26 protein-coding genes (1 of these 26 cut by a window edge) are annotated in these 49578 nt (G+C 71.9%); 14 read left to right on the top strand and 12 right to left on the bottom strand.

Annotation, left to right across the window (positions count from 1 at the left end):
- A partial coding sequence (locus tag IE239_RS33420; RefSeq protein ID WP_190153215.1) for a type I polyketide synthase occupies positions 1–1845 on the bottom strand: 1845 nt, incomplete at its 3' end.
- A 34-nt stretch (positions 1846–1879) separates the two neighbouring features.
- Positions 1880–11386 (bottom strand): type I polyketide synthase, encoded by a 9507-nt coding sequence (locus IE239_RS33415; protein ID WP_190153214.1) that lies wholly within the window; start codon positions 11384–11386, stop codon positions 1880–1882.
- A 346-nt stretch (positions 11387–11732) separates the two neighbouring features.
- Between IE239_RS33415 and IE239_RS33410 the strand changes: the two genes are divergently transcribed.
- Positions 11733–12770: a 3-dehydroquinate synthase family protein gene (locus IE239_RS33410; RefSeq protein WP_190153213.1), complete on the top strand. Its 1038-nt coding sequence runs from the start codon at positions 11733–11735 to the stop codon at positions 12768–12770.
- A 133-nt stretch (positions 12771–12903) separates the two neighbouring features.
- Here IE239_RS33410 and IE239_RS33405 read toward each other — a convergent pair whose 3' ends face one another.
- The 4 genes from IE239_RS33405 to IE239_RS33390 all read right to left on the bottom strand — a co-directional run bounded on the left by IE239_RS33405 (position 12904) and on the right by IE239_RS33390 (position 17874).
- Positions 12904–13791 carry an ROK family protein gene (locus tag IE239_RS33405; RefSeq protein WP_229878514.1) on the bottom strand — a complete coding sequence of 296 codons (888 nt, stop codon included), beginning with the start codon at positions 13789–13791 and terminating at the stop codon, positions 12904–12906.
- Between the two features lie 42 nt (positions 13792–13833).
- Positions 13834–16368, bottom strand: a complete 2535-nt coding sequence (locus IE239_RS33400; protein ID WP_190153212.1) for an amino acid adenylation domain-containing protein — start codon at positions 16366–16368, stop codon at positions 13834–13836.
- Between the two features lie 44 nt (positions 16369–16412).
- Positions 16413–17339: a GNAT family N-acetyltransferase gene (locus IE239_RS33395; RefSeq protein ID WP_190153211.1), complete on the bottom strand. Its 927-nt coding sequence runs from the start codon at positions 17337–17339 to the stop codon at positions 16413–16415.
- A gap of 97 nt (positions 17340–17436) precedes the next feature.
- On the bottom strand, positions 17437–17874 hold the full coding sequence (locus tag IE239_RS33390; RefSeq protein WP_190153210.1) for a type II 3-dehydroquinate dehydratase: 438 nt from the start codon (positions 17872–17874) through the stop codon (positions 17437–17439).
- Between the two features lie 355 nt (positions 17875–18229).
- Here IE239_RS33390 and IE239_RS33385 point away from each other — a divergent pair, with 355 nt between their 5' ends.
- The 8 genes from IE239_RS33385 (at position 18230) to IE239_RS33350 (ending at position 30396) form a co-directional block, all read left to right on the top strand.
- Positions 18230–19393: a DegT/DnrJ/EryC1/StrS family aminotransferase gene (locus tag IE239_RS33385; RefSeq protein WP_190153209.1), complete on the top strand. Its 1164-nt coding sequence runs from the start codon at positions 18230–18232 to the stop codon at positions 19391–19393.
- The gene (locus tag IE239_RS33380) at positions 19390–20520 is read left to right on the top strand and encodes a Gfo/Idh/MocA family protein (protein WP_190153208.1); all 1131 of its coding nucleotides are present in this window, start codon (positions 19390–19392) and stop codon (positions 20518–20520) included. Before IE239_RS33385 ends, IE239_RS33380 begins: the two co-directional genes overlap by 4 nt.
- A 95-nt stretch (positions 20521–20615) precedes the next feature.
- Positions 20616–21323: an HAD-IA family hydrolase gene (locus IE239_RS33375; RefSeq protein ID WP_190153207.1), complete on the top strand. Its 708-nt coding sequence runs from the start codon at positions 20616–20618 to the stop codon at positions 21321–21323.
- A 352-nt stretch (positions 21324–21675) separates the two neighbouring features.
- Positions 21676–23001 carry a 3-deoxy-7-phosphoheptulonate synthase gene (locus tag IE239_RS33370; protein WP_308435443.1) on the top strand — a complete coding sequence of 442 codons (1326 nt, stop codon included), beginning with the start codon at positions 21676–21678 and terminating at the stop codon, positions 22999–23001.
- 193 nt (positions 23002–23194) lie between these two features.
- On the top strand, positions 23195–26209 hold the full coding sequence (aroA, locus tag IE239_RS33365; protein WP_190153206.1) for a 3-phosphoshikimate 1-carboxyvinyltransferase: 3015 nt from the start codon (positions 23195–23197) through the stop codon (positions 26207–26209).
- A 50-nt stretch (positions 26210–26259) separates the two neighbouring features.
- Positions 26260–27429 carry an acyl-CoA dehydrogenase family protein gene (locus IE239_RS33360; RefSeq protein ID WP_190153205.1) on the top strand — a complete coding sequence of 390 codons (1170 nt, stop codon included), beginning with the start codon at positions 26260–26262 and terminating at the stop codon, positions 27427–27429.
- A complete protein-coding gene (gene chcA / locus IE239_RS33355) occupies positions 27426–28268 on the top strand; it encodes a 1-cyclohexenylcarbonyl-CoA reductase (protein WP_190153204.1) in 843 nt (280 codons plus the stop codon). The genes IE239_RS33360 and chcA overlap by 4 nt, the downstream gene beginning before the upstream one ends.
- A 28-nt stretch (positions 28269–28296) precedes the next feature.
- Positions 28297–30396 carry an oxidoreductase gene (locus IE239_RS33350; RefSeq protein WP_190153203.1) on the top strand — a complete coding sequence of 700 codons (2100 nt, stop codon included), beginning with the start codon at positions 28297–28299 and terminating at the stop codon, positions 30394–30396.
- A 65-nt stretch (positions 30397–30461) separates the two neighbouring features.
- Here the strand turns inward: IE239_RS33350 and IE239_RS33345 are convergent, their stop codons facing one another.
- From IE239_RS33345 to IE239_RS33335, 3 genes are all read right to left on the bottom strand, one after another.
- Positions 30462–33251 carry a helix-turn-helix transcriptional regulator gene (locus IE239_RS33345; RefSeq protein WP_190153202.1) on the bottom strand — a complete coding sequence of 930 codons (2790 nt, stop codon included), beginning with the start codon at positions 33249–33251 and terminating at the stop codon, positions 30462–30464.
- Positions 33252–34612: 1361 nt separating this feature from the next.
- On the bottom strand, positions 34613–36040 hold the full coding sequence (locus IE239_RS33340; RefSeq protein ID WP_190153201.1) for an endo-1,4-beta-xylanase: 1428 nt from the start codon (positions 36038–36040) through the stop codon (positions 34613–34615).
- 1115 nt (positions 36041–37155) lie between these two features.
- Positions 37156–38184, bottom strand: coding sequence for a LacI family DNA-binding transcriptional regulator (locus IE239_RS33335; protein ID WP_190153200.1), 1029 nt, complete (start codon positions 38182–38184; stop codon positions 37156–37158).
- A gap of 649 nt (positions 38185–38833) precedes the next feature.
- Between IE239_RS33335 and IE239_RS33330 the strand changes: the two genes are divergently transcribed.
- From IE239_RS33330 to IE239_RS33315, 4 genes are all read left to right on the top strand, one after another.
- A complete protein-coding gene (locus tag IE239_RS33330; RefSeq protein ID WP_190153199.1) occupies positions 38834–40144 on the top strand; it encodes an extracellular solute-binding protein in 1311 nt (436 codons plus the stop codon).
- Complete coding sequence (locus IE239_RS33325; RefSeq protein ID WP_190153198.1) at positions 40141–41043, top strand: carbohydrate ABC transporter permease; 903 nt, start codon at positions 40141–40143, stop codon at positions 41041–41043. Before IE239_RS33330 ends, IE239_RS33325 begins: the two co-directional genes overlap by 4 nt.
- Before the next feature lies 1 nt (position 41044).
- Complete coding sequence (locus IE239_RS33320) at positions 41045–41941, top strand: carbohydrate ABC transporter permease (RefSeq protein WP_190153197.1); 897 nt, start codon at positions 41045–41047, stop codon at positions 41939–41941.
- 133 nt (positions 41942–42074) lie between these two features.
- Complete coding sequence (locus IE239_RS33315) at positions 42075–44456, top strand: beta-xylosidase/alpha-l-arabinosidase (protein WP_190153196.1); 2382 nt, start codon at positions 42075–42077, stop codon at positions 44454–44456.
- Positions 44457–44630: 174 nt separating this feature from the next.
- On the opposite strand, the gene IE239_RS33310 is transcribed toward IE239_RS33315, so the two are convergent.
- Positions 44631–45818 (bottom strand): fumarylacetoacetate hydrolase family protein, encoded by a 1188-nt coding sequence (locus IE239_RS33310; RefSeq protein WP_190153195.1) that lies wholly within the window; start codon positions 45816–45818, stop codon positions 44631–44633.
- 56 nt (positions 45819–45874) lie between these two features.
- Positions 45875–47611 carry an IlvD/Edd family dehydratase gene (locus tag IE239_RS33305; protein ID WP_190153194.1) on the bottom strand — a complete coding sequence of 579 codons (1737 nt, stop codon included), beginning with the start codon at positions 47609–47611 and terminating at the stop codon, positions 45875–45877.
- Between the two features lie 120 nt (positions 47612–47731).
- Between IE239_RS33305 and IE239_RS33300 the strand changes: the two genes are divergently transcribed.
- On the top strand, positions 47732–48487 hold the full coding sequence (locus IE239_RS33300; RefSeq protein WP_190153193.1) for a FadR/GntR family transcriptional regulator: 756 nt from the start codon (positions 47732–47734) through the stop codon (positions 48485–48487).
- A gap of 140 nt (positions 48488–48627) precedes the next feature.
- Here the strand turns inward: IE239_RS33300 and IE239_RS33295 are convergent, their stop codons facing one another.
- On the bottom strand, positions 48628–49578 hold the 3' portion of the coding sequence (locus IE239_RS33295) for an acyl-CoA dehydrogenase family protein (RefSeq protein WP_229878512.1). 228 nt of this gene lie beyond the right edge of the window; the window shows 951 of its 1179 coding nt (coding positions 229–1179); its start codon lies beyond the right edge, outside the window; it ends in the stop codon at positions 48628–48630.

The following is a 49578-nucleotide window of genomic DNA, read 5'->3' as shown; positions in this document are numbered from 1 at the left end:
CGCCTCCTCATCACCCAACACATCCACCAACGACCACCCCACAAACGGCTCCAACGCCTCCCCACACCGCCCCATCCACTCCGCGAACACCACCGACTCCGACAACAACCCCAACGCCATCCCCACCCACTGCGCCCCCTGACCCGGAAACACGAACACCACACCCGAACCACCAGGAACCACGGACCCTGCGTCGGGGGCGACGGCCAGGGCCGCCAGACGCTCCACCGCCTCCTCGTGCGTGCCGGCGACGACGACACCGCGGTGGGGGAAGCGAGTTCGTGTGGTCAGCAGTGACAGGGCCGTGTCGTGCAGCGGGACGCCGGGGTGGGCGCGGAGGTGGCCGGCGAGGGAGGCGGCCTGGGCGCGCAGGGCTTCGGGGGTCGTGCCGGACAGGGCCAGCGGGACGACGCCGACGGGGACCGCGGGCGCCGGAGCGGGGGTGTCGGCGGGTTCTTCGGGCCGGGCCTGTTCCAGGACGACGTGGGCGTTGGTGCCGCTGATGCCGAAGGACGACACGGCGGCCCGCCGAGGCTCGCCCCGCTCCGGCCACTCCCGCGCCTCCGTCAGCAACCGGACCGCACCCGCCGACCAGTCCACCTCAGGCGTCGGAGCGTCCACGTGCAAGGTCTTCGGCAGCACACCGTGCCGCATCGCCTCCACCATCTTGATCACACCCGCCACACCCGCGGCGGCCTGTGTGTGACCGATGTTGGACTTCAGGGAGCCCAGCCACAGGGGCGAGTCCTCGGGGCGGGAGCGGCCGTAGGTGGTGAGCAGGGCCTGGGCCTCGATCGGGTCGCCGAGGGACGTACCGGTGCCGTGCGCCTCCACCACGTCGACATCCGCCGCGGACAGGCGGGCGTTCTCCAGCGCCTGCCGGATGACCCGCTGCTGGGAAGGGCCGTTGGGCGCGGTCAGGCCGTTGGACGCGCCGTCCTGGTTGACGGCGCTGCCGCGGACGAGCGCGAGGACGTCGTGGCCGTTGCGGCGGGCGTCCGACAGGCGTTCCAGCAGCAGGACGCCCACCCCCTCGGCCCACGCGGTGCCGTCCGCGGCGGCGGCGAACGCCTTGCAGCGGCCGTCCGGGGCCAGTCCGCGCTGGCGCGAGAACTCCACGAAGGCGCCCGGCGTCGACATCACGGCCACGCCGCCCGCGAGCGCGAGGGAGCACTCGCCGGAACGCAGCGCCTGAGCCGCGAGGTGGATCGCCACCAGGGACGACGAGCACGCGGTGTCGACTGTCACCGCGGGGCCCTCGAAGCCGAGGGTGTACGCCACGCGTCCGGAGACGACGCTGCCCGCGCCGCCGGTGAGGACGTAACCCTCGATCTCCTCGGAGCCGGTCCCCATGCGGGGGGCGTATTCCTGTCCGGCGACGCCGGTGAAGACGCCGACGCTCTCGCCCTTGAGAGTGGAGGGATCGATCCCGGCACGCTCCAGCGTCTCCCAGGAGGTCTCCAGGAGCAGCCGCTGCTGCGGGTCCATCGCCAGTGCCTCGCGCGGGGAGATCCCGAAGAAGGGCGCGTCGAAACCGGCCACGTCGTCGAGGAAGCCGCCCTCACGGACGTAGGACGTGCCGGGCACGTCGGGGTCGGGGTCGTAGAGGGCGTCGAGGTCCCAGCCGCGGTCGGCCGGGAAGGCGCCGACGGCGTCGGCGCCCTCGGACACCAGCCGCCACAGCCCCTCGGGGGAGGTCACCCCTCCCGGCAGCCTGCAGCCCATGGCCACGACGGCGATGGGTTCGGTGCGCCGGTTCTGTTCCTCGCGGAGCTTCTCGCGTGTCTGCTGCAGCTCGGCCGAGACCCGCTTGAGGTAGGTGAGAGCCTTCTCGTCGGTGGTCATGGAACCTGATCTCCTCTTCCGCGTGCCTGGCGGGTCAGCCGAGCCCGAGCTCGTTGTCGATGAAGGCGTAGACGTCGTCGGCCGTGGCGGCTTCGAGGTGCCGGGCCCGGTCTTCCCTCTCGTCGGGGCCGCCCTTCAGGGCGGCTTCTTCGAGCCTCGATCCGAGGAAGCGCAGGCGGGAGTGGATGCCGGAGTGCTCCAGCTCCTCCGCCAGCAGGGCGTCGAGCGCCGCTTCCAGGGCTTGGAGTCTGGCCGCGACCGGGTCGGATTCCTGGTCGAGGGCCTTGAGCAGGTAGTCGGCGAGCGCGGTGGGCGCCGGGTAGTCGAACACGGCCGTGGTGGGCAGCCTGAGGCCTGCCGCCCTGCCGAGCCGGTTGCGCAGTTCGACCGCTGTCAGCGAGTCGAACCCGGCCTCCTTGAAGGCGCGGTCGGGCACGACCAGGGAGGCGTCCAGGTGGCCGAGGACGGTCGCGGCTTCCTTGAGAACCACGTCCAGGACGAGGGCGGCCTTCTCCTGCGCGGGCAGTCCCGCGAGCCGTTCGGCCAGCGAGCGTCCGTGGGCCGGGCCGGCGGCGGCGCGGCGCGGCGCGCGCACGAGGGCGCGCAGCATCGGGGGAAGCGGGCCGGAGGCGGCCCGGTCGCGCAGCACGCCCAGGTCGAGCCGGATCGGCGCGAGGGCCGGTTCTCCGAGGTTCAGGGCGGCGTCGAGGAGGGCGAGGCCCTCCCCGGCGGTCAGCCCGAGCACGCCGTCGCGTGCGGTGCGCCGGAGGTCGGCCTCGGCGAGGGCGCCGGTCATGCCGCTCGCGTGCGACCACAGGCCCCAGGCGAGCGACACCGCGGGCAGTCCTTCGGCGCGGCGGGCGCGGGCGAGTCCGTCGAGGAAGGAGTTGGCCGCCGCGTAGTTGGCCTGTCCGGGGTTGCCGAGGACGCCGGCGGCCGAGGAGAACAGCACCCAGGCGGCGAGGTCGAGGTCCCGGGTCAGTTCGTGCAGGTTGAGGGCGGCGTCGGCCTTGGGCCGCAGGACGGTGGCCATCCGCTGCGGAGTGAGGGCGGCGAGCACGCCGTCGTCGACGATGCCCGCGGTGTGCACGACGGCCGTCAGGGGCGCGGTCTCCGGGACGGATTCCAGCAGCAGGGCCAGGGCGTCGCGGTCGGCGGCGTCGCAGGCCTCGACGCGTACGGTCGCCCCGAGGGCCGTGAGTTCGGCGGTGAGTTCCCGCGCGCCGGGCGCGCCGGGGCCGCGCCTGCTGGTGAGCAGCAGGTTGCGGGCGCCGTGTTCGGTGACGAGGTGGCGGGCGACGAGTGCGCCGAGGGAGCCGGTGCCGCCGGTGACCAGGACGGTGCCGTCGGGGTCGGGCCGGCGTGGCAGGGTCAGGACGGCCTTGCCGGTGTGGCGGGCCCGGCTGAGGTGCCGGAAGGCGTCCGGGGCGTGCCGTACGTCCCATGCCGTCAGCGGCAGCGGGGTGAGGGCTCCGCGGTCGAAGAGCCCGACGAGTTCGTCCAGCAGCTCCCGGACCCGGTCGTCGTCGGCCTCCGCGAGGTCGTAGGCGCGGTACTGGACCCCGGGGTGGCGTTCGGCGACCTCGGCGGCGTCGCGGATGTCGGTCTTGCCCATCTCCAGGAAGCGCCCGCCCCGTGGCAGCAGGCGCAGGGACGCGTCGACGAACTCGCCGGCCAGCGCGTCGAGGACGACGTCGACGCCGCGGCCGTCGGTGGCGTCGAGGAAGCGCTGCTCGAAATCGGTGGTGCGGGAGTTGGCGAGGTGCGCGTCGTCGAACCCTTGGGCGCGGAGGGTGTCCCACTTGCCGGGGCTGGCGGTGCCGTAGACCTCGGCGCCCAGGTGACGGGCGACCTGGACGGCGGCCATGCCGACGCCGCCGGCCGCGGCGTGGACCAGAACCGTCTCACCGGGCCGGACGCCGGCCAGGTCGCGCAGGCCGTAGAGGGCGGTGAGGAACGCGATGGGCGCGGCGGCGGCCTGTGCGAAGGTCCATCCCGCGGGGACGCGGACGAGCCTGCGGTGGTCGGTGACGGCCTCCGGACCGAACGCTCCGCCGGGGAACAGGCCCATGACCCGGTCACCGGGCGACAGGCCGGTCACACCGGGGCCGGTCTGCAGGACGACGCCCGCTCCCTCGCCGCCGATCGCGGCCCGCCCGGGGTACATGTCGAGAGCGATCATGACGTCGCGGAAGTTCATGCCTGCGGCGCGGACGGCCACACGGACCTGGCCTGGGGCCGGCGGGCCCGGCGCGGGGTCCGGCACGAGGGCCAGGTTCTCCAGGGTGCCGGGGCCGGTGGTGTCCAGGTGCCAGGCGTCGGCGCCGTCGGGGACCGTCAGGCCGGCCGCGGCGGCAGGGACGAGGCGGGGCACGGACACCTCGCCGTCGCGTATCGCGAACTGCGACTCCTCCAGGGCGGCGGCCATCGCCGGGAGTCGGTCGAGAGCCTGGCGGGAGGCGTCGTGTCCGTCGAGGTCGGCCAGGAGGAAGCGGTCGGGGTGCTCGGTCTGGGCGGAGCGCACCAGGCCCCAGACCGCGGCTGCCGCCGGGTCGGTGACGCTCTCGCCGTCGTGAACGGCGACGGCGCCCCTGGTGACCACCAGCAGCCGTGACGTGCCGTCGCCGGGCGCGGCCAGGAATGTCTGGAGGTCTCCGAGCACGCGGTCGGCGAGTGCGTGGACGTCCTCGGCCGTGGCGCCCTCGCCGGTGGCGTCGAGGGCGCGGAAGCCGTGGGAGCCGTCCGCGCGCGCCGTGACCGGCAGCGGCGTCCACGTCGTACGGAACAGGGATCGGTGTCCGGCTTCGTTGGCCGGGCGCAGGTGTTCGGCCGCCATGGGGCGCAGCACGAGCGAGTCGACGTCGGCGACCGGGGCTCCGGTGCCGTCGGTGATGCGCAGGGACACCCCGTTGTCCCCGGCGGGGGACAGCCGGACCCGCAGGGCCTTGGCGCCCGAGGCGTGCAGTCGTACGCCGTTCCACGCGAAGGGCAGCAGCCGCCTTCCGTCGCCGGGCTCGGCGAGGCCGCAGAAGGCGCTGGGGTGCAGGGCGGCGTCGAAGAGGGCCGGGTGCAGGCCGAACAGGCCGGCGTCGTCGTGGTGCTCGTCGTCGAGGGCGATGTCGGCGAAGACCTCCTCTTCGCCGGTCCACACCGCGCGCAGTCCCCGGAAGGCTGGGCCGTACTCGTAGCCGGCCTCGGCGCGTTGCCGGTAGAAGTCCGTGACGGGCACGGCCGTGGCGTTCGGCGGAGGCCATGGGGAGGTGTCGACGCCGGGAGCGTCGTCGGGGTCCGGCGGGGTCAGAACGCCGCTCGCGTGGCGGGTCCACGCACCCTCGTGACCGTCGGGGCGGGAGTGGACGGCGACGGGGCGGTCGCCGTTCTCGTCGGGTGCGCCGACGTGCACGCGGATGCGCACCGCGCCGTCGGCGGGCAGCAGCAGGGGCGCGGCCAGGACGAGTTCGCGGACGGCGGCGTGCCCGACCTCGCCGCCGGCCCGGACGGCCATCTCGACCAGCGCCGTGCCGGGCAGCAGGACCGTGCCGTCGACGGCGTGGTCGGCGAGCCAGGGCCGGTCGGCCGAGGACAGACGTCCGGTGAAGGTGACGGCGTCGGCCTCGGGCTGTTCCACCGCCGCGGTCAGCAGCGGGTGGCCGGCCGTGGTGATACCCGCGGCTTTGAGGTCACCGGCGCCGGGGGCGGCGTCGAGCCAGTAGCGCCGGTGCTGAAAGGCGTACGTCGGTACGACGGCGCGGCGGGCGCCGCTGCCGGCGAACAGGGAGGGCCAGTCGACTCGGGCGCCCCTGGTGTGTGCCCGGGCGACGGCCTCGACCAGCGTCGCGGGTTCGGGCCGTCCGTCGCGCAGTGCGGCCACGCAGTCGACTTCCTCGGGAAGGCAGTCCCGCGCCATGGCGGTGAGCACTGCGCCGGGCCCGAGTTCGAGCACGGTGGTGACGCCCTGTTCGCGCAGGGTGCGCAGGCCGTCGGCGAAGCGGACCGTGCCGCGGACGTGGCGTACCCAGTAGTCGGGGGCGCACAGCTGTGCGGGGTCGGCGAGGGAGCCGGTCAGGTTGGAGACGACGGGCAGGGCGGGGGTGTGGAAGGTCAGTCCGGCGGCGACCTCGTGGAAGGCTTCGAGCATCGGCTCCATGCGCGGCGAGTGGAAGGCGTGCGAGACGCGCAGGCGTTTCGTCCTGCGGCCACGGGCGGCGAACACGGCGGCCACGGCTTCGACGGCGGGCGCGTCGCCGGAGAGGACGACGGCTTCGGGGCCGTTGAGGGCCGCGACGGCGACGCCCTCGGTGAGTTCGGCGACGGCCTCGTCCTCGGTGGCCTGCACGGCGATCATGGCACCGCCCTCGGGCAGTTGCTGCATCATCGCGCCGCGGGCCGCGACCAGGGCCGCGGCGTCCTCCAGGGACCACACACCGGCCACGTGGGCGGCGACGAGTTCCCCGACGGAGTGCCCGGCGACCACGTCGGGGCGCACGCCCCAGGACTCGACCAGCCGGTAGAGGGCCACTCCCACGGCGAACAGGGCTGCCTGGGTGTAGGCGGTCCGCTCGAGCAGGTCCGCGTCGGGAGTGCCGGGTTCGGCGAGGACGACGTCGCGCAGCGGGCGGTCGAGCCGGCGGTCCAGGGTGGTGCAGACCTCGTCGAAGGCACGGGCGTACACCGGGAACGACGCGTACAGTTCGCGGCCCGTCCCGGGGCGTTGCGCGCCCTGGCCGGAGAAGACGACGGCGAGTCCGCCGTCGGTGGCGGTGCCGGTCGTGCCGTCGTCGGCGGCGAGGGCCGCCAGGGCTTCGCGGGCCTCCTGCGCGGAGCCGGCGACCACGACCGCGCGGTGTTCGAAGGCGGAGCGGCCGCTGAGCGTGAGGGCGACGTCGGTCAGGGCGGGCGCCGGTTCCGCGTCGAGCAGGGCGGCGACGCGTCCGGCCTGCGCGCGCAGGGCCTGGGGGGACTTGGCGGAGAGGACGAGCGGGACGAGCCCGTCGGGCAGCGCGCGCTCCGCCGTTTCCGCACCGTCCGTCGCGTCCGGTCCGTCGGCGGGAGTGGTGGCGGGCTCCTCGGCGGGCTGCTCGAGGACGACGTGGGCGTTGGTGCCGCTGATGCCGAAGGAGGAGACGCCCGCGCGGCGCGGCCGACCGGTCTCGGGCCAGGGCCTGGGCTCGGTGAGCAGCTCGACCGCGCCGCGGCTCCAGTCCACTTCGGGCGTCGGGGCGTCGACGTGGAGCGTCCGGGGCAGCACGCCGTGCCGCATCGCCTGCACCATCTTGATCACGCCTGCCGCGCCGGCGGCGGCCTGCGCGTGGCCGATGTTGGACTTGAGGGAGCCGAGCCACAGCGGGTGGCCGTCGCCGGAGCGTTCCTGACCGTAGGTGGCGAGAAGGGCCTGCGCCTCGATCGGGTCGCCGAGGGAGGTGCCGGTGCCGTGCGCCTCGACGGCGTCGACGTCGGCGGGGGTGAGGTCCGCGTTGGCGAGGGCCTGGCGGATGACACGCTGCTGGGAGGGGCCGTTGGGGGCGGTGAGGCCGTTGGAGGCGCCGTCCTGGTTGACGGCGGAGCCGCGGACGACGGCGAGGACCTCGTGGCCGTTGCGGCGGGCGTCCGACAGGCGCTCCAGCAGCAGCAGAGCCACGCCCTCGGACCAGCCGGTGCCGTCCGCCGCGGCGGCGAAGGCCTTGCAGCGTCCGTCGGGAGCGAGTCCGCGCTGCCGCGAGAACTCGACGAAGCTGCCCGGGGTCGCCATCACCGCGACACCGCCCGCCAGCGCCAGGGAGCACTCCCCCGCGCGCAGTGCCTGGGCGGCCAGATGCAGGGCGACCAGCGAGGACGAGCACGCCGTGTCCACCGTCACGGCGGGGCCTTCGAAGCCGAAGGTGTACGACACCCGGCCGGAGACGACGCTGCCCGCGCCGCCGACGCCGAGGTAGCCCTCGATCTCCCTCGCGGGCCGTACCGCCCGGGTGGTGTAGTCGTGGTACATGACCCCTGCGAAGACGCCGACGTCCGCGCCGCGCAGGGCCCTCACGTCGAGGCCCGCGCGTTCGAAGACCTCCCAGGAGGTCTCCAGGAGGAGCCGCTGCTGGGGGTCCATCGCCACCGCCTCTCGCGGGGAGATCCCGAAGAACCCGGCGTCGAATCCGGCCACGTCGTCGAGGAAGCCGCCCTCCGTGACGTACGACTTTCCGGCGGCGTCGGGGTCGGGGTCGTACAGCTCCTCCAGGTTCCAGCCCCGGTCGGACGGGAACGGGGAGCGGCCTTCGGCGCCGTCGGCGACCAGACGCCACAGGTCCTCGGGGGACGTGACGCCGCCCGGCAGCCGGCAGCCCATGGAGACGATGGCGATCGGCTCGTCGCGGACCGCGGCGGGGGCGGGCCGGGCCGGGTCGTCGGCGGACCGGCCGTGGACCTCGTGCAGGAGCTGGTGCGCCAGGGCTTCGGGGGTGGGGTGGTCGAAGGCGCTGGTGGCGGGGAGCCGCAGTCCGGTGGCGGTGCTGAGCCGGTCGCGCAGGGCGACGACCATCACGGAGGTGAACCCGAGCTCCTTGAAGGCCCGGTCGGCCGGGACGTCGTCGGCGCCGGTGCGTCCGAGGACCGCGGCGGCCTCGGTGCGCACCAGTCGCAGCACGATGTCCTCCTGCTCCTCGGCGGGCAGGGTCTCCAGTCGGCCGCGCAGCTCCGGGGTCTCGGCGCGCGCCTCCTGTGCCGTGGTGTCGATCAGTCCGCGCAGCGGTGCGGGGACCGGGCCGGTGAGCAGGGCGGCGTTGTCGAGGCGCATCGCGATGAACGCGGCCTCGCCGGCGGCGTGCGCGGCGTCGAACATCACCAGGGCTTGCTGTTCGGTGAGTTCGCCCGCCGCGAAGGGCACGGCGGCCTCGACCGCGCCGTCCTTCCAGGGTCCCCAGGCCAGGGACAGCGCGGGCAGGCCGTGGGCGCGCCGGTGCTGGGCCAGCGCCTCCAGCGCGGCGCTCTCGGCGGCGATGTCACCGGCGCCGGGGGCGCCCAGGACTCCCAGGGGAGAGGAGCACAGGACGAAGGCGGCCAGGTCGTGGTCGGCGGTCAGGTCGTGCAGGGCGTGTGCCGCGGCGGACACGGCGCCGGTTCCGGTGATCTCCTCCGCGTGCACCACGGCCGTCAGCGGCGGCCGGCCGGCGTCCGCGAGCAGCTCGGCGAGCGCGATGCGGTCGCCCGCGTCGCACGCGACGGCGGTGGCGCGGGCGCCGGCCCCGGCGAGTTCGGCGCACAGCGCCTGTACGCTCTCGTCGCCGTGTCCGGGGGTGAAGCCCAGCAGCAGGTGGCGGGCGTCGTGCGCGGTCACGAGGTGGCGGGCGAGCGCGGCTCCCTGGGCGGTGGCGGCGCCGGTGACCAGGACCGTCCCGTCGGGGTCGAGCAGCGGAAGCGGCGGCTCCTCGCGGTCCATGGAGACGCGGGCGAAGCGCGGCAGCAGGACGACACCGGAGCGGATGGCGAACTGCGGTTCACCGGCGTTCACGGCGGCGGCCAGGGATCGCGCGCCGTCCTCGCCGAGACCGTCGCTGTCGAGGTCGGCGAGCACGAACCTGCCCGGGTGTTCGGTCTGCAGCGCACGGACCAGGCCCCACAGGGGGGTGTGCGCGGGGTCCCGTACGTCCTCGCCGTCGCCGACGGCCACGGCGCGCCGGGTGAGGACCACGAGCGTGACGTTCTCGTTGCGGTCGTCGGCCGTCCAGTCCTGCAGGGACGCGACGAACTCCTCGATGCCCGCCCCGGCGTCGTAGGCGGTCCGGTCCGCGAGGAGGACGCCGGCGCCGCCCCGGGCAGCCGTGCGGGCGGCGGCCGGGTCGGTGTGGACCTCGCACCGTACGCCGGCGTCCTGGAGGGCGGCGGCCAGGCCGAGGGAGTCGGGGCCCACCAGCGCCCAGTCGCCCGGCTCGCCCGGGGCTCCGCCCAGGGAGAGCGGGGAGCTGGGGATCCAGTCGACGCGGAACAGCGAGTCGTACAGGCCGCTGCTGGTGGCGCGCAGCCGGGCGGGCGTCTCCAGCAGCCGATGACGCACGATCTTGCCCGAGGCGGTGCGCGGGATCGCCTCGATCTCGTACAGCTCCTCGGGCACCTTGAAGTAGGAGAGGCGGTCGCGGCACTCGGCGAACAGCCGTTCCGTGTCCGGTCCTCGAGAGCCGGGGACGATGAAGGCGACGGGCACCTCGCCCAGCACGTCGTGCGGCTTGCCGACCACCGCGACGTCGGCGACGCCGGGGACGGTGCGCAGGACCTCCTCCACCTCTCCCGGGTGGATGTTCTCCCCGGCGCGGATGATCAGTTCCTTCCTGCGGCCGGTGATCGTGAAGTAGCCGGCCTCGTCACGGCGGGCCAGGTCGCCGGTGCGGTACCAGCCGTCGTGGAAGGCGGCCGCGGTGGCTTCGGGCTGGTTGTGGTAGCCGGCCATGACGCTCGGCCCGCGCACCCACACCTCGCCCTCCTGGCCGTCGGCGACGTCCTCCCCGGTGCGCGTGTCCACCAGGCGCACTCCCAGACCCACCACCGGCAGGCCGCAGGAGCCCTCGGCGCGGGCGCCCGAGGGCCAGTTGACGGTGATGGAGCCACAGGTCTCGGTGGAGCCGTAGGCGTCGATGAGGGGGACGCCGAAGACGTGCTCGAACGACCGGCGCAGCGACGCCGTGGTGACCGCGCCGCCCACCAGGGCCACCCGCAGCCGTGGGGCGGTGAAACCGCGGTCGCGAGCCGCGTCGAGCAGGTAGTGCAGCAGGGTGGGCACGCCGGCCAGGAAGGTGGCGCGCTCCTCGTCCAGTGCGGTCAGCACGTCCTCCGCCGACAGGCCGTCGACGATGCGGGCGCTGGCTCCCACGGCCAGTACGGAGAGCACACAGGCGATGTGCGAGAGGCTGTGGAAGAGAGGCAGCGGCCAGACGACGCGGTCCTCGGGGCCGAGTCCGGGCACCGGCACGTAGCAGGCGGCCACCGACCACAGGCAGTTGCGCTGGGTGGAGAGCACGCCCTTGGGCCTGCCGGTGGTGCCCGAGGTGTAGAGCATCCACGCGAGGTCGTCGAGACCGAGATCGTCACGGGCCGGTGTGGCGGGCTCCCGGGTGGCGAACGGCTCGTAGGGCAGGAAGCCCGACGGCGCCGGCCCGTCGCCGACCAGGACGACCGTCAGGTGCGGACGGTCCGGAAGGAGGCGCCGCAGCTGTTCCACGTGCGGTCGGTCGGTGATGACGATCCGGGCGCCGCTGTCGTCGAGGACGTGCGCGAGTTCCGCGTCGCTGCTCTGCGGGTTGACGGGGACGCCGATGGCGCTGGCCCGGGTGATGGCGTGGTAGCTCTCGACGGTCTCGACGCGGTTGCCCAGGCAGATGGCCGCACGGTCGCCTGGTTGCAGCCGCAACTCCGCCAGATGTCCGGCCAGTCGCCGGGTCCGCGACTCCAGGTCGGTGTAGCTGACGCTCCGTCGGGCGTCCCGGTAGGCGGTCTTGGCGCCGAAACGCCGGGCCTGGTCGACCAGCAGCTCGGGAAGCGGCCGGATCAGCTCCGTGCGCAACATGTGTCGTCATCCCTCCGGGGCGAGAGCAGACGGGCGGTCCGCAAGGGCAGAGGCCCTACCCGGCACAGTCTTGTCATCGAAGGCTCCGGCACACCCCCTCATCACCCCCCTAGGCATCCCTAACCTGAAGGGTGACCAGAAATAATGAACAGGGGTTTCGACGGCGGACCGACGGCATTAGGCTCCGTCGCCGTGTGCCGACGGTCGTCGCACTGTCGACTCTCGGCCTGAAATGCAGACGTGTTGAGCGGCCATCGCATATCCGCCGGTTTCCTGGGAATGGGATTTCCTTTTCCCGGCAGCCTTCCCGCGACGGCGGGACGCAGGGAAAGGGACACACACGGACATGACGAATTCGGAACCCCATCGCACCCGTATCCGGGTGGAACTCGGCGACCGCGCCTATCCCGTCGACATCGGACCCGGGGTGCGGCACTCGCTGCCCGCGATCGTCGAGCGGCTGGGCGCGCGGCGCGCGGCGGTGGTGTCGGCCCGGCCGGACGCCTGGGTTCCCGACCCCGGCGTGCCCTCGCTGGTCCTGCGGGCCCGCGACGGCGAGAGGGACAAGACGCTCGCCACGGTCGAATCGCTGTGCCGGGAGTTCGTGCGTTTCGGCCTGACCCGTGACGATGTCGTCGTCTCCGTCGGCGGCGGCACCACGACGGACGTCGTGGGTCTCGCCGCCGCCCTCTTCCACCGCGGGGTGCCCGTGGTGCACCTGCCGACCACGCTGCTCGCGCAGGTGGACGCCAGCGTCGGCGGCAAGACCGCGGTGAACACACCCGAGGGCAAGAACCTCATCGGCGCCTACTGGCAGCCCAGCGCGGTGCTGTGCGACACGGACTACCTGGAGACCCTGCCCGAGCGGGAGATGCTCAACGGCTACGGGGAGATCGCGCGCTGCCACTTCATCGGCGCCGGCGACCTGCGGGGGCTGGCCCTGCCGGAGCAGATCGCGGCGAGTGTGGCGCGCAAGGCACAGATCGTGTCCGCCGATGAGCGCGACACGGGCCTGCGCCATCTGCTCAACTACGGCCACACTCTGGGCCACGCGCTGGAGCTGGCCACGGACTTCGGGCTGCGGCACGGCGAGGCGGTGGCGATCGGCACCGTGTTCGCGGGGCGGCTCGCCCGGGCCCTGGACCGGATCGACGAGCAGCGGACGGCGGAGCACCTGGAAGTGGTGCGTCACTACGGACTGCCCCACGAGCTGCCCGCGCAGGTCGCTCCGGCCCGGCTGATCGAGCTCGTACGGCTCGACAAGAAGGCGACGTCGGGGCTGACGTTCGTGCTGGACGGCAAGGACGGCGCCGAGCTGGTGGCCGACCTGCCGGAGGACGTCGTCGCGAAGGTGCTGGCGGAGATGCCGCGCGCGGCGGCCTGAGGGGGGCCCTCGTGCGACGGACGGCTCGCGCCGGTCCGGACGGGGAGTCCGTCCGGACCGGCGCGGGCCGCGTCGTCACGGCGGCGGGCGGGCCGCCGCCGGTGGGGCAGTCGGTCTCGTGGTCCGCCCGGCCTCAGTTCCGCGGCGAACGGCCCTTGGCCAGCAGGACCGCCCCGTGCAGTGAGGAGAGTCCACCGAGGCGGGCGGGCTCCACGGGGGGCGTCGGGAATCCGGGTCGGGCCAGTCGCGCCGTCTCCGCCGCGACGGTTCCGGTGAAGCCGGGGAGGGCGGCGGCGAATCCGCCACCGACCACGACGGCTGCGGGGCGGAGCAGTTCGCCCACCCCGACAGCGGCCGCGGCCAGCGCCGCACAGCCCTCGCGTACGGCGTCGGCCGCCCAGGACGTGCCGTCGGCGAGAGCCTGCGCCAGCTCGGGGAAGGTCACCTCGGCGCCGCGAGCGCGGCCGGCCCGGCGCAGCACGGCGGGGCCCGAGGCCACGGACTGCACACAGCCGCGGCGTCCGCAGTCGCACAGGTCCCCGGACCGGTCCACGATCAGGTGGCCGATCTCGCAGGAGCCCCGCGAGGGGCCGGGCAGCAGTCTGCCGCCGAGGACGATCCCGCCTCCGACGCCGGTGCCGACTCCGAGGTACAGCAGGTCGGGACGGTCCGCCGCGTGTGCCTCGGCGAGCGCGGCGAGGTCGCCGTCGTCGGCGCAGACCACCTCCGCGTCGCCGAAGGCCTCGCGCAGCGCGCCGCCGAGGTCGAGGCCGGTCCAGCCCGGGCGGTTGGGCCAGGCGGTGACGACGCCCGCCGCGTCCAGGGTGGCGGGCATCGCCACGCCGACGCCCGCCAACTCGTCCGGGGCGACGGCGCACAGCTCCCGGACCTGCCGGGTGAGCAGGTCCAGGTCCGCCGCCGCGTGGACGGGCCCCCCGCAGGCCGGGGGCCACCGGAAGCCGGCCTCGCGCACGGCGCCGTCCGTGTGCTCGGCACGCAGGGCGACCTTCGTGCCGCCCACGTCGATGCCCAGGTGGTAGGGGATGGCTGCCTCCCGGCCGGGTCAGTGCCCGAGGTGGGCGGTGACGATCTCCGCGACCTGGCGGAGCACGCGGGGGCTGCTGAGCATCTCCTCGTGGCCGCAGCCCAGTTCGTGTCGCACGATCTCGCCCGCGACGTACGGCGCCCAGGCCTCGCTGGAGGCCGCTTCGGCCACCGGACTGGGATCGGCCGCGAACAGGTGCATGGCGCCGCTGTACTTCTCGGGCGTGTGGGCCTTCCAGGCGCCGAGGTCGGTCAGCATGGTCTCGACGAAGGTCTCGGCCGCGCTCTTCCGGCCGCGCCAGGCGTAGTTCGTCGCCATGTCGGCGAACTCGGCGATGTCGGCGTAGCCGAGCGGGCGCTCGTACTCGGCTAGGTCCTTGCCGTTGATCAGCAGGATCAGTTCGATCAGGCCCTGCTCGTCACGGTCTTCCTTGTCCGTGATGTGCGGGTTGGTGTTGAACACGCCGAGGAACTCGGTCTCCTCACCGCGCTTCTGGAACTCGGCGGCGACGGCATGGGCGAGGACGCCCCCGAAGGACCAGCCGAGAATGCGGTACGGGCCCGTGGGCTGCACGCCGCTGATGCGGTCGGCGTAGTCCGCCGCCATGGCCGCGATGCTGTCGACGGGGGTGTCGAACTCCTGGAAGGTGTGCGACTGGAGGCCGTAGAGGGGGTACTCCAGGCTGAAGTGCTGGGCCAGCACTCCGTAGCACCAGGCGGTGCCGCCGAGGTGGCGCATGCAGAACAGCGGCCGTTCCGATCCCTTGGTCATCAGCGGCAGCAGGACGTCGAAGGAGTCCTGCGGCTCCTCGCCCGTCAGCCGCCGGGAGAGCTCGGCCGGCGTCGGGGACTCCACCAGCATCCGGATCGACAGCTCCAGCTGCATCTCGGACCGCACCCGGGCCAGCAGCCGGGCCGCGAGGACCGAGGAGCCGCCGAGGTCGAAGAAGCTGTCGCGTGGTCCGACCTGCTCCACGCCGAGCACTTCGGCGAAGAGCCGGCCGAGGAGCAGCTCCGACTGCGTGAGGTGCGTCTCCACCATCGCCGTCCGCGCGACGACCGGGGCCGGCAGCGCCTTGCGGTCGAGCTTGCCGTTGGGGGTGAGCGGGAACTCCTCCAGAGCCACCACGGCGGACGGCACCATGTACAGGGGCAGGGCCTCCGCGACGAAGTTCCGCAGCTCCTTGACGTCGGGCTCCCGGCCGGGTGCGGCTGTCACGTAGGCGACGAGGCGCCGGTCGCCCGGGCGGTCCTCGCGGACCGTCGCGGCCGCCTGGTCGACGTCCTCGGACCGCTCCAAAGCGGCCTCGATCTCGCCGAGTTCCATCCGGAAGCCGTGCAGCTTGACCTGGTGGTCGGCACGGCCGACGTACTCCAGGTCGCCGTCCGGGCGCAGCCGCACCACGTCGCCCGTGCGGTACATCAGGGCACCGCCGTCGCCGAAACGGTCGGGCAGGAAACGCTCGGCGGTCAGCTCCGGCCGGTCGAGGTAACCGCGGGCCACTCCCGCGCCGGCGATGAACAGCTCACCCTCGGCGCCGGCTTCGACGGGCTCCAGCTCCTCGTCGAGGACGTACAGCCGGGTGTTGCGCAGGGGCTTGCCGATGACGGCGGCATCCTCGGGCCGGGTGACCGGGTGGACCGTGGACCACACGGTGGTCTCCGTGGGCCCGTACCACTGGACGACCTCGGCGCCGAGGTCGAGCAGCGCCGCCGCCAGCTTCTCCGACAGCGCCTCGCCGCCGATGAGGATGCGCAGGCCGCGCAGCGCCTCGGGGCTGACGGTGGCCAGCATGTGCCAGTGGGTGGGGGTGGCCTGGGCGGTGCCGATCTCCCGGCGGACGATCAGGTCGCCCAGCGCCTGCGGGTCCTGCCCGGTGGCACGTGGCGCGATGACCGCGCGGGCCCCGGTGTAGTACGGCAGGAACAGTTCGGGCACCGACATGTCGAAGGTGGCGGTGGTGACCGACAGCATGCGGTCGCCGGGTTCCATGGCCAGCTGTTCCCGCATCGCCTCCAGCAGGTTGTGCAGGGCGCGCACGGGGATCTCGACGCCCTTGGGGGTGCCGGTGGAACCCGAGGTGTAGATGACGTACGCGAGGTCCTCGGGCTGCGGCGGGGCGGTACGCTCGGCGTCGGTCAGGTGCCCGGCGGGCAGTGCGGCGAGCGTCGCGGCCGTCGCGGGGTCGTCCAGCACGACGCGGGGAACGCCCAGGGCGGTGCGGTCGGCGTCGATGCGGGTCGACGTCAGCAGGGCCACCGGAGCGGCGTCGCGGACCTGGAAGGCCACGCGCTCGGCGGGGTGTTCCGGGTCGAGCGCCAGGTAGGCCCCGCCCGCCTTCAGCACGGCCAGCAGCGCCACCAGCAGGTCCGTGGAGCGCGGCAGCATCACCGCGACGACGCGGTCGGGCCCCACGCCCTGGGCGACCAGGTGGCGGGCGAGCCGGTTGGCCTGCTCGTGCGCCTCCCGGAAGGTGAGCTCGACGCCCTCGCATTCGAGGGCCGTGGCGTCCAAAACGGAGTCGGCCCGCTCCTCCAGCGCCTTGACCAGCATGTTCCCCTCCACAGGGCTCGTACGGACTCTCGGCACGGCGCCGCTCAGACGGCCGGGGTGCGCATCCAGCGGTTCCAGTACGGCCGCCAGCCGTGGCGGTGCCAGAACGGCGTGGAGACGGGGTTGAACATCGCGTGGTAGCCGACCGCCGCGCCGATGCCCATGGCATCCAGCTCGGCGTGGACGTGGTTGGCGAGGGAGGTGCCGATGCCCAGTCCGCGGTAGCCCTCCTTGACGGCCTGGCAGACCAGATGCGCGACGGGGGTGGCGGTGATCTTCGTCGCGAGCCATGCCTGCTGCGGCTCGGAGGGGTCCTCGCCCCGGTGCATCCCCACGATCGCGCCCTCGTACTCGGCGACCCAGATCAGCGGTTCGTCGCGCTTGAACGACGCGGTGATCTCCTCGCGCAGCAGCGCCTCGGTCGTGGCGCGCTCGACCGCGCCGCTGACGGCGGCGTCGAACCGGGTCTCCACCATCTGCAGTTCGAACACGGCCTCGCTGTCCTCGGGGGTGGCCCGCCGCACGTGGACCCGGCCCGACTCCGGTACCAGGCCGGTGCCCTTGACCCGGCCGATCATCACGAACTCGGGAACGAATCCGAAGGCACGCAGGACCCGGGTCATGCCCACGTCGCGGCTGGGCCACTCGACAGCGGCCATGGAGTCCGCGCCTGGACGTTCCGGGTGGCTCCGCATGTACTGCTGCCAGTGCGTGAGCAGAGCGGCCATCTCGTCGGGACCGGAGACCCGGGGGGTCAGCTCCCAGCGGTCGAGCGGGCCGAGCACCGCCTCCAGCGCGTCGGCGTCGACACGGGTGTGCGTCAGCAGGCCCTGGGCCCCGTCGACCTCCAGCAGCGCCTCACCTTCGCCGGGCTCCGGCAGCGCGCCGGCTTCCGGAATCATCCGGTCGACGGGGCGCAGCCGGTCGCGGTGGGCGGCCAGCACCGATTCCGCCGTCTGTACCTGGGGCATGGTGTCGTGTCCTCGGCTTTCAGTCGTGTCCGTGACGAAGTCGCGCGGGCGCGCTTCCACGGGAACCAGGGGGTCTCTCGCGGCCGGTGGCACCGCGTCAGCGGTCGGTGACCTTCTCCAGCAACGCGCGGGCGGCGAGCCGATAGCCCGTGGCGCCCAGTCCGAAGATCACTCCGCTGGCGAGCGGTCCGGTGACCGACTGGTGCCGGAACTGCTCGCGGGCCCAGACATTGGAGAGGTGGACCTCGATCCAGGGGCGCGGATAGTCGGCCAGCGCGTCCCTCAGTCCCCAGCCGGCCATCATCAGGGCCGCGGGATTGACGATCGCTCCGACCGAGTCGTAGTTGCCCTGGATGGTGCGGATCATCTCCGCCTCACCGTCGTGCTGGAACGCTTCCACTTTCCAGCCGCGGTCCGCCACTTCTTCGGCGACCCATCCTTCGATATCCGCGAGTGTGTCCGTTCCGTAGATATCGGGCTGACGACTACCTAGTATGCCGAGATTCGGCCCGTTCACCAACAGAAGCCTGCTCAATGCGCACCCTTTGTCTGCACGGAACCATCGGGAAGTGCTTTTTATAGCACGGCCATTGACAGGCAAACACCGCTCCTCGGTATGCCTGCAATCACAAGGGGGAACATAGGGGGGTCACCAGGGGAATGACGCCTCGCCGATCACTGGGTTAGCGTGCTAATCGCGACGACCGACCCCGCCCGACAGCGGCTGCCGATCTGCCCCGCCGGGCCCGCGGACCGCGCCGAGGTCGTGTTCCGAGCGCCGGCGTCCGTGTGAACACCCGCCTCCTGAGGGGTGGTTCCGTGTCGTGACCTCCGTGGCGTTCGCTGCGGCAGTATTCGCATGCGCGTAGACCGAAGGAGCAAGGAACAGCATGAGCAGTGGTGTGCGACTGGGCTCAGACCTTCCGGCGTGGCCGCAGTACGACGACGCGGAGCGGACCGGCCTCATACGTGCGCTGGAGCAGGGTCAGTGGTGGCGCATGGGCGGTGGCGAGGTCGACGCCTTCGAGCGGGAGTTCGCCGAGTACCACGGGAGCGAGCACGCACTGGCCGTCACCAACGGCACACACGCCCTCGAACTGGCTCTGGAGGTCATGGGCGTCGGCCCCGGCACCGAGGTGATCGTGCCGGCCTTCACCTTCATCTCCTCGTCCCAGGCCGCTCAGCGCCTCGGCGCGGTCGTGGTGCCGGTGGACGTGGACCCGGAGACGTACTGCATCGATCCGGCCGAGGCCGCCAGAGCCGTCTCCGCGAAGACCCGCGCCATCATGCCCGTGCACATGGCCGGCCAGTTCGCCGACATGGACGCCCTCGACAAGGTCGCCGCCGAGTCCGGTGTGCCGCTGATCCAGGACGCGGCCCACGCACAGGGCGCCACCTGGAACGGCCATCGGGTCGGTGAGCTGGGCTCGGTCGCCGCGTTCTCCTTCCAGAACGGCAAGCTGATGACGGCGGGCGAGGGCGGCGCCGTGCTGTTCCCGACCGCCGAGATGGCGGAGCACGCCTTCGTCCGGCACAGCTGCGGACGCCCCCGCGGCGACCGCGGCTACTTCCACCGCACCTCGGGCTCCAACTTCCGGCTCAACGAGTTCTCCGCCTCTGTGCTGCGCGCCCAGCTCGCACGCCTGGACGGGCAGATCGGCACGCGTGAGGAACGATGGCCGCTGCTGTCGTCGCTGCTCGCCGAGATCCCTGGCGTGCTGCCGCAGCGGATGGACCCCCGGGCCGACCGCAACCCGCACTACATGGCCATGTTCCGGGTCCCCGGCATCACCGAGGAACGGCGCGCGCAGGTGGTCGACACGCTCGTCGAGCGAGGTGTCCCCGCGTTCGTGGCGTTCCGCTCGATCTACCGCACGGACGCCTTCTGGGAGATGGGCGCGCCGGACCTGTCGGTGGACGAACTGGCCCGGCGCTGCCCCAACTCCGAGGCGCTGACGTCCGACTGCCTGTGGCTGCACCACCGGACGCTGCTCGGGACCGAGGAGCAGATGCACGAGGTCGCCGCCGTCATAGCCGACGTCCTCGGCTCATGACCGCGGCGAACCACGACGGCCGGCCGGTCCGCACCGCTGTGGTGGGACTCGGCTGGGCGGCTCGCTCCATCTGGCTGCCGCGGCTGCGCCGTCATCCCGGCTTCGTCGTGAACGCGGCGATCGACCCCGACCCGGCCTCGCGCGCGGCCGTCGCCGCGGAGTTCCCGGACACCCCGGTCCTGGCGGCCGTGCACGACGCGGACCTCGCGCAGGTGGACCTGGCCGTCGTGGCCGTCCCCAACCACCTGCACTGCGAGATCGCCGGCGGCCTGCTCCACAAGGGCATCCCGGTCTTCCTCGAGAAACCGGTGTGCCTGACGTCGGCGGAGGCCGAGCAGTTGGCCGAAGCCGAACGCGTCGGCGGTGCACGTCTCCTGGCGGGCAGCGCCGCACGGCACCGCGCCGACGTGCGGTCCCTGCTCGCGAGCGCCGGCGACCTGGGCACGATCCGTCACGTCGAGCTGTCCTGGGTGCGCGCCCGGGGCGTGCCGGACGCGGGCGGCTGGTTCACCCGGCGCCGGCTGTCCGGGGGCGGCGCTCTGGTGGATCTCGGCTGGCATCTGTTCGACATCGCCACGCCGGTGCTGGGCTCCGCGAACTTCACGCAGGTCACCGGCGCGGTCTCGGGCGACTTCATCGAGCGGGACTCCGCACGGGTCTCCTGGCGCGCCGGGAAGGCCGAGGACGGTCAGGACGGCGAGCGGGCCGACGCCGGTGTCATCGACGTCGAGGACACCGCCCGCGCGTTCCTCGTCACCGACCACGGTGTCTCCCTGTCGCTGCACGCGAGTTGGGCCTCGCACGAGGAGCGCGACATCACCCGCGTCCGGATCGACGGCAGCGCGGGCAGTGCGACCCTGCGATGCACGTTCGGCTTCAGCCCCAACCGCCTGGAGCACCCGGAGCTGACCCGCACCGACGACGGCCGGACCCGCGGGATCCCGGTGCCCGAAGAGCCCCTGGGCACCGAGTACGACCGGCAGCTCGACGAGCTGCTCGCCCAGCTGCGGGACCCGGCCGGTCCGGGCCGGGCCATCGAGGAGGCGCGCCGCACCATCGGCGCCATCGAGCGGATCTACTCCTCGGCCCGCGCCGCGCAGGAGCGACCCCGGTCGCGCCGGGCGTGACCGGCACGACCACCGGTTCGGCCGGGACTCGTACCGCGGCGGCAGCGGTCCCACGCCCGAAGCCGCCGCCCCACGAAGGAGAGCACCGCAGCGCCATGGACAGTCTTGGAACCAGCCAAGGCCCCGCCACCCCCGGCATCCGGGACGACGGGGCGCAGCCGCCGGCCGCGGTCGTCTTCGACCTCGACGGGGTGCTCGTCAACAGCTTCGCCGTGATGCGCCAGGCGTTCACCACCGCCTACGCCGAGGTGGTGGGGGCCGGCGAGCCCCCGTTCGAGGAGTACGAGCGCCATCTGGGCCGCTACTTCCCCGACATCATGCGGATCATGGGGCTGCCGCTGGAGATGGAGGAACCGTTCGTCCGTGAGAGCTACCGGCTCGCTCACCTGGTCCCGGTCTTCGACGGCGTGCCGGAGATGCTCAGGGATCTGCGGGCGCGCGGCATCGGGCTCGCCGTCGCCACCGGCAAGAGCGGACCGCGGGCCCGTTCGCTCCTCGAACAGCTCGGGCTGCTGGACCTGTTCACCGTCGTGATCGGCTCCGACGAGGTGGAACGCCCCAAGCCGGCCCCCGACATCGTGCTCAAGGCGCTGAGCGTGCTCGGCTGCGAACCCTCGCGGACGATCATGGTCGGCGACGCGGTCACCGACCTCACCAGCGCGCGGGGCGCCGGCGTCGCCGCCGTGGCCGCGCTGTGGGGGGAGACCGACGAGGAGACCCTCCTCGCGGAAAGTCCCGACGCCGTGCTGCGCTCCCCCTCGGAACTGCTCGAGGTGTGCGTCGGCAGATCCCGCACGCCCTGAACCCGGGCGACATGCTCCGCTCCGTCGGGGGCCGCCCGGCTCGCAGACATCGATCAGGGGGAAGCAGGCGATCCCCCGGGGGACGGGGGTCGATGGACGGAGAACACGAACAGGAACATGCGCGAGGCCGGCATCCCTGTCGGGCTGTCCTGGCGCGGTGGTTCCGGACGCCGAGGATCACCGTTTCCGAGAAACCGACGGAGGGATATCCGGTGACCTTCACCGGGCTGTGCGGTCCACAGCCCTTTCCCTGCCTTCCACGGCGCCCACGGAAGGCCGTCGAAGGGTCTTCGAGATTCATCCTCCAACGATCGCAGTCATATCCCGACCGATATTTCACCGGAGATCCGACGTGGGAAAAGCCGTGACCGACATGCGTAAGCCGGCCCTGCAACAACCCGAGTGGGACGACCCGTCACAGGTCCGGCGCATCCGGGAGGTACTGGCCGCGCGTCCGCCGCTGGTCGAGGCGGAGGACGTGCGCGTGCTGCGGACGCTGCTGGCCCAGGTGGCCCGCGGCGAGGCCCTGGTGGTGCAGGCCGGGGACTGCGCCGAGAACCCGGGTGAGTGCGACGCCGAGTACGTGTCGCGCAAGTCCGCGGTGCTCGACCTGCTCGCCGCGACGCTGACGACGGCCGCCCACAAGCCGGTCGTGCGGGTCGGACGCATCGCGGGCCAGTTCGCCAAGCCCCGCTCCAGGCCGCACGAACGGATCGGCGACCTTGAACTGCCCGTCTACCGGGGCCACATGGTCAACGGCCCGGAACTCGACCGGGAAAGCCGGCGGCACGATCCGCTGCGCCTGCTGACCTCGTACATGACGGCCGGCGACGTCATGGAGCACCTGGGCTGGCGCGGCCGCACGGTCCCGGGCCGACGGCCCCCGGCCGAACCCCGGCTGTGGACGAGCCACGAGGCGCTGGTCCTCGACTACGAAATGCCCCTGATCCGTGAGCTGGACGACGGGCGCCGCTGGCTCGGGTCCACCCACTGGCCGTGGATCGGCGAGCGGACCCGTCAACTGGACGGCGCCCACCTGGACCTCGTCGCCGGCATCGTCAACCCGGTCGCCGTGAAGGTCGGTCCGGCCACCACCGCGGAGGAGATCACCCTCCTGTGCGAACGCCTCGATCCGCTGCGGGAACCGGGCCGGCTCACCCTCATCGCGCGGATGGGCGCCGAGACGGTCACCGACCGGCTGCCGGCGCTCGTGGAGGCGGTCCGGGTCGCCGGCCATCCGGTGATCTGGCTCAGCGACCCCATGCACGGGAACACCGTCGTCGGCCCGGACGGGCACAAGACGCGCTTGCTGGAAACCATGGCACGGGAGATACGGGGCTTCCTCCGGGCCGTGACCGACGTCGGCGGCACGGCCGGCGGACTGCACCTGGAGACCACCCCCGACGACGTCCTCGAATGTGCCGCGGACGTCTCCGTGTACGAGGGGAGGACCGTCCGGCGCACCAGCCTGTGCGACCCGCGGCTCAATCCGGAGCAGGCCGTCTCGCTGGTGTCCGCCTGGTCCGACGTCGACGTCCGGCCCGCCGCTCCCCCGGACGGGTCACGGGTGGCCCGGGACGCGCGGGCGATCCCGGGCAGCCGGTCACTGCCCTCCGCTCCGGATCATCAGGAGTTCGAGAACCGCAACCACGCCGCGTCGCGGCTCAACAAGACGTAGGGCGTGGTCCAGGAACGTCCTGCCACTGGGCTGAAACATGTTCTCCCGTTCGAACTTCTGACGTCACGAGGTCGGCGTCCGACTTTCCGGTGTGCGTGTGCCCGACGTTTCGGCGTCGGTGTGCCGTGAGGATTCGGGCCGTCTTCTTCTCCTGTCCCGGCCGCCATCCCACAGTCAGGGAGCAGTAGGACCCATGCACCTTCTCGTCGAGGGAATTCAGCACCGCGTCACCGGTGAGATTCCTGTCCCCAGCTCGAAATACCACGCGCACCGCGCGCTGATCCTGGCCTCGCTCGCCGACGGCGTCAGCCGCGTCCACGGGCTGTCCGACGCGCGTCATGTCGAGTACACCGTGCGCCTGCTGCGCGATCTCGGTGTGCACATCGCCAGGGACGGTGACACCTACGTGGTGCATGGACTCGGCGGGCGGTACAGGCCCCGCCGGGACGCGGTCTCCGCCGGCAGCTCCGGCACGACGCTGTACTTCATGATCGGTCTGGCCTCGCTGTCGGACCGTGCCGTGTCGGTGACCGGGCAGAAGTACTTCAGGCGGAGGCCGGTCGGCCCCCTGCTGCGCGCCCTCGAGCAGATGGGCGTCCGGCTGGAGTCGGCCGACGGCTGCCCGCCCGTGCATGTCCAGGGCCGCAGACCCACGGGCGGCCACGTCACGGTCGCGGGAACCCTGTCCCAGTGGGTCTCGGGCCTGATCCTGCTGGCCCCGTTCGCGACGCGGCACACCACCGTGGAGGTGGAGGGCGAACTCAACGAACGCCCCTACCTGGAACTCACCGTGGCGATGATGCGGCAGTTCGGCCTCGACGTGACCGTCTCCGAGGACTGGCGGCGCTTCGACATCGAGCCCGGCCAGCAGGCGCGCAACGTCGAGCTGACGCTGCCGCCGGACATCGGCTCGGCCGCTTTCGGCATCGCGACCGCGGCGCTGCACCCCGCTGACGTGCTGCTGCGCGGGATCACCACGCTGGAGGGCGGCCCGGCCGATCACCCCGAGTTCCACTTCCTCGACGTCGCACGCTCCATGGGCGTACCGATGGAGATGGACGGGGCGGCCGGCGGACTCCGCATCCGGCAGGACGCGCCGCGGCTCACCGCGGTCGACGTCGACTGCCGCGACATCCCCGACATGCTGCCGATCCTGGCGACTCTCGCCACGTTCGCGCGCGGCGAGTCGGTCTTCCGCAACATCGCGCACACCCGGCTCAAGGAGTCCGACCGGGCCGCCGCCATGCTCCAGCTCAACTCGATGGGCGGCCGTCTGGCACTGTCGGACGACGCGCTGCGGGTACGGGGCGTGGACGGCCTGGACGGCGCCAGGCTGTCCTCGTTCAACGACCACCGCGTCCTGATGTCGCTCGCGGTGGCGTCGTCGCGGGCGCGGGGCCGTTCGACGCTGACCTACCCGAACGCCTACCGCATCTCGTACCCGACGTTCCTCGACGCGATGAACACGCTCACCGTGCCCATGTCGGTGGAGGACGGCTCGGCCCCCGCCGGTGACGGTGCGGTCTCCGGCGTCTCCGTGACGACGCCGGAGGCCGTGTGCCCGGAGGCCGCCTCGCGGGTCACGCTGCCGCAGTGGCTGCGCCGGAGGGCCGAGGCCCGGCCCCAGGACACAGCCGTCGTGGACGTGCGCTCCGACGGCGACGAGATGATCACCTGGAGCGAGCTGGCCGAGCGGGTGGACCGTGCAGCGGCCCTGCTGCTGCGGCTCGGGGTACGGCCGGGCGAGAACGTGGCGTACCAGCTGCCGAACCGTGTCGAGTTCGTGGTGCTGTCGCTGGCGGCCCTGCGCGTCGGGGCCGTGTGCTGCCCGGTCATCCCGTTCTTCCGCAAGCGCGAGCTCGGTTTCGTCCTGCGACGCTCCCGGGCACGGGTGCTGGTCGTGGCGGACCGGCACCGCTCGCGCCTGCCCGCCGAGGAGGTGATGGACCTGGTCGCCGAGGACGGCTCGGACGTGAACCTGGAGCATGTGGTGGTCCTGGCCGCCGCCGGCGGCTCCGCCCTGCTGCCCGAGTCCCCCGCGGGCGGGCCGGCCGTGCACGACTGGGGGCAGGCGCTGTCGGCGGCGACGGTCGACCGCGTGGCGCTCGACGCCCTCGCACCGACACCGGAGATGACGGCGCAGCTGCTCTTCACCTCGGGCACCACCAGCGAGCCGAAGGGCGTCACGCAGCCCACGCGCAACCTGGTGCGGGCCGCCGCGATGGAGATCGGGCATCTCGGGCTCGGTGAGCGGGACGCGGTCTGGGTGCCGTCGCCGCTCGCTCACCAGACGGGCTTCCTGTACGGGATGGTGCTCGCCCTGGTGCTGGGCGTGCCGCAGATCCTGCAGCCCGAGTGGGACGCCAAGCGAGCACTGCGGTCGCTCAACGACCACCGTGCGACGTTCGTGCAGGCCGCGACGCCGTTCCTGTCCGACCTGGTGAAAGCCGTGGAGGAGAGCGGCGAGACGCCACAGCACCTGCGGGTCTTCGTGGCGACGGGGGCCATGGTGCCGCGGGCTCTTGCGGAGCGGGCAGGGCGGGTGCTGAGCGCGGACGTGTGCGGGGCCTTCGGCACGACGGAGACCTGCCTGGGCGCGTTGTCGACGCCCGGCGACGAGCCCCGGCAGCGCTGGGGTTCCGACGGCCGCGCGCTGGACGGCATCGAGCTGCGGATCACCGACGACGAAGGACTGGTGCTGCCCGCGGGCAAGGAGGGCAACTTCGAGCTGCGCTCCCCCACGGTCTTCGACGGTTACCTCGGGCGCCCCGACCTGACGTCCCAGGCGTTCACCGCGGACGGCTGGTACCGCACGGGTGATCTGGCGACGATCGACACCGAGGGTTTCCTGCGGATCACCGGGCGGGTCAAGGACGTGATCAACCGCGGCGGGGAGAAGATACCCGTCGCCGAGATCGAGCAGCTGCTGTTCGGACACCCCGCCGTCGAGGACGTCGCGGTGGTGGCCATGCCGGACGAGCGCCTCGGCGAGCGCGCCTGCGCCTTCGTGGTCCCCGCGGACGGCACGGAGCTGACCTTCCAGGAGATGCGGCGTCACCTCGACGGACACGAGGTGGCCAAACAGTACTGGCCGGAGCGCCTGGAGCTGATCGACGCCCTGCCGCGCAACCCCATCGGCAAGGTGACGAAGTGGGAACTGCGGGCGCTGGCCCGTGGTCTGCGGCCCCACGACGAGGACGCCGGCTGACGCGCGACGGACAGCGGACCGGAACGACGGAACAGGGAAAGAGGTGGCACATGACGGACGAGCAGCAGTTCCGAGAGCTGCGTGACCGGGTCGAACAGTGGGTGGAGGGGCCGGGCGAGCGGTGGGCCGAGCGCATCGAGGAGACCGGGCAGGTGCCCGAGGAGCTGTGGGCCGAGCTGAACGGCCTGGGGTTCCTGCGGACAGCGGCTCCCGAGGAGTACGGCGGCCAGGGCCTCGGCTTCGTGCGCTGGATGGAGCTGATGGAGATCTTCTCCCGTTCGCACGGATCCGTGCGCATGATCGTGCACGTGGTCAACGGGATCTGGCGGGCGATGGACGGCCACGCGGACGACGAGCAGCGCAAGCGCTTCGTCATCCCCTCCGTCACCGGTGAGATCAAGATCGCCTTCACCCTCACCGAACCGGGCAACGGCACCGGCGCGGACATCACCACGTCGGTGGTGCGCGAGGGCGACACGTACTACCTCTCGGGACGCAAGCACCTGATCACCTTCGGGGTGCGCTGCGACTACTACCTGCTGGCCGCCAGGGTCGAGGGCAGCACCGGGCACGAGGGCACGGTGGCCCTGCTGGTGCCGCGCGACGCCCCGGGAGTCACGGTCGAGGACACCTCCGACACCATGGGAGTCAGGGGTACCGACCACGCGTCGCTGACCTTCGACCGCACCCCGGTGCCGGTCGACCACCGGCTCGGCGCGGAGGGCCAGGGGCTGGAGGTGTTCCTCGGGGGCTTCCTCACCCCGTCCCGGATCTCCGTGGCGATGAGCTGCGTAGGGCTCGCCCAGCGCGCCCAGCAGCTGGCCGTCGAGTACGCCCGCGCCCGTGTGACCTTCGGCAGGACGCTCACCCAGCGCCAGGTCATCCAGTTCATGCTCGCCGAGAACGCGGCGGACATCGAGGCGGCACGGCAGCTCGTCCTGCACGCGGCGCGCCGCTTCGAGGAAGGGGCGGACGACGCGTCCATGCAGTCGTCGATGGCGAAGATGCACGCGGTGACGATGCTGACGAACGTCACCGACAAGGCCCTCCAGGTGCACGGCGGGCTCGGTTACTGGAAGTCGCAGAAGATCGAGCGCGTGTACCGCGACGCGCGTGCGCAGCGCTTCGAGGAAGGCACCAACGAGGTGCAGAAGGCCGTCGTCTTCCGCGAGTTGCTCCAGCGCACGACGTCCCGGGACGGAGAGGGAACGATCCGATGAACAGCGCGCACCGTCAGCAGACGCCCGACCGCGAGCAGGTCTCGCTGATCACCGGGGCCTCACGCGGCATCGGCCGCGCTCTGGCCCTCACCCTCGCCGGACGCGGTGGCACCGTGGTCGTCAACTACAAGAAGAACGCCGACCTGGCCCAGAAGACCGTCGCCGAGGTCGAGGAGGCCGGTGGTCAGGGCTTCGCGGTCCAGGCGGACGTCGAGACCACCGAGGGCGTCGCGACGCTGTTCGACGAGGTGGCGCGGCGCTGCGGGCGGCTCGACCACTTCGTCTCCAACGCCGCGGCGAGCGCGTTCAAGAACATCGTCGACATCGGCCCGCACCACCTGGACCGCTCGTACGCGATGAACCTGCGGCCGTTCGTCCTGGGGGCGCAGCAGGCCGTGAAACTGATGGACAACGGCGGCCGGATCGTCGCGCTGTCCTCCTACGGTTCCGTCCGTGCCTACCCCACCTACGCGATGCTGGGCGGCATGAAGGCCGCCATCGAGTCGTGGGTGCGGTACATGGCGGTGGAGTTCGCGCCGTACGGCATCAACGTCAACGGGGTCAACGGCGGCCTGATCGACTCCGATTCGCTGGAGTTCTTCTACAACGTGGAAGGCATGCCGTCCATGCGGGGCGTCCTCGACCGCATTCCCGCGCGCCGTCCCGGAACCGTGCGGGAGATGGCCGACACCATCGCCTTCCTGCTCGGCGAGGGGGCAGGCTACATCACCGGGCAGACCCTCGTGGTCGACGGCGGGCTCAGCGTGGTCGCGCCGCCGTTCTTCGCGGACGCGGGCGAGGCGCTGGCGCTGCCGCCCCGGCCGACGCGCGACGTCTGACCGAGACTACCGAGAAGAGGGACGGCAGGTGTTGGACCAGGTCTTCAGGCCCTGTGTGATCGGTGGCCTGACAGTGCCGCACCGCATCGTCATGGGCGCCATGCACCTGAATCTGGAGGCCCTGGACGACGGTGGCGCGGCCCTGGCCGCGTTCTACACGGAGCGCGTGCGGGGCGGGGCCGGCCTGATCGTCACCGGCGGCTCCGCGGTGGCCCCGGCGGGTTCCGGCGGCCCCGGTTACGGCGTGCTCGACGACGAGAAGCACCGCTCGGCGCTGCGTCTGGCAGCGCGCGCGGTGCACGAGGCCGGGGGTCTCATCGCCCTTCAGCTCTTCCACGCCGGGCGGTACGCGCTGCCCGGCGCCCCCGGGGCGGTGGGCGCCGCGCCCCTCGCGCCGTCCGCCGTGTACAGCCGGTTCTCCCGCACCGTGCCACGGACGATGACGGAGGAACAGATCACCGGGACCGTCGCCGCCTTCGCCCGGGGAGCGGAGAGGGCGCGCGAGCTGGGCTTCGACGCGGTCGAGGTGATGGGTTCCGAGGGCTATCTGATCAATCAGTTCACCGCGCCCCTCACCAATCGGCGCGACGACGCCTGGGGCGGTGACGCCGGGCGGCGCCGTCGCTTCCCCGTCGAGGTGCTGCGGGCCGTACGAGCCGCGGCGGGACCGGGCTTCCCGGTGCTCTTCCGGATGTCGGGCGCCGACCTCGTGGACGACGGCACCCCGTGGGAGGAGACGTCCGCGCTCGCCGTGGAGCTCGCCGGGGCCGGCGCCGACGCGCTCGCGGTGGGCGTCGGCTGGCACGAGTCCCCGGTGCCGACCGTGCAGGCGCAGGTGCCGGCGGGCACCTGGGCCGTGTACGCCGAGCGGGTCAAGCGGGCGCTGCGGGCGGCGGGTCACGGCGCGGTGCCCGTCATCGCCTCCAACCGCTTCAACCGGCTGGCGCAGGCCGAGCAGGCGCTGGCCGGGGGTGACGTCGATCTGGTGGCCATGGCCCGCCCGTTCCTCGCCGACCCGGCCATCGTCGACAAGTCCCGAAGGGGGGCGAGCGCGTCGGTGGACCTCTGCATCGCCTGCAACGAGGCGTGCATCGACCGGTCCTTCGGCACCGAGAGGGTGTCCTGCCTGGTCAATCCGCGGGCGGGCCACGAGCGTGAGTTCCCGGCCCGGTCTTCTCCCGCGCGGCGGGGCAGGTACGCCGTGATCGGCGCGGGTCTCGCGGGGCTGGAGGCGGCCCGCACCCTGGCCGGACTGGGGCACGAGGTCGAGGTCTACGAGGCGGCCGACGAGCCGGGCGGCCAGTTCCGGCTGGCCGCCCGGGTGCCGGGCAAGGCGGACTTCGCGGCGACGGTACGACAGCGGGAGCAGGAACTCGACCGGCTGGGCGTGCCCGTGTACCTGGGGCACCGCATCGGTGTCCGGGACGTGCCCGCCCTGCGCGCCATGGACGGAGTGGTCCTCGCCACCGGGGTCCGCCCGCACCGGCCGGACCTTCCCGGCGTCGACCTGCCGCATGTCCTCGACTACGCCCGGGCGTTCGCCGACCCCGCAGCCCTCGGTCCGTGTGTCGCCGTCATCGGCGGCGGCGGAATCGCGGTGGATCTGGCGCACCTCCTCACCGGTGACTCCTCCCCCGGCCCGACGCCGGAGGAGTTTCTGGCCTCCCGCGCCATGACCGCACCGCCGGGAGCCGTGCCGGTGTCACGGACCACCGCCGCCCCGGCCGGTGGGTCCCGTCAGCTCACCGTGATGCGGCGCGGCGGAAGGATCGGGGCCGGCATCGGCCCGTCCACCCGGTGGGTGGTCATGGAGGAACTGCGTGCTCGCGGAGTACGCCTGCTCACCGACGTCACGTACGAGGAGATCACCCAGGGCGGCGTGGTGGTCGTCGACAAGGGAGGGGAACGGCGGTTGGTCGCCGCCGACCATGTCGTCCTCGCCACCGGCCAGGAGAGCCGGCGGGAGGTGGCCGCCGTGCTCCGCCGGGCCGAGATCCCCTTCGAGTCCGCGGGCGGCGCCGCCGACGCCCGGTCGCTCAACGCGGTGCGGGCCACCGCGCAAGGACTGCGCGCCGCGCACCGCATCGTGCGACGGGCCGAGTCGCCGGGGACGGGACGGACCAGGTAGTGCGTGATCCGGAGTCCTCGGTCGATTCGGCCGGTGCGGGGCGCGGCGCTGTCGGGCCGGGCGGCTCAGCCCGGTCCGCTGCTCAGACAGCCCGGCAGACTCTGGCGGTTCTTGACGGCCAGCTTGCGGTAGACCCTGGTCAGATGCTGCTCGACGGTACTGGGCGTGACGAACAGCTTCTCCGCGATCTCCCGGTTGGTGTACCCCATGACCGCCATGGAGGCGATCCTGCGCTCGGAGTTGGTCAGCGAGGCCACGGCCGTCGCCCTCTCCCCGTTCTGCGCCGGGCCCCCCTCACCGTTCGTGTCCGGCAGCAGCTCCTTGCACAGGGGTTCCGCATGACACAGATGCGCCACTCTCCAGGCACGGCGGATGATCACCCGGGCCCGGCGGTGCTTGCCGAGCGCGTGGTAGGCCCGGCCGAGGTCGGACAGCGTCCTGGCCAGTTCGTAGGAACGGCCTTCCGCCTCGAGGGTGTCGGCGGCCTCGCTCAGCAGGCGCGGGCGCTGGCCCGGCGAACTGAACACGGCCATCAGCCGCAGGGCGAGCGCCCGGCTCACGGTGTCCTCCGGACCGGGGAGGGCCAGCTGGTCCTTCACGAGGCGCTTGGCCTGGTCGCGGTTGCCCTGCAGCAGCCACGCCTCGGCCGCGCTGGTCCGCCAGGGCACGATGCCGGGCAGGTCCATGCCCCACTTTCCCATGAGTTCACCGCAGGAGAGGAAGTCCCCGAGCGCCGCGCGGGTGCGGTTCATGGCCAGGTAATAGTGCCCCCGTGCATACAGGTAGTGCAGTCCGTACCGGCTCTGGAACATCTCGTCGGGGATGCCGCGGGTGACGAGCGCCGTGGCCTCGTCGTACTCCCCCATGCGGGTGTGGGCCAGGATCAGGGTGCCCAGCGGCAGGCCGGCGGCGGTGCCCCAGCCCTGGACGGACACGTGTTCCAGGGCGGACGCGCCGCGATTCACCGCTTCCCTGAGATCGCCCCGTCGCAGCCGGATCTCAGCGTCGGCGGCGTCCAGGATGCCCTGCCACATCGGGGAAGGGCGCCCGTTCCGGCGTTCGTCCAGACTCCGGCAGCGATTGGCCGCATCGCTCAGCCGGCCGCTGTAGACCAGCGACAGCAACGCGAGGAGGGTCGCCTCCTCGGCCCAGGGAGCGGTGTGGTTGAGGTCGAGCTGACCGAGGACGTGCGAGGCCCACTCCTGCATCTCTCCGCTGCGCCTGCGGACCAGGCCGCCGGAGAGCGCGCCGATCGACTGCAGCCAGAAGGCCCGGCCCCGGGTGGCGGGCGCGCCCTCGGGGCCGGTGGTCACCGGTCCGCTCTGCACCCGTCCCGCGAGCGGCGGATACGTGCAGGCCAGCCACACCTCCAGGTCGTGCAGGTCGGCCGGCTGCGCCCGCGTGTCGGGCGGGGGCGCGATTCCCGCGGACGGCAGACGGGCCGCCCGCCTGCGGAGCAGCGCGAGGATGTCGGCGGCCTCCTGGGTACGGTGCAGCCACAGCAGTTGTCGCACGAGCAGCATCGTCTCGTGGAGGTCCAGCTGGTCGCTGCGGACCGCCTCGGTGAGCGCGATCAGGTGCCGCAGCGACGCCGAGGGGTTGAGCTGCCATTCAGCCTGGGCGAGCCTGGCCCGGATCGCCCACCGGTCGCGCTCGTTCGTGCACGCCCCCTGGGCCGAGTTCAGGTACCGCAGAGCACGTTGCACGGCACCGTGCAGCAGCGCCTCCGAAGACGCCTCCAGCAGCACGCGCAGCGCCCAGGGCTCCGGGACCTGACCGGCCTCGGCCAGGTGATGGGCGGTGTCGGCCACCGGGGCGCCCTGGTTGTACAGCAGTCGCGCGGCCCGGTGGTGCAGTTGCGCACGGTCCGCGGCGGGCAGGTCGTCCAGCACGGTGCGCGCGGCCAGGACGTGCCGGAACCGGCCGTCGCTGAGCAGCCCGGCTTCGGTCATGGTGCGCAGCGCCCGCTCGACGGTGCCCGTGTCCGCGTCGACCAGTGCTCCGAGTGCGTCGGACGAGGCCTCGTCGCCGTAGACCGCCATGGCGCGAGCCACCCGCAGTGTGTCGGGTTGACTGCGGTGCAGGCAGTTCAACAGGGCGCGTCCGTATCCCTGTTGCCGGACCTCGCCGCCGAGCTGCTCGTCGTGGATCAGGGCGTCGAGCAGCCGGGGGTTGCCACCGCTGTAGGCGATGAAGGCGTCGCTCAGTTCCCGGGCCGCTCCTCCTCCGAGCCGTCGGCCGATCAGGGTGCGCACGGCCTGCGGGGAGAGGGGTGCGAGCCGGACGGACATGACGCTGGCATGGCGCAGGAGTTCGGCATGGAACGGGGAGTGGGTCCCGCTCGACTCGGCCAGTTCGGTGAGCACCATCAGGACCGGCGCGGAGCTCAGTCGCCGGACCAGATACAGCAGGGACTGCTGCGACGGCATGTCCATGTGGTCGATGTCGTCCACGCACACCACGACCGGTGTCGTGGCGGCCAGTTCCGTGACCGGCAGGAAGAGGTCGTAGAGGATCTCGGCCCTGTTGCGCTCCACGGCCCGGTCCATGCTCTCGGCCCGGGTCGACGCCATGAGCCCGCGCAGTACCGGGGAGATGCGTCTGCGCAGTTCCACGGGGAGCGACGGGCTGTCGAACAGCTGGCTGAGCGCTCCGAACGGCAGCTCCCGCTCCGCGGCGGAGCAGACGGCTTTGAGGACGATGGCCTCGGCGGTCTGGGCGCACTGCGCCACCTCGCGCAGGAACTCCGTCTTGCCCGCTCCCACGGTCCCCTCCAGCAGGATCACCTGCCCGCCCGCCGACTGCGGGGAGGCCAGCCAGGTCCGGACGTCGGCGAGTCGCTTCTCACGTTCCATCAGCACGCTTCCCGATGCCTCGTGCGGACGGGAACCGAAGAGCCGCCCGGCGGCAGTTCCCGAGTCATTCCTACCCCTGAGTCACATCGGGACTGCCGCCATTCCGCCCCGCCGGAGCGGACATCACATAAGGAGCTCATGCATCTTCCCTGAAATCCGTTCACACAGTTTCAGGTGCCACGCTAACCCGCTCAACAACCCTTTCCGCGGTGTCGTATTCAAGACAGGAGCCTTTTCGGACAGCGCCCCACGGGCGTCGTCTGCTCATAAGGGAACCGTGCGGTAAAACTTTGGGGCAGAGAAACATGCCCCCACCGCCACGGCCGGATGGCACCGACGACCCCCGCCAAGGACCTCTGGGCGCAACATCGCCGACTCGTGACCGAGACACGCGATGAATAGGGTTCAGGCAGCCCGGGTTCGCCTTCGAGGTCACTCCGAGCCCGGTCCGAGGAACCAGATCACACCATCCGGACATTCGGAGCGGACGTGGGCGACCGGACGCATCGGACGGAACCCGCCGGGGCGGCGCCGGCAGTGCGGCCGACCAGGGAACCGGCGCTCAGGGCTGCCGATCCGCGGGCCCGGCGGGAGGGGACGGCCGGTCGGGGTACGGGGAGCTGCCGTGGCGGGGCGGGCCGTGGTCACCGCCTCCGCGGGCCTGCGGAGTCCGCCGGCTTCTGTCGGTGAGGCCCGCCGAAGGCCTCTGTGCGACGGGCCGGCGCCCGCAGCACGGCTTACCGGTGGTGAACTCGCCACCGGAAAGCTCGAATGACACGGGACGGGCTCCGCTTCGGGGGTTGCGTTTACGCCCGGCCGGTTCGGACTCGCGGTAAGGTACTGATCCTGGACTCACCTCTCAAGTCCTCGCCGAAACGCGAACGCAGGCCGTCACCGCTCGGTCCCGTCTCGGCAGTCCAGCAGACAAGTCAGCCGCCTGAACCACGTGTTACCGCGCGTCACTCCGCCGTCACGGCTCCGCATTCCGCGACGAACTGCCGAATCTCCCGAATAACCTGCTGTGCGCGGGAATTGAGGGAGAAGTGCCCGCCGCCGTAAAGGTGAAAGGCGGCTTCCTTCGTCATGTGCCCGGCCCGGGCCGGCGGCATCCCGGCGTCGACCGTGCCCCCTGTGCCCCTCGTCCGGGACGACTGCCGCATCACCGGCCGGATCATCGCCCATGCCCAGGGCCTCGCCGGCACCGCCTCGGACCAGCCTGCTCGGCGCCTGCTCGCCGACAGCGAGGGTCGCCGCCTGCACGGCGGCGACCCAGGTCTGTCGGAGATGTCTTCACCAACGGGTGGGGAAGGCCACGCCGTGCGCCTTCATCGATTCACCCGCTTCGGTCGCGGCAGGTCCCCTCAGGTGCGGGTCCAGCGCTGGCTGCTGCTGTTCGAGCAGGAGGAGATCTGCATCAGGGTGCCGTTGGCGGTGCCGCCCGCGACGGTGTCGAGGCAGAGACCGGACTGGACGCCGACGATGGATCCGCTGGAGTCGAGACGCCATTTCTGGTTGTCGCCGCCCCAGCAGCTGTAGATCTGGACCTTGGTCCCGCTGCCGGTGCCGGCGGCGTCCAGGCACTTGTTGCCGTAGACCCTGAGCTCACCGGCGGCGGTGTACGTCCACTGCTGGTTCGTACCGCCGTGGCAGTCCCACAGCTGGAGCTGAGTGCCGTCGTTGGTGCTGGAACCGGGCACGTCGAGGCAGCGGCCGGAACCGACGCCCTTGACCGCTCCGGAATCCGAAGGGGGCGTGGAGGTGCCGCCGTTGAGTGCGTTGAGGACGGAGGTGTAGGCGGGCTTCTTGCTGCCGTCGCCGTTGAACAGCAGCGGCGTGTCCCCCGATCGCCAGGAGTCGGTGTCGCGAACCCCCCAGACGGTGATGCCGAGGCAGCGCGAGACGGCCAGGCAGTCGTTGGTCACGTTGGCGTAGGTCGTGCCCGAGGCGCCCTGGATGTCGAGTTCGGTGATGGCCACGTCGACGCCGAGGGCGGCGAAGCTCTGCAGGGTGGTGCGGAAGTTGCTGTTGTAGGGGCTGCCGCTGTTGAAGTGCGACTGGAAGCCGACGCAGTCGATCGGCACGCCGCGCTGCTTGAAGTCCCGGACCATGTTGTACACGCCCTGGGTCTTGGCCCAGGTCCAGTTCTCGATGTTGTAGTCGTTGTAGCAGAGCTTGGCCGCCGGGTCGGCGGCGCGCGCGGTACGGAAGGCCACCTCGATCCAGTCGTTGCCGGTGCGTTGCAGGTTGGAGTCCCGCCGGCCTCCTGAACCGTCGTCGAAGGCCTCGTTCACGACGTCCCACTGGACGATCTTGCCCTTGTAGTGGGCCATCACGCCGTTGATGTGGTCGATCATCGCCTGACGCAGCGAGCTGCCGCTGAGGCTCTGCATCCAGCCGGGCTGCTGGGAGTGCCAGGCCAGCGTGTGGCCGCGCACCTGCTTGCCGTTCTGCACCGCCCAGTTGTAGACGCGGTCGCCGCCGGAGAAGTTGAACTGACCTCGCTGCGGTTCGGTCGCGTCGATCTTCATCTCGTTCTCGGGCGTCACCATGTTGAACTCGCGGCCCGCGATCGTCGTGTACGCCGAGTCGCCCAGCCTGCCCGAGGCGATGGCGGTGCCGAAGTAGCGGCCGCTCTGCGCCGCCGCGGCGCCGAGCGTGCCCTCGGCCGCGTGCGCGGCCGGCGGCGCGACCAGTGCGGAGACCGTACCGAGGACGCCGACGACCAGCGCGAACAGCAGGCCGCGGACCCTCCGGCGGATAACGGGTCCAGGAAGGGCATAGGAGCCCATGAGTGTGCCTCCAAGGTAGAAATCACGGAAGGACTGAAGCGCGGGGGAACGTGTCTTTCGCTCCCACCCGGCCGACGGACGGGGCGGGCCGGAACCCGGGCGGCACGCGATCACCGGACACCGCGTCACGGGACCGGGACGATCCCGGCCGTCACGGACGTCGTCCGGCCCACCGTCGGGTGGCGTACGACGGCCGGGGCGGTGTTCGGCACAGGCATGCGGGCACTCCATCGCGGCTCAGCCGGGAGGCCGTCACACGGCGTCGCGTACCTCTCCGACTGCGCGAAGAGCCGCCATCGCTGGTGCGAACCTCACCGGAACGAAAGGGGGTGGCGCAGGTGCTTTGGTGCGCGGATCTGTCATGCGGCTGTGCGCGGATCTGCCGTGCAGGTGTGCGCGCGGATCTGCCGTGCAGCACAGATTCCTCAGGCCGAAGCGGTTCGGTGTCTCGACTACGGCCGGCTTCCCAGACAGGCATGATTGAGGCATTGCCGAGGGACCGTCAATACTCCCCGCAGAAGAAGTTTCGGTTCTGTATCCGAAACTTTCAGAAACGCCCCCGAACAGGAAGGCGAACCCCGGTGCCGCCGTCGGCGGCTGCCGCAGGACCGGGGCCCGGACGAGCGCGCGAGCGCCGTTCACCGGCTTCTCCCCTGCACGCGGACGCCGCGGACCGGAGTGCCGTGCCCCCAGGCTCGGGGCCGGTCCGGCCGGAGGGGCAGCTCGTCAATGCCGACCGACAGGCGCTGCGTGCGGACACATCGGCGCCAGGCCTTGACCAGAGGGCCCCGCGTTCGTAGCTTGTGGCGTCAGACATCCGGGAATTCTTCGAAACTTTCGAGATCGTCCCCGTCCCACGGCACGTCCGCTCCGCGGTTCACCGGGGTCACCTCGCCCCCGCCCCAAGGAGGCGCTCCGATGTGGTTCCGTCATCCGGCCCCGGTCCGTCCGGCACACCTTCTCGCCGTCCCTGCGCCCCACCCGGTGGACCGGGAGCGATCAGAGCCGGCGGCGGGGCGTCGGCCGCCTGCGACCGGTCCGCCGTGAAGGGCGGTTCGACCGCCCGGTGGGCGGGCACGCGGCCCGGGCCGGAGTGGGCCCCGCCCGAGGACCGCCTACCTGCGCGCCGGAGTCCCTTCGCGGGGCGGGGCCGTCGAGGCGCGTACCACCAGCTCGGTGGCGAGCTCGATGTGGTGGGACTCGGCCTTCTCGCCGTTGGCCAGTCGCAGGGCGGTGCGCAGGGCGGCACCGCCCATCTCCCGCAGTGGCTGGCGCACGGTGGTGAGGGGTGGGGACGCCATCCGGGCGAGGCTCGTGTCGTCGAAGCCGACCACGCTCAGGTCCTCGGGGATGCGCAGACCTCGGACGCGGGCGGCCTCGACGACACCGACGGCGATCTCGTCGTTGCCTGCGAAGATCGCCGTCGGCGGGTCCTGCAGGCCCAGGAGCACCGCGCCGCCCGACACCCCGGCCTCGTACGTGAATTCTCCGGGCCGGACGTAGGCGTCGGGGACCTGCGCCCCGCCCGCCTCCATGGCGGCGCGGTAGCCGTGCATGCGCGCCTGGTTGCACACGGCCATGGTCGGTCCGCCGAGATAGGCGACGCGGCGGTGGCCCAGGGAGAGCAGGTGCTGGGTCGCCGCCAGGCCGCCGGCGAAGTTGGTCGCGCCGACGCTGTTGACCCGGCTGTCCGGCAGGTGCAGTGGGTCCAGCACGACCAGCGGCAGCCCGGACCGGGCCAGTTCGTCCAGGTGCGCCGCGGTGTACACGCTGGTGACCGCGATGACCGCGCGGCGCCCGGCCGAGACCAGGTCCCGGGCCCAGTGCGGGGCACGGGACGCCTTGCTGACCACCACCGAGACCCCCGACTCGGCCGCGGTGTCGATGATGCCTTCCAGGGTCTCGGCCACGTACGACTTCAGGCCACCCTGGAACTGCACCTCGATGGTCGGGCTTTCGACGGCCTCGGTATGACGGAAGACGGGCGCGAGGTAGTGGTGCTGATGCAGCAGTTCCTGCACCCGGGTGCGGGTGTGCGGCGCCACGTCACCGCGACCGTTGACCACTTTGGACACGGTCGCGACGGAGACCCCAGCCGCTTGGGCGATGTCCGCCAAAGTGGTGCGCCTGGCGTTCGGTCGCATCTGTTCCTCTCAGCTGTACGTCCACCGGTGTGTGAGCCCGGTCCTGCCGCTCACGCGGGTGGGACCGGTCAACCGTACGGCAACCGGGCGGCCGGCCCGTCCGGGAATGCGCCGACGGACCCCTCGGCCTCGACCGGTCCGACGATCTGTGTGAGATCGCGTCCGGTGACCGCGCCCCGACCGGCACGCACGCCGAACCCGAAGCGAACCCGAATGCGTGCGCGTGGACTTGGGCGTGCGCGTGGGCTTGCGACCGGCTCCGGCCGAACCCGGGGACACGGGACCGCCTGCCGGGCCGTCCGGGCCGAGCGCCCGGGACGGCGGGGGATCCGCACCCGCAGCCCGGCGGGCGGGCCCCGGCCGGCCCGGCTGACCTGCTCCGACAGCGCGACAGCCGCGGCCATCGCATCGCCCTCCGTCCTCAACCAGCAGATTTCGAAACAGTTTCGGTCCTTGCCAGGGTCTTCTGACGGTCGCTTCGGCCCGATACTACGCAGCTGGCAACGGTCTCACAACGCGGCTGCACATGTCTTGACACAGCGTCAGACCGAAACCTAATTTGCACGGACAGAGCTCGGAGAAGGCTGTTTCGAAAACCTTTCACCATGACTCACGAGAAGCCGGTGGCTCTCGAGTGCGGAGAAAAAACATGGCGCTCTCCCGACGTACCCTCCTCGGCCTGGCCGCCGCCGTGCCGGTCTCCGCGGCGCTGGCGGCCTGCGGCTCGTCCGGTCCCGACAAGAACGGCGGTGGGGCCACGTACTGGTACCTGAACGGCCAGCCGCAGGAAGGCGTCAGAGCCGGCGCCGTGGACGCGTTCAACCAGGCCCACCCCAAGGAACAGATCAAGGACACGACCTTCCAGAACGACGCGTACAAGACGAAGATCAAGACCGCCATCGGCGCCGGAAAGGCGCCCACCATCATCTGGGGCTGGGGCGGCGGGACTCTGCGCACCTACGTGGAAGCGGGCCAGGTCGAGGACCTCACCTCGTGGTTCGACGAGCACTCCGACGTCAAGAAGCGGCTGTTCCCGTCCTCGTTCGCCGCGGCGACCGTCGACGGCAAGATCTACGCGATGCCGTGCGAGGCCGTGCAGCCGATCGTCCTCTACTACAACAGGAAGGTCTTCGACCAGGTCGGCGCAGAGCCGCCGAAGTCCTGGGACGACATCATGGCCCTGGTGCCCAGGTTCAACGCGAAGGGCATAGCGCCGTTCTCCCTCGGCGGCCAGTCCCGGTGGACGAACATGATGTGGCTGGAGTTCCTGTTCGACCGGATCGGCGGCGCCGAAATGGTTCAGGCCATCATCGAGGGCGAGAAGAACGCCTGGTCCCAGCCGGACGCCATCACCGCGCTGACCAAGGTGCAGGAGCTGGTCAAAGCCGACGGGTTCGTCAAGGGCTTCTCCTCGATCACCGCGGACTCCCATGCAGACCAGGCGCTGCTGCACACCGGCCGGGCCGCGATGATGCTGCACGGAGCCTGGTCGTACGGCATCCAGCAGGCGGAGGGCGGGAACTTCGTGCCCAGCGGCGGGCTGGGCTTCATGAACTTCCCGCCCGTGGAGGGCGGCAAGGGCGATCCGACCGACACCGTCGGGAACCCCGCCCAGTACCTGGCCATCTCCTCGAAGGCGAGCGCCGAGCAGAAGAAGACCGCCAAGGACTTCTTCGCCACAGGCGTCCTCCAGGACGAGGAGGTGAAGAAGTGGATCGACAACGGGTCGGTTCCGATCCGGCTGGGCACGGAGAAGCTGCTGGCCGCCTCGAAGAGCGCGGACTTCCTGCAGTTCACCTACGACATCGCCAGCAAGGCCAAGGTGTTCGGCCAGTCCTGGGACCAGGCGCTCAGTCCGACGGCCGCCGAGGCCCTGCTGGACAACATCGTCAAACTGTTCCAGCTCTCCATCTCACCACAGCAGTTCGCCGACAACCTCAACGCGGTCACCGGCAAATGAGCTCACTCACCGGCCGTCCGCCGCGTCGCGAGCCACGCAGCGTCCTGCCGTGGCTGGCGGCGCCGGCGCTGGTGGTCTTCATCGCCTTCGCCGTGATTCCGCTCGTCGGCGTCTTCGCGCTGAGCTTCACCACCTGGGACGGGATCGGTGCCATCCACCCTTCGGGGCTGACCAGTTGGCGTGCGGTGCTCACCGATCCCGGGCTGCCGCACGCCCTCTGGGTGACGTTCCTGGTGATGGCCGTGTCCTGGGCCGTCCAGACGCCGCTGAGCATCCTGCTCGGCACGTTCCTGGCAGGCCGCCAGCGCTACCGTGCGGTGCTGGGCGTGGTGTACTTCGTGCCACTGACACTCAGCTCAGCGGCGATCGCGATCGCGTACAAGGCCCTGCTGGACCCCAACTTCGGGCTCGGTGCCGGGCTGAAGATCCAGGTGCTCAGCCAGGACTGGCTGGGGCGGCCCGGGCTCGCGTTCGGAGTCGTCGTCTTCGTCGTCTCCTGGCAGTTCGTCCCGTTCCACTCCCTGATCTACCAGGGCGGTGTCCAGCAGATTCCGAAGTCCCTCTACGAGGCGGCGCAGTTGGACGGAGCCGGGCGGGTACGGCAATTCTTCAGCATCACGCTGCCCCAGCTGAGATACACCGTCATCACCTCGTCCACGCTGATGGTGGTCGGGTCGCTGACCTTCTTCGACCTCATCTTCGTCCTGACGGAGGGCGGCCCCGGCGACGCCACCCGGGTCCTCGCACTGGACATGTACAAGCGGGGGTTCCAGGCCAGCCTGATGGGACCGGCCAGCGCCATCGCGGTCATCCTGGTCCTGGTGGGTCTGGCCCTCGCCCTGCTGCTGCGCCGGCTCGGGGGCCGGGACGCCGGCGCGAGCCAACTCGAGGGAGCCTGACATGACCACCACGCCGACCGAGCCGCGGCGGCTGCAGAAGGCCGCCCCCCGCGAACGGCAACCCCCCTCCCGTCAGGCGTCCGGCCGGCGCAACTGGGCCGCAGGCCTGGCCGGATGGCTCTGGCTCGTCGTCGTCGCCGTACCCCTGTACTGGGCCCTCATCACCAGCCTCAAGACCCAGAACCGTTACTACGCGAGTAACCCGCTGGCGCCGTCGAGCGACCCGACGCTGGACAACTACCGGCTGGTCGTCGAGTCCGACTTCCTCGGCTACCTCGTGAACAGCGTCGTGGTCACCGTCGGCGCCGTGGTGCCGGCGGTGGTGTTCTCCTTCATGGCCGCTTACGCGATCGTCCGCGGTTGGCGCATGCGGGTACTGCGGGCGGTGAACGGGCTGTTCCTCCTGGGCCTGGCCATCCCGCTGCAGGCGACGGTGATCCCGGTCTACCTGATCATCATCAGACTGGGTCTGTACGACAGCCTGCTGGCGCTGATCCTTCCGTCGATCGCCTTCGCCATCCCGCTGTCCGTGCTCGTGCTCTCCAACTTCGTCCGCGACGTGCCCAAAGAGCTGTTCGACTCGATGCGGGTCGACGGCGCCACCGAATGGACGACACTGTGGCGGCTGGCCGCACCGCTCACCCGACCGGCCATCCTCACCGTGACCATCTTCAACGCGCTGACCATCTGGAACGGATTCCTGCTGCCGCTGATCCTCACCCAGAGCCCTGACCGACGGACCCTGCCGCTCGCGCTGTGGACCTTCCAGGGCCAGTACGGGTTCAATTTCCCCGCCGTTCTCGCCGCCGTCGTCCTCACCACACTGCCCGTCCTGGTGCTGTACGCGTTCGGCCGCCGCCAGTTGCTGAGCGGTCTGACCGCCGGATTCAGCCGTTGACCCGCGCTGACGCTGTGAGCGGTGGCCGGCGCCTGCGGTCCGAGCCGTTCTGTGAGCTCCAGGATCGAATTCCATCGTCCAGTTGTTCGCCCTCCGCGCCCTGACCAGGGGTCCGGCGGGCCTGGGGAGGAAAGTGAACGCCGACGTGACTGCAGAGAAGACCCCCGGAATCTCCCTCTGGAACGACCCCACCGTCTCCGTCACCGCGAGAGTCGACGCCCTGATCGACGCGATGACCCTTCAGGAGAAGACCGCCCAGCTGTACGGGGTGTGGGTGGGCGCCTCCGATCAGGGCGGCGAAGTGGCTCCCCACCAGCACGACATGGAGGAGCCCATCGATCTCGACGCACTCCTGCCCACCGGACTGGGTCAGCTGACCCGGCCCTTCGGCACGGTCCCGGTCGACCCCGCCCTGGGTGCGCTCTCCCTGGCCCGCACCCAGACCCGGATCGCCGCCACGAACCGGTTCGGCATCCCCGCTCTCGCGCACGACGAGTGTCTGGCCGGCTTCGCCGCCTGGGGGGCGACGGCCTACCCCGTCCCCCTGTCCTGGGGCGCCACCTTCGATCCGGACACGGTGCGGCGCATGGCCGCCGCCATCGGCCGCGACATGCGTGCCGTCGGCGTCCACCAGGGACTCGCGCCCGTCCTGGACGTGGTGCGCGACGCCCGCTGGGGCCGGGTGGAGGAGACCATCGGCGAGGACCCGTACCTCGTCGGCACCATCGGAACGGCGTACGTGCAGGGTCTCGAATCGGCCGGGATCGTCGCCACGCTCAAGCACTTCGCCGGCTACTCGGCCTCCCGCGCCGGTCGTAACCTCGCTCCCTCCTCCGTGGGCCCGCGTGAGCGCGCCGACGTCCTGCTGCCGCCCTTCGAGATGGCGATCCGTGAAGGCGGCGCCCGGTCGGTGATGAACGCCTACACCGACACCGACGGCATGCCCTCCGCCGCCGACGAGGACCTGCTCACCGGGTTGCTGCGCGACACATGGGGCTTCGACGGCACTGTCGTCGCCGACTACTTCGCCATCGCCTTCCTGAAGACCCTGCACGGCATCGCAGCCGACTGGGCCGGCGCCGCCGGCACGGCGCTGCGGGCGGGCATCGACGTCGAACTGCCCAACGTCAAGACATACGGCTCGCCCCTGGCCGAGGCCGTCGCCGACGGCCGGGTACCGGAGGCGTTGGTCGATCGCGCCCTACGCCGGACCCTCACCCAGAAGGCAGCGCTCGGTCTGCTCGACCCGGACTGGAACCCCGTGCCGGCCGCGCTCGACGGGGCAGACCTGGACGACCCCGGCGCCCTGCGCGGCCGGATCGACCTGGACGGCCCTCAGAACCGCGCGCTGGCCCGCATGCTCGCCGAGGAAGCGGTCGTGCTACTGAGCAACGACGGCATCCTGCCGCTCGACCGGCCGCGCCGCATCGCCCTGCTCGGTCCCAACGCCGACGAGCCCGTCGCCGTACTGGGCTGCTACTCCTTCCCTCAGCACATCGGCGTCCGCCACCCCGGGACCCCGCTCGGCATCGAGCTGCCCACGCTGCGCGACACGCTGGCCGCGGAGTTCCCCGACGCCGAGATCACGGTCGCCCGCGGCACCGGAATCGACGACGGAGATGTCTCCGGCATCGGCGAGGCCGCCCGGGTGGCACGCGAGGCCGACGTCGCCCTGGTGGTGCTCGGCGACCGCGCCGGGCTCTTCGGGCGGGGCACCAGCGGCGAGGGATGCGACGTCGAGACGCTGGCGCTGCCCGGTGCGCAGCAGCAACTGCTCGACACCCTGCTCGACCTGGAGACACCCGTGGTCACCGTGCTGCTCGCGGGACGGCCGTACGCCCTCGGCCGCGCCGTGGCGGAGTCCGCCGCGATCGTGCAGTCCTTCTTCCCGGGCGAGGAGGGCACTCATGCGATCGCCGGGGTGCTCAGTGGCCGTACCGGTCCCTCCGGACGTCTCCCGGTCAGCGTGCCGAGCGGTCCGGGCTCCCAGCCGGCCACGTACCTCGGGGCGCGGCTCGCTCACGCCAGCGACGTCTCCAGCATCGACCCGACCCCCGCGTTCGCCTTCGGTCACGGCCTGTCCTATACGCGGTTCGACTGGACAGACCTGGCCGTGGACGTCCGGGAGGCCCCGACGGACGGCGAGTTCGCCCTCGCCTTCACCGTCCGCAACACCGGCGGGCGGTCCGGAACCGAGGTCGTCCAGGTCTATCTGCACGACCCGGTCGCCTCCGTCGTCCAGCCTGTGCAGCGCCTCGTCGGCTACACCCGGGTCGAGCTGGAGCCGGGCGAGTACCGGCGCCTGCGGGTCACGGTCCCGGCCGACCTCGCCTCCTTCACCGGACGCGACGGGCGGCGCGTCGTCGAACCGGGCGAGCTGGAAGTGCGGTTGGCCGCCTCCAGCGCTGATCCGCGCCTGACGGCCAGGGTCACGTTGACCGGAGCGGAGCGCCACGTGGATCACACCCGGCGCCTGCACGCCACGGTCGGGCAGGAGCACGCTGCCCGGGCATGAACCGTTCGGGCGCGGCGCACGTCGCGGCAGCGGCGGCGCTGCGCGCACGGGGCCGCGGAGCCGGACCGGCGCTCCATGACGGCGTGCCGCTCCCCGACGTCAGGCGCCCCCGCCCTCCGACTCGGCGTGGGCGCAGGATCCGAACCCGGCGTGACCGCGGGAGACTTCGTGGTCTCACAGCACGCCGCGCCGGGCGAGGTTGCGCATCAGCTCTCGTACGCCGAACGTCCACGGCGCAGCCTGTTCGCTGGGCACGACGGTGTTGACCAGAGCGCCGAGCCGCGGGCTGGAGATCCGCACGACGTCGCCGTACTCATGGGTGAAGCCCGCGCCGGGCGCCTGTCGGTCCTCGGTGGGGGCGAACAGCGTTCCGGTGAACAACACGAAGCCGTCGGGGTACTGATGGTGCGGACCGTGCGTGGCGGTCACCAGTTCCCGAACGTCGCGGCTGATCTCGCGCATGGAACTGCTGCCGTGCAGCACGTAGCCGTCGGTGCCGTCGACCCGCAGGTCGATGTCGAGCCCGCGGACGGTGTCGAGGTCGAATCCGTCGTCGAACAGACGGATGAACGGGCCGATCGCGCAGGAGGCGTTGTTGTCCTTCGCACGGGACAGCAGCAGGGCACTGCGTCCCTCGATGTCGCGGAGGTTGACGTCGTTGCCGAGCGTCGCGCCGCGTACCCGGCCGCGCGAGTCCACGACGAGGACGGCCTCGGGCTCGGGGTTGTTCCACACCGAGGCGCTGAGCACCCCGATGTCGGCGCCCGTGCCGACCGCGGACAGCACCGGGGCCTTGGTGAAGACTTCCGGGTCGGGCCCGATCCCGACCTCCAGGTACTGCGACCACAGCCCTTCGGAGACCAGCAGTTCCCTGGCCTTGTCCGCCTCCGGCGATCCGGGACGGATGCCCTCGAGCGTGCCGCCCACCACCTGCACGACGCGGGCCCGTACCCGGGCGGCCTGCGCCGGATCGCCGCCCGTGCGCTCTTCGATGACGCGTTCCAGCAGGCTCCGGGCGAAGGTGACGCCCGCGGCCTTGATCACCTGGAGGTCGACGGGGGCGAGCAGACGGGGAACATCACGGCGGCCGGGAGGCGCCCCGAGCAGTTCGTCCAGACGCCAGACGTCGCCGCCGTCGGCCTCGCGGACGACTGCCGCCGCGTCGTCGCGTTCCATGAGGTCGGAGACGGTGGGTGCGACGGCCGTCAGGTCGACGACGTGCTCGCCGCGCACCGCGGCCACACACGGTCCGTCCCGTTCCGGGCTGTGGACGCGCGCGACGAGCGCGGCCCGGTCGGCGTCCTCCGGCAGGACGGAGCCCGCCGTGAGGACCGGGCGAGGGGGCGTTGCTGCCGATTCCACGATCGATGCTCTCCTGGATTCCGGATGCGAGGGGGGACGGTCTCCCAGGGGCGCGCTCAATGGGAGTCGCGGGGGACCTCGTGTCCACGGCTCCCGCGCAGGAAGCCGAAGTCGGCGCCCTGGTCGGCCTGTTCGACGTTCTGGGTGTAGAGCCAGGTGTAACCGCCGGTGTGCCGTTCGGCGGGCGCCCTCCATGCCTGCCGGCGTCGCTTGAGCTCGGCGTCGTCCACGTCCAGGCTCAGGGTGCGGTTCGGGACGTCGAGGACCACGAAGTCCCCGTCGCGTACCAGGGCGAGAGGTCCGCCGACGGCGGCCTCGGGCGCCACGTGCAGGACCACCGTCCCGTAGCCGGTGCCGCTCATCCGGCCGTCGCAGACGCGCACCATGTCCTTGACACCGGCCTTCAGCAGCTTGGCGGGCAGCGGCACGTTGGAGACCTCGGGCATGCCGGGGTATCCCTTGGGGCCGGCGTTGCGGATGACGATGACGGTGTTCTCGTCGATGTCGAGTTCCGGGTCGTCGGCCACCTCGTGATAGGCCTCGGGGGAGTCGAAGACGCGCGCGGGGCCACGGTGGGTGAGCAGGTGCGGTGACGCGGCGGACTGCTTAATCACGGCGCCGTCGGGGCACAGGTTGCCGCGGAGGACGGCGATACCGGTGCCGGCCGGCTGGAAGGGGGCGTCGAGGCTCGTGATGACGTCGGAGTCGAAGCACTCGGCGCTCTCGGTGTTCTCGGCGACGGTGCGTCCGGTGACCGTGATCTGTCCGCCGTGCAGCAGGTCGCCGCCGAGCAGCTCGGCCAGGACGGCGGGCAGCCCGCCCGCGTAGCAGAAGTCCTCCATGAGGTACGTGCCGCTGGGCATCAGGTTGACGAGGGTCGGCACGGCGCGGACCAGCTCGTCGAAGTCCCGCAGGCTCAGGTCGACGCCGACGCGGCCGGCGATGGCGGTGAGATGGATGATCGCGTTCGTGGAGCCGCCGATGGCCGCGTTGACCCGGATCGCGTTCTCGAACGCCTCCCGGGTCAGGATCCGGGAGGGTCGCAGCTCCTCCTCCACCATCGTCACGATGCGCTGCCCCGCCGCCTGGGCGGTCTCCATCCGCCGGGAGTCGACCGCGGGCCAGGCGGCGGAGCCCGGCAGCTGCATGCCGAGCGCCTCGGCCATGCAGGCCATCGTCGAGGCGGTCCCCATCGTCATGCAGTGGCCGTTGGAGCGGGCCATGCACCCCTCGGCGAAGAAGCACTCCTCCTCGGTCATCCGGCCGGTCTTCAGGTCCTCCTCGAACTTCCAGACGTGGGTGCCGGATCCCACGTCCTGGCCCCGGTACTTGCCGTTGAGCATCGGCCCGCCGGTGACCATGACGGCGGGCAGATCGACGCTGGCGGCGCCCATGAGCATGGCGGGGGTCGTCTTGTCGCAGCCGGACAGCAGCACGACGCCGTCGAGCGGATTGGCCCGGATCAGCTCCTCGACCTCCATGGCCATGAGGTTGCGGTACAGCATGGCGGTGGGGCGCATCAGGGTCTCGCCGGTGGCCATGGTGGGGAACTGGAGCGGCAGACCGCCCGCCTGCCACACGCCGCGCTTGACGGCCTCGGCGACCCGCGTCAGGTGGGCGTTGCAGGGGGCGAGTTCGGAGGCGCTGGTCGCGATGCCGATGACGGGACGCCCGTCGAACACCTCGTGTCCGAGTCCCTGGTTGCGCATCCAGGACCGGTACAGCATCCCGCTGCGGCCCTGTGCGCCGAACCATGCCTGGCTGCGGCGGCTCGTCTTCTGACCGTCGGTCATGTGGGCACTCCCGTGGCTCCGGCGTCGTCCGCTTCGCGATGGGGTGTTCTCGGGTGAGGGCGTTCTCGGGTGACGACCCGCAGCCGTACCCTGTGACGCAATCATTAAATGATTCGATGAATGGCGTCCAGGGGGCGAGCAGAGATCATGGGTAGTTTTCCGACCGCGCACCAGCGCGTGGTCGACGAACTCGGGCGGCGCATCGTGGGCGGCGTGTGGGAGCCGGGGGATCCGCTGCCGGTCGAGGACGCGCTCGCGGCCGAGATCGGTGTCAGCCGAGGGGGGCTGCGGGAAGCGGTCAAGGCACTGGTCGCCAAGGGGATGCTGCACGTGCGCCCGCGCACCGGCACGCGCGTGCTGCCCCCGGAGCACTGGAATCACCTCGACCGCGACGTGCTGCGCTGGAAACAGGCCAGGGACGCCACGGCCCTGCTGCGCGACACGAGTGAACTGCGCCGGATCGTCGAGCCCGAGGCGGCCCGGCTCGCTGCCCGCCGGGCCGGCCCCGAGGACGTACGCGCGCTGTCCGACGCCCTGGCGGCCATGGAGGCCGCGGCGGCGACGCCCGGCCGCAACGGCTACGTCGAGGCCGACATCGCCTTTCACCGGGCCCTGCTCGACGCCGGCGGCAACCGTCTCCTCGGCTCACTGGGCCGCGCTGTCGAGATCGCACTGGAGCACAGCTTCCTCATCAGCACGCAGACCCCCGGCGCGGTGGAAGCCTCGCTGCCCGGCCACCGCGCCGTCGTGCAGGCCGTCGAGGCCCGCGATCCCGTGGCGGCGGCGGCGGCCGTCCTGGCCATCGTCGAAGCGGCCGAACAGGAGATCATCCGGTCGCCCGGCATGCCGGGCGGCGCCCCCGGCGACGCCGTATGACCAGGGGCCCAGGTCCCTGCCACGGGGCGCGTTTCCTGTCTCAGCGGAGCTCAACGGGAGTGGTCCGACGGACGGGCTGGGATCCGGTCGGGACGGGGGAAGGCCGCTTGCCGCGTCCCGAACCGGTGTGTGGGGCAGCGTCAGCGGTAGGCCGCGTGGCCGGTGAGAGCCTGACCGACGACCAGGGTGTGCATCTCGCTGGTGCCTTCGTACGTGAGCACCGACTCCAGGTTGTTGGCGTGGCGCAGCGGTGAGTACTCCAGGGAGATGCCGTTGGCGCCGAGGATCGTGCGGCACTCGCGCGCGATGGCGATCGCTTCGCGCACGTTGTTGAGCTTGCCGACGCTGATCTGCTCGGGGCGGATGCGGTGCTGGTCCTTGAGCCGGCCCAGGTGCACGGCGAGCAGCGCGGCCCCGCCCAGGGACACGGTCATGTCGGCCAGCTTCTTCTGGGTGAGCTGGAAGGCGCTGATCGGCTTGTCGAACTGCACCCGGGAGTCGGCGTACTCGAGGGCTGCCTGCAGCGAGTCGCGCGCCGCGCCGACCGCGCCGAACAGGATGCCGAAGCGGGCCTCGTTCAGGCAGGACAGCGGTCCGCGCAGGCCCTGGGCGTGCGGCAGCCGCGCCGCGTCGGGCAGCCGTACGTCGTCGAAGTACAGCTCCGAGGTGATCGACGCGCGCAGCGACATCTTCTGCTTGATGTCCTGCGTGGTGAAGCCAGGTGTCCCGCGCGGCACGAGGAAGCCGCGCACGCCGTCCTCGGTCTGCGCCCAGACGGTGGCCACGTCGGCGATGCCGCCGTTGGTGATCCACATCTTGGAGCCGTTCAGGATCCAGTCACCGCCGTCGCGGACGGCCCTGGTGCGCATCCCGGAGGGGTTGCTGCCGAAGTCCGGCTCGGTCAGGCCGAAGCAGCCGATGGCCTCGCCGGCGGCGAGCCGGGGCAGCCACTCCTGCTTCTGTTCCTCCGAGCCCCACTTCCAGATGGAGAACATCGACAGCGAGCCCTGAACGGAGACGAAGCTGCGGAAGCCCGAGTCCGCTGCCTCCAGTTCCAGACAGGCCAGACCGTACGAGACGGCGTTGGTGCC

It is taken from the genome of Streptomyces humidus (assembly GCF_014649655.1).
Lineage (GTDB): Bacteria > Actinomycetota > Actinomycetes > Streptomycetales > Streptomycetaceae > Streptomyces > Streptomyces humidus.
Note: the sequence above shows the minus strand (reverse complement) of the source record. Positions and strands in the feature narration are given on the sequence as shown.

Excerpts from the sequence above, each read along its gene's own strand:
- IE239_RS33415 (WP_190153214.1), bottom strand. The coding sequence starts at position 11,386 with ATGTTGCGCACGGAGCTGATCCGGCCGCTTCCCGAGCTGCTGGTCGAC.
- IE239_RS33410 (WP_190153213.1), top strand. The coding sequence starts at position 11,733 with ATGACGAATTCGGAACCCCATCGCACCCGTATCCGGGTGGAACTCGGC.
- IE239_RS33400 (WP_190153212.1), bottom strand. The coding sequence starts at position 16,368 with ATGCTGGTCAAGGCGCTGGAGGAGCGGGCCGACTCCGTTTTGGACGCC.
- IE239_RS33395 (WP_190153211.1), bottom strand. The coding sequence starts at position 17,339 with ATGCCCCAGGTACAGACGGCGGAATCGGTGCTGGCCGCCCACCGCGAC.
- IE239_RS33385 (WP_190153209.1), top strand. The coding sequence starts at position 18,230 with ATGAGCAGTGGTGTGCGACTGGGCTCAGACCTTCCGGCGTGGCCGCAG.
- IE239_RS33380 (WP_190153208.1), top strand. The coding sequence starts at position 19,390 with ATGACCGCGGCGAACCACGACGGCCGGCCGGTCCGCACCGCTGTGGTG.
- IE239_RS33375 (WP_190153207.1), top strand. The coding sequence starts at position 20,616 with ATGGACAGTCTTGGAACCAGCCAAGGCCCCGCCACCCCCGGCATCCGG.
- aroA (WP_190153206.1), top strand. The coding sequence starts at position 23,195 with ATGCACCTTCTCGTCGAGGGAATTCAGCACCGCGTCACCGGTGAGATT.
- IE239_RS33360 (WP_190153205.1), top strand. The coding sequence starts at position 26,260 with ATGACGGACGAGCAGCAGTTCCGAGAGCTGCGTGACCGGGTCGAACAG.
- chcA (WP_190153204.1), top strand. The coding sequence starts at position 27,426 with ATGAACAGCGCGCACCGTCAGCAGACGCCCGACCGCGAGCAGGTCTCG.
- IE239_RS33345 (WP_190153202.1), bottom strand. The coding sequence starts at position 33,251 with ATGGAACGTGAGAAGCGACTCGCCGACGTCCGGACCTGGCTGGCCTCC.
- IE239_RS33340 (WP_190153201.1), bottom strand. The coding sequence starts at position 36,040 with ATGGGCTCCTATGCCCTTCCTGGACCCGTTATCCGCCGGAGGGTCCGC.
- IE239_RS33335 (WP_190153200.1), bottom strand. The coding sequence starts at position 38,184 with ATGCGACCGAACGCCAGGCGCACCACTTTGGCGGACATCGCCCAAGCG.
- IE239_RS33330 (WP_190153199.1), top strand. The coding sequence starts at position 38,834 with ATGGCGCTCTCCCGACGTACCCTCCTCGGCCTGGCCGCCGCCGTGCCG.
- IE239_RS33325 (WP_190153198.1), top strand. The coding sequence starts at position 40,141 with ATGAGCTCACTCACCGGCCGTCCGCCGCGTCGCGAGCCACGCAGCGTC.
- IE239_RS33320 (WP_190153197.1), top strand. The coding sequence starts at position 41,045 with ATGACCACCACGCCGACCGAGCCGCGGCGGCTGCAGAAGGCCGCCCCC.
- IE239_RS33305 (WP_190153194.1), bottom strand. The coding sequence starts at position 47,611 with ATGACCGACGGTCAGAAGACGAGCCGCCGCAGCCAGGCATGGTTCGGC.
- IE239_RS33300 (WP_190153193.1), top strand. The coding sequence starts at position 47,732 with ATGGCGTCCAGGGGGCGAGCAGAGATCATGGGTAGTTTTCCGACCGCG.